The following is a 57,671-nucleotide window of genomic DNA, read 5'->3' on the forward strand; positions in this document are numbered from 1 at the left end:
GGCTAAAGCCGATAATGCCGGTAAAGCCGTAGGCACCTCCACCGACTGGAAAAATTTTGAAACGGTTGCAATGGCTAAAGGTGAGATACCCTGGTATAGCTTAGAATCTCCCAAACGACCACCCATGTTGCCATTGTTTGGAAATGTAACACCATTTTTATTTCCTGCTGCAACGGTACCCTCTTTCCGTCCGGCACCTCCACCTGCTACACATAGCCAGGCTGTTCAAGATGCCGCTGCTATTGTTTATAATAAAATCAAATCGCCCACACGTGAAAATATACAGCATGTTCAATTTTGGGCTGACGGGGTTGGTACATTTACACCTCCGGGCCACTGGGATGCCATTGCAGCGCAGGATTTTATCACCAAGAATTTTAGCGAAGTACGTTGGGCAAGGAATTATGCTTTGTTGAATATGGCATTAATGGATGCAGCCATTGTATGTTGGGATGTAAAATATTATTATTTTAATCCAAGGCCTACACAAATGAATCCTGCCATTAAAACATTAACAGGCATACCTAATTTTCCATCTTATATCTCCGGCCATTCTACATTTAGCGGTGCTGCCGCCACTATTTTGGCACATATTGTACCTGAACAGGCTGGCAAATATTGGGCAATGGCCAATCAGGCTTCCATGTCAAGATTAGAAGGGGGCATACATTATAAAGTAGATTGTGATACCGGATTAGTAGTGGGTAGTAAAGTAGGCAATTATGCTGTTTTGCGTGCAAAACAGGATGGCGCCGAATAAAAATATGTAATGTTTTCGATTAAGTTCATCTAGCCTACCCCTTTGTTTCTACAAGGGGGGATTTTTTAAAAATCAAACTCAATATAAAACATTTTTTTTTGAATGTAATACTATTTTTTAAATGTATTCTGATATGAAATTATTACACGTTGCATTTTTTTGTACACTGTTTTTTCTTTTCAATAATCAACTCTTTGCCCAAGAAAATTTAATGAACAATGATACAATACCCGTAAATGAGTTGCAGGAAGTGATTGTAAGCTCAACCCTTCGCGATTCGGTACAATTTCTGCCCGATCTAAAAGGTGTTGCAGTATTTGCAGGTAAAAAAACCAATCTCATCAGGCTTAATACAACACAAGGCAATCTGGCACAAAATATGGTAAGGCAGGTTTTTGTAAAAGTGCCCGGTTTAACCAGTTGGGATATGGATGGTGCCGGTACACAATTAAACATTGGTTCAAGGGGAACCGATTCGCACCGAAGTATTGAAATGAATATGCGTCAAAATGGGTACATTACCAATAGCGATATTTTTGGTTATCCTGAAAATCATTATACATTACCGTTAGAAGCCGTGCAGGAAATTCAGTTTGTCCGTGGTTCTGCAGCCTTACAGTATGGCAGTCAGTATGGCGGCATGATGAATTTTATCATCAAGCAAGGCGATAGTACCAAACCCATAGCTGTAGAAAGTAACCAAACTGCGGGTAGCAATGGATTTTACAATTCATACAATGCAGTTGGTGGAATAACAGGTAAAATAAATTATTATGCTTATTATGATAACCGGCATGGCAATGGATGGCGCCCTTCGCAGGCATTTAACTATTATGCTTACTATGCCAATATGGAATATCATTTTAATAAAAAAGGAAGTATTGCATTTCAGTTTTCGCGTATGCAGTATGTTCAACAAATTGCAGGTGGATTAACCGATGCACAATTTGCTCAAAATCCAAAACAATCTTTACGTAATCGTAATTTTTTTAATCCGGAAATTAATATTCCTGCCCTTATTTTTAAATATGCTTTCTCACCTAACACCAAATTGCAGGTTATTTCCAATGCGTTGTTTGGGCAACGCAATAGTGTTCAATATATTAATACGCCGAATATTGCGGATACAGTCAATAAACAGTTAGGCACGTATAATCCCCGCCAGGTTGATCGTGATTATTACAGCAGCTTTTCAACTGAAGCCAGATTGCTGCATAGATATACTATTGGTAATGTAAAAAGCACACTGACTGCAGGTTTTCGCTTGTCTACTGAAGTAACAAAAAGAGATCAATTAGGTGTGGGTACTACGGGTAGTAATTTTGATTTGTCATTAATAGCACCTTATGGTACTATGTTGCGCTTTCATACCAATAACGCAGCTGTATTTGCTGAAAATATTTTTCAAATTAACCCAAAGCTTTCTATAACTCCGGGTTTTCGGTATGAGGTAATACAATCAGATTATACTGGTGTTATCAACCATGCTAGTGTACCGGTTTCTTATAATGGGAATAGACATTTTCCTTTGTTTGGAACGGGCCTACAATACCAAACTTCTAAAACCACGCAGTTGTATGCTAATATTTCGGAGGAATACAGACCTTATCTATACTCACAAATTACGCCTGCCGATAGGGTAGATGTAATTGATCCAAATTTGAAAGATAGCAAGGGTTACGATATAAGTTTGGGGTATAGAGGAAGGTTAAAAAATATATTGCAGTTTGATATGGATTTGTTTCGTGTTTACTATGGAAACAGGGTAGGGCTTATTACAAAAAGTGATGCGAGTGGTAACCCTTTTTTGTATACTACCAATATCGGTAATGCGGTTGCTAAAGGTATAGAGGCTTATTGCGAAGTTTCATTGGTGGCACTATGGAATGGTAATAATAAACAAAAAGATATTCGTTTGTTTAACTCATTAGCCTATACCCATGCCCGTTATATCAGTGGTGAATCAAATGCCAACGGCGATAATGTGAATTTAAAAGGCAATACAGTAGAGCATGTGCCACAATGGGTAAATAAAACCGGCCTGTCGTTTTTGTTACATCAGTTCACTACTACAATGCAATATAGTTATACAGATAAATCGTACAACGATGCTTTAAATACAGTTAACAGTGCCAATGGTGTTACAGGTGTAATTCCTTCTTTCGGTTTGTGGGATTGGACATTAGGGTATGCTTTTTTGAAACATTACCAGATAACCGGCGGAATTAATAATCTGTTGAATTTGAGTTATTTCAGTCAGCGTATCACTTTTTATCCTGGCCCCGGCATATTACCGGCTGATGGAAGAACTTTTTATATTTCTTTTTCTGTTAAAATGTAAACCCTTTTTTATGCAACAACAAACTGTATCTTCTGCTACTTATTCTGATGTAAAAATTCCGGCTGTTAAGGTTTTTAATACAATTATCTGGTTTAACCGACTGGCTTTATCCATTGTATTTATTTGGTTTGGTTATTTAAAAATTATACAGGTATCGCCGGCGGAAGCGTTGGTGCAACATTTACACAGCATTACAGTAGTAAGATTTATTTCAATTAATATTTTTTTAATACTATTGGGTAGTGTGGAAGTGGCAGTAGGTATTTTATGGTTGTTTCCTAAATTAACCAAACTGGCATTTGTATGTTTTGGTTTACACATGTTTACTACTTTTCTGCCATTGATTTATTTGCCAGCGGATACCTGGCAACATGCCTTTGTGTTAACACTTACCGGGCAATACATCATTAAAAATATTGTATTGATAGCCAGTGCCATTACCATTTGGTATGCAAAAATCAGCCGCTAAAACCATTTGTGGCTGAGACTATAATTGAAAGCAACTATTGTTTTTCTTCATAAGGTTCTAATAAAAATATATCATATGGGGGTAGTATTAAATATTCATAATCTGCACCAATGGTATACACTTGCTGATTGATATGGTTGAATAATTGTTTTGGAATATGGCCATGTTCTTTAAATGTATACCAAGTTAAGTAGGACGCTTTGTTACTATAATTAAACAATGCGTAAACACGTTGATTGCCATAAGCCCGCATAAAACCGGCAACATGAATATTGTGTGGAGTTAACCAGATGATATTACTGTAATCGCTTAAAACAGGCAATTTTTTGCGAATTTGTAGTAGTTGTTGGGTTTGCGTAAAAATTTGGTGTTCAATACTGCCTGCTGTTTTTCTCTTTTCATTTTTAGTCCAGTCAATTAATGGACGGTGCATCCATCTGTTGTCATAACTTTTGCCCGGATCATGCAGGTAGCTGTAATCATTGGTATACCCCACTTCATCTCCATAAAACAACATGGGCAATCCACCCAAAAAAAAAGTTTGTGCCTGCATCATCAAAATTTTGGCAATTGATTCTTCAATAGCTGCTGCATTCTGATTGGCCAGTGCAGCTTCTAAACCGCACAACGATGCCAATGAACCGCTGATTCGTGCATCCTGTGTTTTAGGATTCACTGAAAACAAAGCACCACGTGCCGGTGATCCTTCTATATTGCCTGAATAATAATTTTTTAAATATCGGCGGTGTTCGTATGGATTAAAACCTGCTTTACGAATACTGTTGTCTTCATACCCCAGTCCAATATCATCGTGGCAACGAGTATACGTTATCCACGATGTGCCAAATGGTTTTTTTACCAAATCTTCCTGTGCTGCCAGCATTACCCGAACATCCTGTGTGGCCAATGCATCCCATTGCAAAGCCATTTGCGTAGCATTGTAGGCAAAATCACATTCATGTGCAATGAATAATCCTGTTCCAAAATATTGCATAATTTTTTTAGGTGCAACAATGGCTTCTCCCAGTAATGCCATGCCGGGGGTGGCTACTTCCACACAACATTTTATCAGTTGCAGCAAGGCATGTGCCTGCGGTAAATTTTGGCAGGTAGTGCCAATTTCTTTCCAGATGAATGCAGGCGCATCAATGCGTAAAATATCTACACCCAAATTGGCATAAAAAAATATATTGTCTAACATCACCATGAACACTTCGGGGTTTCTATAATTCAAATCCCATTGGTATTGATGGAAAACAGTCATTACCCATTTGTTGCATTCAGGCACATACGTAAAATTTCCGGGTGCTGATTCGGGAAAAATTTCCGGCATAGATGCATCATACTGATCGGGTATATGCCGATCGTTGAACATGTAATAAAAATGCTGATATTTTTCATCTCCCTGTTTTGCCTTTTCTGCCCATTCGTGTTTGTGAGAAGTATGATTCAAAACAATATCGAGCATTACATACATTTCCTGTTTTTGCATTTTTTGCTGTAACTGTTGCAAATCTTTCAAAGTACCAAAACGTTCATCTACCTTTCTGAAATTAGATACGGCATATCCGCCATCACTTTCATGCAGCGGACTTTCGAACAATGGCATCAGGTGCAGCACATTCACGCCTAATTCAGTAAAATAATCCAATTTGTTTTGCAAATTTTGCAAGTTGCCGCAAAATCGGTCCACATATAAACTCATTCCTGCCAATTGATTACTTAAAAACCAATGCTCCTGTTGTAATTTTTTGGTATCTCTTTCCAGAAAGGGTTGGGGGCGTTGTTGATAAGCGGTGATGATTAACTGCATCAACTGCTGCCAAATGATATCGCATTGTGGATGTTGCGCATATAACTGCAGATACAATGATTCTATAGCTGTTGCATTGGCAATAAAACGTGCAAAAAATGCACTGTCTTTTTTTGAAATATCTAATGATTGTTGCTGCAGTAGTTCAACAATCTTATTGTGTAAATTTTTTTGATACACTGCCGGTTTAATTTATAGGATGAAAAAATTTAAGCTTTAAAAATATCACTATTCAAATGTTTAAATGCCTCCATCGCGCCCATGTAGGCACAGGTTCTGGCACCGGCCTTATTGGCGTTGATAACAATTTCCTGCCAGTTGTTGATGTTTAGTTGCATCATGTTGTTTTTTTCTACACAGCTTAACTGGTATAATACAGCGCCAACAAACGCGTCGCCTGCACCGGTGGTATCCACCACTTCAATGGGTATGCTGGGTATGGTAATTTGTTGTTTTTGATAGCACAATAACGTACCCTCCTTGCCTAAAGTAATACAGAATACTGCATTTGAAAAATTAGCCAGCCAATTTGCCGCATCGGCAACAGAACTGCAGCCCGATAATAACATGGCTTCTTCATCGCTCACCTTAAAAAAATTGCTTTCTTGTAAAAAGTACAACGATTGATGAATAAAACTTTGTTGTTGTTGCGCAAAAAGCAAATGCCGGTAATTGGGATCAAAACTTACAAAACAATTTTTTGCTTTGGCTTCTTTTAAAAGGGTGCGGTAAGTTTGTTGTAAGGGGCCCGGTAAAAATGCAGTGGCAGACCCAAAGTGCACAATGCCGGTATCGCTAGTAAGCATTCCATGGGTTTCCTGTTCCAGCAAATAGCCATCCGCACCGCGGTTAAAAACAAAGTCACGCTCACCATCTTCTTTTAATGAAACAAATGCAAAAGTGGTAAAATGCTCATTGCTGGTATGCATCCATTGGGTATCTACGCCAAAATGTTGCATGGTATGAATGAGTTGTTGCCCAAAAGGATCATGGCCCACTTTGGCTGCTAATTGTACCCGGCCCCCCAGCGCTGCAATAGCCGCTGCTACGTTGGTAGGTGCTCCACCCGTTTTCTTTAGAAAATGTTTTCCGGCTTCCAAGGTTTTTCCTTTATCGGTACAAATCATATCTATCAATGCTTCTCCTATACAAATAATGGGTTGCATATTTTTTATTTTATGAAGTCAGTTTTTGTTTTTCATGGCATCGCCTGTTGTGTCACTCATCGCAACGTTCCCAACTATGTTGAGCTGTTTAGTGCCCTCCACCCGATGCTGCAGGAACTAATTGATCATGCTCTATTTTTTCTCTTTTTATCAAAGCTGTAGCCACAGCAGCCAGTAATAACAATATTCCCGCAAAGGCTATAGCGTTAGTGGGTTTATCAGACAGTAACCAGTGGTACACAAATCCAAATGTGGTAGTTTGTAAAATCATGGGTATTACAATCATCATATTAATAATGCCCATGTACACCCCATAACGTTCTTTGGGTATACTGCCCACCACCATAATGTAAGGTACTCCCATCATACTGGCCCATGCAATACCAAATCCAATCATTGGTATAAACAATAATTCTTTTTGTGCAATGTGCGGAAAAATGAGCAGGCCAATTCCGGCCATGAGCAAACAAAGTATATGAACATATTTGGCACTGATTTTTTTGGCTAACCATACTAAACCAAATGCAGACAAAAAGGTAACAATATTGTAAAATCCATTTACTTTTCCCGCCCATACAACGGCCTGTTCATACAATTCCTGGTTACCATCTGGGGTGGTATGAAAAACCGATTGGGCAATGCTTAGCGATACAAATTGCCAATAACAAAACATGGCATACCATTGAAATAAGTACACTAATGCCAATAGCCACATAATACGAGGCATATCGCCAATGGCCGAAAATATTTCTTTCATGGAAGCTAAAAAGCCTGATTTTTTTGCCTGCAGTTCGGCTAATTCTTCGGCTGTGGGCGGTATTTCGGGGGTAGTACTAACCGACCATACTACACTTACAATTGAACAAATCGCACCCACAAAAAAAGAACCGAATACCCAATAGGGAATGCCGGAACGCCCATCGCTGGTGGTGCTTTCACCGGTAATGATGTTTTTAAAAAAGCCCAGCGATAAATTAGCCAATGTAATACCAAGGCCTGTAAAGAAACTTTGGGTTAAAAAACCCATTGCTCTTTGTCTCTCGGGTAGTTTATCGGCTATAAAAGCACGATAAGGCTCCATAGCCGTATTATTGGCGGCATCTAAAATCCACAATAAACCGGCTGCCATCCATAAGCTGCGGCTAAAGGGAAAAGCAAATAATGTTAAACTGCAGAAAATAGCACCGATTAAAAAAAATGGTTTTCGTTTACCCCACCGTGGATGCCAGGTTCTGTCGCTAATAGCACCAATTAAGGGCTGAATCAATAATCCCGTCATGGGGCCTGCCAAATTGAGTAAGGGTAATTCCTCCGGTCGGGCATGCAAAAAAGTGTATAAAGGGTTAATGGCAGTTTGCTGTAAACCAAAACTGTACTGGATTCCAAAGAATCCTACGTTCATGTTAATGATTTGCCAGAAACTGAGTTTTGGTTTCGTAAAGGCCATGTTATTGGTTTAATCGTTAGCAGTTGTTGCCTGAAATTACTTTTTACCAAAAGCTTACAAAAAACAAATGGCATTAAAGATAAGAAACACCAAGTTCCAAGTATGATTTAAGTAAAGGCGCAATCGTTTGCTGTTTACATTTTGTAAAAGGCCAATTTTTACTGCTTATCCTCATTTTTTTCAACTTTATCGGAAAAAATCGTTAAAAAAATTTTTCTATTGTGTAAAAAGTACACAAATTTGTGTAGCAATGTGTTTTTCGTACACATTGCCGCAAACGTTTGCAGCTCAACTTGAACCATATGAAAAGACTTCTACTTGCTTGGATATTACTCTTTACCGGTATAGCAGCGGATGCACAACTATTGAGATGGTTGCCTGCTTTTATTCAGGATACCAGTGCTGCTGTTACCATTACCTGTGATGCAACCAAAGGAAACAAGGGATTGTTGAATTACACACCTACTACAGATGTATATGTACATATTGGTGTAATTACTTCTGCAAGCACATCATCATCAGACTGGAAATATGTACCCTTTACCTGGGGCACCACCAACCCTGCTGCCAATGCACCAGCTGCCGGTACCAATTTGTGGCGGTATACCATTACCGGTGGTTTACGATCATTTTTTAATATCACCAATCCTTCTGAAAAGATTCTAAAAATTGCCATTCTTTTTCGAAATGGCAATGGCAGTATTAAACAAACCAATGTCGATGGTTCGGATATGTATATCCCGGTGTATGATAATGGATTGTATGCAAGAATTGATACACCCTTAAAACAACCTACTTATATACCCATCATTGAGCCGGTTACAAAAAATGTGGGTGATGTGTTGAATATCAATGCAAAAGCCAGTCTGCCATCACGCCTTACCATTTATTATAACGGTACTGCCATTGCGCACGATAGCGCTGTTACCCAATTATCTGCCGCACCTACTATTGCTGCAGCGGGTACACAAACCATTATGGCTGAAGCATATAACGGTTCGGTATTTTCGAGAGATACGGTAAGCTTTTTGGTTTCAGGCGGAACAAACTTTGCACCATTGCCTACAGGCGTTACTGATGGTATTAATTATGAACCCGGCGATACATCAGCCACATTAGTATTGTATGCGCCCAAAAAGAATAAAATTATTGTACTGGGCGATTTCAATAATTGGACACCATCTTTAAACTATCAGATGAATGAAACACCGGATAGCTTGCGGTTTTGGATTCGCTTAACCGGTTTAACACCGGGTGTGGAATATGCATATCAATATCAAATAGATGGTAGCTTAACTGTGGCCGATTACAATGCAGAAAAAATATTGGATAAAAATGTAGATCCACAAATACCTTCAACTACTTATCCTAATTTAAAACCATTTCCGGCTAATGCTATAGGTTCAATAGTGAGTGTTTTACAAACTGCTAAACCTGCTTACAACTGGCAGGTAACCAATTTTACCCGGCCCGATAAACGCAATTTGTTGATTTATGAATTGCTGATTCGCGATTTTACTGCTACACAAAACTGGAAGGGATTACAGGATACTTTGAGTTATTTAAAACGCCTCGGTGTGAATGCCGTTGAAGTAATGCCGTTCAATAATTTTGAAGGATACAGCAGTTGGGGCTATAATCCTAATTTTTACTTTGCACCCGATAAAGTGTATGGCACTGAAACAGCGGTGAAACAATTTATAGATGCCTGTCATCAACAAGGCATAGCCGTTATTATGGATATGGTGATGAATCATTCATTCGGCTCTTCGCCCATGGTGCAAATGTATTGGGATCCGGTAAAAAATATTCCTGCTGCCAATAACCCATGGTTTAATCAATACCCCACACATGCTTATAATGTAGGGTATCAGTTCAATCACCAAAGTCAGGCTACCATCGATTTTAGAAATCGCGTTATTACTTACTGGCTTACCAAATATAAAATTGATGGGTTTAGATGGGATTTGGCCAAAGGCTTTACCCAAAAAAACACCTGCGATGCTTTTGGTAACAATTGTAATGTGGCAGCCTGGGGCAATTATGATACCGCCAGAGTAGCCACTTGGAAAAATATTTACGATAAAATCCAATCTGTTTCACAAGGGGCATACTGTATTTTAGAAATGTTTGCCGATAATTCAGAAGAACAGGTAGAAGCCAATTACGGCATGATGATTTGGGGAAATTTAAACAGCAATTTCAATCAGGCTACCATGGGTTATAGCAACCCCTCTTGGGATGTAAGTTATGGTGTATATACCAATCGCGGTTATAGCCAACCCAACCTGATTACGTACATGGAAAGCCATGACGAAGAAAGGCTAATGTATAAAAATGAACAATATGGTAATAGCAATGGAAGTTATGCCATAAAAGATACTGCTACCGGTTTAAAACGCAATGCCATGGCAACCGCATTATGGGCGATGATACCAGGCCCTAAAATGTTGTGGCAGTTTGGTGAACTGGGCTATGATTATAGCATAAATACCTGCCCCAATGGAACGGTAGATGCTACCGGTGGTTGCCGTACCGATCCTAAACCCCTTCGGTGGGATTATTACAGCCAACCCAATCGGTTAGCATTGTATAATGTATATGCACAATTGTTTAAGCTAAGAACCAATCCGGTATACAGTTCAACATTCACGGCTCCTAAAAACATTAGTAATAATTTAGGAAATGCCTTTAAACAGTTAATTGTAACCGGCGATTCATTGAGTGTGGTATTTGTAGGCAATTTTGATGTGAGTCAGCAATCCACTACTGTTACCTTTCCATCTGCAGGTACCTGGTACAGCTATTTATCCTCCAAAACAATTACGGCATCCGGTGGTGCAGATAATATAACCCTACAACCCGGTGAGTACTATGTATACACCAATAAAAATGTAAATAATACGGTAGTAACGGCAGTAACCCCTGTAAGTAACCCAACAGATAATATGCAGTTGCAGGTAATGCCTAATCCTGCAGGAACTTCAGCCACAGTTCAATTTCAAGTGCCCACAAGCGGTGTGGTAAGGTTAGATGTGTTGAATACCGATGGGCAATACATTGCGAATATATGGAATGGATTTAAACCCAAAGGCACTCAAACGCTTTCATTGTATTCAAACGGGTTTAGTAGTGCGGGTATGCCGAATGGTGTGTATTTTTTGGTGATGGAACAAAACGGACAACGAAAAGTGCAACAATTTTTATTAGCGAAATAAATCAACTTTTTTACTTCTTAAAAAACAGAAAACATACAACTATGAATTTAAAACGACTGCTTGTTGCTGTTACGCTGGCCCTGTTTGCCTTTAGTGTGCCTGCGTTAGCCCAAAACAAGGAGGTTACCGGGAAAGTAACCGATGTGAAAGATGGTAGTCCGTTAGCCGGTGTAACTGTTGCCGTAAAAGGCACGCAGATTGCTACCGCAACCGATGCCAATGGTTTATTTAAGTTAAAAGTACCTGCCGATGCCAAAACGCTTACCATTTCAAGCATTGGTTTTGCAACACGTGAGGTACCTGTTGAAGCAGGTGAAATGAGTATCGGTTTGTCGGCTATTAGCACTTCATTAAATGAGGTGGTAGTAATTGGTTATGGTACCAGCCGTAAAAAAGATTTAACCGGTTCGGTAATTAATCTTACCGCAAAAGATTTTAACAAGGGTAGCATTACCACACCCGAACAATTAATTATGGGTAAAGCTGCCGGTGTTCAAATTACCTCAAATGGTGGTGCACCGGGTGCAGGTAGTACCATTCGCATTCGCGGTGGTGCCTCTTTAAATGCCAGTAATGATCCTTTAATTGTAATTGACGGTGTACCCTTGTCGAATAACCAAATTTCCGGACAAGCCAATCCACTTTCTTTAATTAATCCGGATGATATAGCGAGTTTTACGGTGTTGAAAGATGCCTCTGCAACTGCTATTTATGGTGCACGTGGCTCAAATGGCGTTATTATCATCACTACAAAAACCGGCTCAAAAGGCAAACCTAAATTCAGCTTTACCTCACAGTTATCAGTGTATACTCCTACTAAAGAAGTACCGGTGTTAAGCCCTGGCCAGTTTCGCGCTTATGTGAATGCCAATGGTAGTGCTGCACAAAAAGCATTAATGGGTAACGCCAATACCGATTGGCAAAAAGAAATTTACCACACTGCTTTGGGTCAAAATAATGAACTTAGTATGTCGGGCTCTTTAAAAAATATGCCTTACCGAATTTCAGCAGGCTTTTTAAATCAGGATGGTATTTTAAAAACCGATAACTTAAAAAGAACTTCTTTAAGTGTTAATTTAAATCCGCATTTATTCGATAATCATTTAAACATTCAATTAAGTGTGTTAGGTACTTATAGCCAAAGCCGCTTTGCGAACCAGGGCGCTATTGGTGCTGCGGTTAATTTCGATCCAACACAACCTATTTATTCGGGCAGTAATCGTTTTGGCGGATATTGGGAATGGTTAGATCCTACATCCATCAGCGGATTAAAGGGGCTTGCGCCACGTAATCCTTTGGGCTTATTAATGATGCGCAATGATAAAAGTACCGTACAAAGAAGCATTGGTAGTGCACAGTTTGATTATAAAGTACACTTCCTGCCCGACTTACATGCCAAACTGAATTTAAGTTACGATATTTCTCAGGGCGAAGGAACCATTTATGTACCGGATAGTGCTGCTGCCAGCTACAAACGTTTTGTAGATGGTAATGGTAATTACCATAGCGGAATTAACAATCAATACAAACAAACCAATTCTAATACCTTTTTACAGTTTTATCTGAATTATATAAAAGATTTGAAATCAATACGTAGCCGAATTGACGTAATGGGCGGTTATGAGTACAACGATTATTTAACCACCAATTACAATTATGCCGATTATTCTGCCAATGGTGTAAAAGCACCTAACTCAGATCCTACTTATCCTTTCGATAAGCCCGAGAATACCATTATTTCTTATTTCGGCCGATTGAATTATACCTATGCTGATAAATATTTACTAACAGCTACTTTCCGCCGCGATGGTTCTTCCCGCTTTAGTCCGAACAACCGTTGGGGTAATTTCCCTTCTGTAGCTGTTGCCTGGAAAATTAATCAGGAAAACTTCTTGAAAAATGTCAATGCATTGTCCGATTTAAAATTAAGAGCCAGCTACGGTATTACCGGCCAGCAGGATGGTATTGGTAACTACGATTATATTTCTTACTATGGTTTAAGTAATGCAACCGCTCAATATCAATTTGGCAATACCTATTACCAAATGTTCCGTCCGGGTGGTTATTATGCCAATCGTAAATGGGAACAAACTGCTACCAGCAATATTGCATTAGACTATGGTTTTCTTAACAATCGTATTACCGGTAGTATTGAGTACTATTATAGAAAAACCACCAATTTGCTGAACCTGATTAACCAACCTGCAGGTACCAACTTCTCTAACCAAATTGTGGCCAATGTAGGTGATATGGAAAACAAAGGTTTGGAATTTACCATTAATGCCACACCGGTACGAACCAAAGATTTGGAGTGGAATGTAGGTTTTAATATTACTTACAACGAAAACAAAATTACCAAGTTAACCATTTCTGATGATCCAAATTATCCCGGTAACTTATACGGTGGTATTTCAGGAGGAACCGGAAATACTATCTTAATTAACTCAGTAGGTTATCCGCGTGGTTCATTTTATGTATACAAGCAGATTTACGATAAATCAGGCAAACCCATTGAAAATTTATTTGCCGATTTAAACAGAGATGGTATTATTACTGCCAGCGATTTATATCGTTATAAATATGCCGATCCTCGTGTATTCTTAGGGTTTAATACCAATTTGAATTATAAAAAATGGAATGGTGGTTTTTCTATGCGTGCCAACCTGGGTAATTACTTATACAACAATGTGGCATCCAGCACCGGTACCATGAAGAATATCTTAAATCCATTGGGTTATTTGAGTAATGGTTCATCTGATGTGTTAAATACCAACTTTACCGGTAATGGTACCAACTATTACTTATCTGATTATTATGTGCAGAATGCCTCTTTTTTAAGAATGGATAATATTTTCTTAGGTTACAATTTCGGAAAAGTATTTAAAAATACCGTGGGCTTGCGTTTAGGTGCCAGCGTACAGAATGTGTTTGTGATTACCGACTACAAAGGCACTGATCCTGAAATTAACGGTGGTATAGACAACAATTTCTATATCAGGCCCAGAACTTTTGTATTGAACCTGAATTTAGATTTCTAATCCATATTGCATTTGTTACAATTATAAAAAATAATATATGAAAAATAATTTGCTTAAAATAACAGTGGTGGCTACGTTGGCAGCAGGAGTAATGATTTCCTGTACCAAGAAGTTAGACTTAACCCCCACCAATGGTATTACCGCCAATCAGGTGTTTAGTACCGCACAGGGGTATATAGAAGCGGCTGCAAAAGTGTATGGCAGCTTTGCTTTAACCGGTAATCAGGGGCCGGCAGGAAGTGGCGATATTCAGGGAATTGATGAAGGTACTTCCGATTTCTTTCGCTTGTATTGGAATGCCCAGGAGTTGAGTACCGATGAAGCGGTTGTGGCCTGGGGTGATCCGGGTTTACAAGATTTTCATTTAATGAACTGGACATCCAATAACCCCATGTTGCAGGGTTTGTATTATCGTTCTTTTTATCAAATAACCCTATGCAACAACTTCATCAATCAGGCTTCTGATGCGAATCTGGCTGCCAGGGGCATTACCGGAACCGATGCAGATAATATTCGCAGCTTTAGAACAGAGGCACGCTTTTTAAGAGCCTATCAATATAGCGTACTCATGGATTTATTTGGTAATCCACCATTTGCTACCGAGAAAGATGCCATCGGCTCATTTCTGCCCAAACAAATTAAACGAGCTGATTTATTCAACTATGTTGAATCTGAATTAAAAGCCTGCGATTCCAGCTTGCCTGCTCCTAAAACCAACCAATATGGCAGGGCCGATAAAGCAGCAGCTGAGGCTTTATTGGCGCGTATTTATTTGAATGCACAGGTGTATACCGGAACTGCTCGATATACCGATGCAATTGCCTATGCTACTAAAGTAATTAATGCAGGCTATAGTTTAATGTCCGATTATCGTTGGTTAATGCGAGCCGATAATAATTTAAATACCAACGAATTTATTTTTACCATTAATTATGATGGATTAAAAACTCAAAATTATGGTGGTTCTACCTTCCTTTGCCATGGTTCATTAGGCGGCAGCATGAATGCCGGCGATTATGGACTGGATGCAGCCTGGGCCGGTATGCGCACCACTAAAAGTCTGGTGAATTTATTCCCCGATCCCAATGGCAATGCTGACCAAAGAGCTGAGTTTTATACCAATGGTCAGAATTTAGACATCAATTCTCTTACCACTTTTACCGATGGGTATGCCGTACAGAAATTTATCAATAAAACAAGGCCAACTTCGCCGAATGTGTTAACATCGGGTACCAACGGTTCCAATCCAACTTTTGCGGACGTTGATATTCCCTTATTTCGTTTGCCTGAAATGTATTTGATTTATGCTGAAGCGGTATTACGCGGTGGAACAGGTGGCAGCACCACGCAGGCATTAACCTATATCAATCAATTACGTACCCGTGCTTATGGTGGCAGTACAGCAGGCAATATTGGTGCTTCCGATTTAACACTCGATTTTATTCTGGCAGAACGTTCACGTGAATTGTATTGGGAAGGCTTTAGAAGAACAGATTTAATTCGCTATGGCAAGTTTACCACTTCAGCTTATTTATGGCCATGGAAAGGTGGCGTGCCAACTGGAACATCTGTAGGCAATTACAGAAACCTGTATCCATTGCCTTCATCAGATGTATCTTCTAATACCAACTTAACACAAAATCCGGGATATTAATTTTCAGGCTACCGGCCTTTCACAAAATGTCGGCAGCATGCTTAAAATGCAGAAATTTATTTAAAAACATTTATCAAAGGAAACAGCAAACAGCAATAGCATATCCTTTATAAATAAACATTTTAAAATATACAAAAATGAAAACATTACTTGCCAAACTCCTCATCTTCGGTGTAGCCATGGCATTGTTTGCATCTTGTAAAAAAGATGATGCCATTGATACCTTTCAGGGTGGCACTGCTCCGGTGTTAACAGCATCGGTAACAGGTAACATTCCATTGAGTTATGCTACCGCCGGCAATACGGCACTGACATTGAACTGGACTAATCCCAATTATATATTTACATCGGGCATTAGTTCTCAAAATGTATCTTACTTAATTGAAATAGATACAACAGGTTCCAATTTTACCAATCCTAATCGTCAAACAGTATCCGTTAGTCCCGATTTAAGTATAACGTTTACGCAAAGTCAGTTTAACGATTATTTATTAAATCAGTTAGGCCTTGCTGCAGGTGTACAACACAATATTGAAATAAGGGTAACTGCTTCAATCAATTCAGTAAAAGCTACTAACCTTGTTTCTAATGTTTTAAAATTTACTGCTACACCCTATGCCATTCCTCCTAAAGTAGCACCACCCACATCAGGAAAATTATTTTTAATTGGTGGCGATCCTAAATTAAATTCCTGGGGCAATCCGGTACCAACGCCTCAGTTGCAGTTTAAACAGGTAACGCCAACATTATATACCATTACTGTACAAATGTCAGGAGGTGATAATACCAGTCCTAATAACCAATATTTATTTATACCGGTAAATGGCGACTGGTCTCATAAATATGCCACAAAAGCTTCATTAAGTCCTACAGAAACCGGAGGTGGTTTTGGTTATGATTTGAGTGATAATTTTCCCGGCCCCACTGCTGCGGGCACGTATACCATTACCGTTGATTTTCAAAAAGGAAAATATACAGTTGTTAAACAATAACATACGTTCAACTTGCTGAACAGGTTTACTAAACAACAATTGATAATAAGAAAAAATAAATATATGAAACCAATTTTTAAACTCAGCTATCTTTCTTTACTGCTTGCAGTAATTTTTACTGCCTGCGATAAGGTGGGAAGTTTGCCTACTTATAAGCCTGGCACTGTGGTAACATTAAGTGCATCAGCTACTAGCATTGCGCCTGCCATGGCCGATTCCGATAAAGTAGTGCTTACACTGAACTGGACAAATCCCAATTATTCCGTTGATACTTCTAATGTGAAGTTTATTGTTGAAATCGACTCTTCAGGCAGAAATTTTGCCAAAGAAGTTACCCGTGTGGTGAATGTTACCCGCAGCTATTCTTTTACAGCAAAAGATTTGAATAATATTTTGCTGGGCTTTGGCTTTGCATACAATACCAAATATCCAATTGATTTTAGAATTACTTCCTCTTATGCCAATAACAATGAGCAACTGAAATCAAATGTAGTTACGGTTAACTTTACAACATATAAAGTTCCACCCAAAGTAACGCCGCCTGCTTCTAAAACGCTTTTTTTAGTAGGAAGTGCCACAGCAGGAGCATGGAACAATCCTGTACCATTACCTGCACAGCAATTCAAAATGCTCGATTCTGTAACCTACCAGGGTAATTTTTATTTGAATGGTGGCGCTGAATACCTTTTGTTGCCTGTAAATGGCGACTGGAGCAATAAATATTCCGTAGCCGATAAAACTGTTCCCGGATTAAGTGCCGGCGGTAGTTTTGGTGCCAATCTGAGCGATAATATTCCCGGCCCGGCGAATACCGGTATTTATACCATTACGGTTGATTTTCAGCATGGCACTTTTACTGTAGTACCTGTACAGAAATTTGGCTTGTTATGGGTTCCCGGCGATTATCAGGGCTGGACACCGGCTACAGCACCTAACCTCGGTTCTCCTAAAAACGATGGTAATTACGATGGTTACATCAACATTCCTTCCGGAGGTTCCTATCAGTTTAAATTCACAACCGCACCCAATTGGAATAATGTATTGGGCGATGGTGGTGGTGGTACTTTAAGTCCAAGCGGCGGTAACCTTACCGTTCCGGCCGGCGGTTATTACCATATTGTGGCCAATACCAATAACAATACCTGGTCGGCTACAGCAACTACCTGGAGTGTAATTGGTAGTTTTAGTGCCAGTGGCTGGAGCAATGATATTAATTTAACGTATGATGCAGGATCCAATACCTGGTCAGGTACCATTACTGCAGCTGCAGGCGATCAGTTTAAGTTCCGCGCCAATCACGATTGGGGCTTAAATTATGGCGATACCGGTGCCGATGGCAGTTTAGACCCCGGTGGCGATAATATTAATCTGACAGCAGGTACCCATAAAATTATTTTGTATTTAACCGGTGCAGGTTATTATACCTATACCATTCAATAAAATAAAATTACCATTTCTTTTTAAGCCGGGTATGCTACTGCCCGGCTTTTTGATGTATGGATGTTGCCTTCATTTTTGCCTGCAACACCCAAACAAATCGAACCGCGTTGATACATTACAATTAAACATTGCTTACTTTGCAAACACTAAAAAGGTATTATGTTATATTCAATGACCGGTTATGGAAGAACAGAACAAAGTATTGGTGATAAAACATTTATTGTAGAACTCCGCTCCCTGAACGGCAAACAATTCGATTTGCGATTGCAGATGCCTGCCATGTTAAAACCTTTTGAGTTCGATATTCGCAGTATGTTAAGCGAATCGCTGGAAAGAGGAAGTATAGAATGTATCATCAATCTAAAACAAAATGGCGGTGCAAAACCCGTAACCATTAATACCGATTTGTTAAAAGCTTACTATACCTCAGTTGTGCAAATAGCACATGAACTGAATGCAGAGGCAGATCACCTGCTGGCGGCTGTTTTAAGATTACCCGAAGTGGTAGTGAATACTACCGAAGTAATGACTGACGAGGAATGGGTAAGCTTTAAAAAAATATTGGACACCGCCCTGCAACAATTAAAACAACATCGTTTACAGGAAGGTAAGTCTATTGAAAAAGATTTATTGCTGCGCCTGCAGAATATTGAAGCACAGCAAAAACAAATTGCAGCTTTAGAACCTTTACGCCGCGAAAAAATAAGGGAGAACATTGTAAAATTGTTGGAAGAATGGGTAGGAAAAGATAATTATGATGCAAACCGGTTAGAACAGGAACTCATTTACTATATTGAAAAAATTGATATCAGTGAAGAACAGGTTAGGTTGCAAAATCATTGTAACTATTTCCGTTCTATTATCGAAGCCAATGAAAGCAGCAAAGGCAAAAAACTCTCTTTTATATTGCAGGAGTTTGGCAGGGAAATCAATACCACCGGTTCAAAGGCCAATGATGCTGCCATTCAAAAATGTGTGGTATTAATGAAAGATGAATTGGAAAAAGCGAAGGAACAAGTATTGAACGTTTTATAACAAGTAACGTTATTTTTAAATACAACTCAATTTAAGTAGAAATAGCTGCCGGCTGTTTCTCATCAAAATATACCTCAACCCATGAAGCATCGCTACTTCTTTATTGTTATGGTAGTATTGGTAATGACCGCATGTACTACTCTGAATGTATTTGAAAAATCAATTCCTTTCCCCAATCATACCTGGAGCAGTACCGATACCCCTTCTTTTCATTTTAATATTACCGATACCAATGCCTTCTATAATTTGTATGTAGTGTTCAGGCATGAAGATGGCTATCGCTACAAAAACATTTGGCTGCATATTACCGTTCATGATCCCGATTCAACCTATAGCTTCAACAGAGAATTTACCCTTGCCAACAATATGGGCTGGTTGGGTACGGCAATGGATGATATTGTAGACCATCGTATGGCTTTTAATGCGTTACCTGCTAAATTAAAAAAGGGACAATATACATTTACCCTGCAACAATTAATGCGGGAAGATCCGCTGCAACATGTGTTGAATGCAGGAATCAGGATAGAAAAAGTTACACCATGAAGCTAACCTTTAAGCACAGATTAATTATAGTAAGTACCGTGTATTGGGTATTACTGCTCTATATTTTATCTGCTTTGCTTTGGTGGTTTATTGCGCTTAATCATCAAAATGATGCAATGACCTCGCTAAAACTTCAGGAAATTCAAACTTCAGATACCAATTATTTAAACCATGTAGCCAATATTTTACAGGAAAAACAACGCAAAACCGCACAATATATAGGAGAGGGGCTTACCTTTTTAGCGGTGATTATGATTGGTGCTGCATTTGTTTACCGGGCCACACGCCGCCAGATTAAACTATCGCAGCAACAGCAAAATTTTATGATGGCTGTTACGCATGAATTGAAAACCCCTATTGCCGTTGCACAACTTAATTTAGAAACTTTACAAAAAAGAAAATTAGAACCCGCTGTTCAGGAAAAATTATTGAGCAATACCCTGCAGGAAACCAATCGGTTAAATACCCTTTGCAATAATATTTTATTTACAGCACAGTTAGAGGGTGGGGCTTACACAGTCAGTCATCAAAAGCTGAATATGGCAGCACTGGCTGATACTTGTGTAAAAGAAGCCATCAATCGTTTCCCCGGTCGCACTATTCAGGCACACATTCAGGAAAGCTGCTACGTAATGGGTGAACCGTTATTGTTACAGATGCTCATCAATAATTTAATTGAAAATGCACTGAAGTATTCGCCTAAATCAGCACCTGTTTTATTACAATTATCTGCGCATGCACAATATGTTGTATTGGAAATAATAGATGAAGGTGCTGGTATTGCAGAAGAAGAAAAGAAAAAAATATTCCGAAAATTTTACAGAACGGGTAATGAAAATGTGCGGAGCACAAAGGGCACAGGGTTAGGTCTGTACTTGTGTAAAAAAATTGCACAACAACACCACGCTACCATACAGGTATTGGATAATTTGCCCAATGGCTGTATTTTTAAAGTAACATTTCCTTTGTTGGAAGTGTAATTGTTGTAGTTGAAAGTTTATAACAAATCAATATAGAAGAAATGGCAGGAAAAGCAAGTATTTTATTGGCAGATGATGAAGAAAACTTACACGAAGCTTTAAAACTGAATTTAGAGTTAGAAGGTTATACCGTTACCTCTGCCTATAATGGCAGCGAGGCACTGAAAGCTATTGCCAATGAATATTTTGATTTAATTATATTAGATGTAATGATGCCCGAAGTAGATGGCATTAGCGTAGCAGAAACCGTTCGGGTAAATAATAACGAAGTGCCTATTTTAATGTTAAGTGCAAAAAATACAGGAACCGACCGGGTGCTGGGTTTAAAAAAAGGTGCAGATGATTATTTGACCAAACCATTTAATTTGGAAGAATTATTGATACGAATAGAAAAACTGATTGAAAAGAATAAAAAACTGCAGGTAAAAGAAACCATTGGCGAACAATATGATTTTGGAAATAACAAAATTGATTTTAAAGCACAAGAAGCCATTACCTGGAATGGCACAAAAGTAGATTTGAGCAAAAAAGAAGCCATGCTGTTGAAATTACTGATTGAAAACAAAGGGGAAGTGGTATCCCGTGAAAAAATTTTACAGGTAGTTTGGGGTTACAATGTGTACCCCACTACCAGAACCATTGATAATTTTATACTAAACTTCCGGAAATATTTTGAGCAGGATAGTAAAAATCCGAAATACTTTCATTCAGTAAGAGGCTCAGGCTATAAGTTTACGCAGGAGGAATAAATAAAATTTTTAACTGTTCCGCAATATCATATCGATTGGTATTCGCAACCTTTGCATACAGTGCCTGGTTGCATGCCGCTATTAATTCATGTAGCGCTTCTTTTCTTCCGCTTTCCTCTTCTCTTTCTTGTTCTGCCATTGCCATTGCTTTTACTGCCTTAAAAAACAAGTTATCATCGGGTATGGTCAGTAATTCGTAAATGTTGCTTGTTTCAACCGGTTTAGCCGGTGGTGGTACAATTTCATCCATTTTTAAGCCATTCACAATTGCAGGATTTTTGGATGGTTGAGTAGGCAAGATGGTGGCTGGTTCAGACTGTAAAGCAGCTTTTTTTTGCCGGCCATACACGATCCACCAGCCTATGGCTACTATCAAGCCAATGCCGGGAATAATCCATATATATGTTGCATTGGTATTGCCTTGGGTATACAAATCAGGATTGATGAAATTTTTTAAAGCAGGCCCCACCTGAATGGGAATGCTATCTGTTTGAATGGTCTGATATTCACCGGTTTCCGTATCATAAAAATTGTAAGCAATCGCAGGTATAACGGTATTGCCCTGTTGCTTACAGGTAAACGGAATGGTAAAGGTCTTAATGCCCTCGGCAGGATAAGCTAATTTATTGACTTCATTTGTTTCTTCAACAGAAAAATGTGCGGTGTTTTCAGGCCAAAGTATTTGCGGTGCAGTAACAGATGAAAAGTTCCCGGCACCTTTCATTTCAATCACTAATCTATTTACATCATCCGCCGTGTCAGTCTTTTTTTCTACACGTGCATGAATGGTAAAATGGCCAACGGCGCCGGTAAAATGTTCGGGCTTATTACGCAAAGGCAAATCCGTTATGGTAAGCTGCATAGGGGCATTACTGCATAAACTGCTGTATTCCACAGAACCGTTTACCGAATTGTTTTTTAAAGTATAAAAGGTTACCGTGTTTTCAACAGTAGTTGCATTCAGCGTAATGGTTCCTGTGGTTAATGGTATGAGTTGTACTTTTCTGATGATGAAAGTATTGTATAGCTTACCATTCCATTGTTTTTTTTCAGAGTGTAAATCCTGAGTCGTCATTTCATACACTGTGCATCCATTAAATACCGGTTGCTGAATGAGTTTGGCCGAAGTTCGTAGCCGGGAATACAGGGTATAGGTTACCAAAATAGGCTCGCCTACCACGCATTTGTTTTTACTGGCTTCCACCCGCACAAAAATATTTTCCTTCATTTTTTGGGCCGCATCTTCACCCGGAAACAAAATAGCATTGCGTTCTATACCGGTGGTTGCTTCTTCTTCATCGGGTTCAAGAAAACCGCCCGGCATTTGTACACCTGCTTGTGGAGTATGGTGGACAGGTATTTGCTGTTGCACGGTAATGGTGAGTGGCTGGCAATGTAATGTTGTGTTATTAAGATGTAAGTTGGCAGCAGGCAATTGTAGTTTGCCTGTTTTTAATGGCTGTAACAGATAAATAAAACTACTTTCAGAATGATAGGTCCCATTGGCATATATTTGTTGCGTCTGAAAACTGGGGCCGGCAACAATTTGCCAGTTTTTAAAATCAGGTGCTTCCCAATTATTCATCTCTGCTAAACCGGCATAGGTATAACTTACCTGCAGTGTTTCTTTTAATCCGATGGTGGTATAAGCGGTATTGATGTGAAAGTTGCTTTGTGCAAATACAGAAATACCGGGCAGTGTCAATAAACCAACGCGTAAATAATATTTTACCAAATGAAGCATAGGTGCTAAACAAAAATAAAGCCTTACAGCCATGCTTTCAGTAAAATCTGGTTAATATGGGGTTAAAACATATTGCGCAATGATGTATGTTTGTTGAAAATAGTTGCGCATGAATGTTGAAAGTTTGGTTGAATTTTTAGAGCCGGTACCCATTGATGCAATAGCCAATGAACAAACCTATCTGGAATCGCAGATAGGTGGGCAGGTTGATATGCATGTAGCCGATGCAGCTTTTCCTAATATTGATGAAGCCGATGTGGTGTTGGTAGGCTGCAATGATATGCGTGGCGCAGGTATTCATAGCCATACATCAGGTGCCGATGCTATTCGCGAAGCATTTTATCAATTGTTTTACTGGCACAAAGAAATAAAAATTACCGACCTCGGTAATGTAAAACAAGGTGCCACGCTGGCCGATTCGTATGCCGCATTAAAAACAGTAGTGCTTGAGTTAATGGCAAAAGGGAAAAAAGTAATGGTCATCGGTGGCTCACACGACCAAACCTTAGCATTGTACCAGGCCTTTGCCGATATGCAAAAAATTATTGACGTGGTTTGTGTAGATGCGGTGATTGATTTAAATATGGATAGCCCTGCACCTGCCGATCATTTTTTAATACAAATGTTAACGGCCGAACCCAATTTTCTAAAACATTACAACCATCTTGGCTTTCAGAGTTATTTAACGCACCCTAATATGCTGCAAACCATCGATAAATTGCGGTTCGATTGTGTGCGGGTAGGCGTGGTGAAAGAAAATATAGAAGAGGTAGAACCTGCTATTCGTAATGCACAATTGTTCAGCTTCGATATATCGGCTATTCAGCATGCTCATGCCCCGGCCAACCTGTTAACTCCCAATGGTTTTACCGGCGAAGAAGCTTGTAAACTCATGCAATTTGCAGGGATGAGCCATACGGTGCAGGTAATGGGTATTTTTGGTTATAACGTAGAACAAGATACGCATCACCTTACCGCTAAACAAATGGCACACATGTTATGGTATATGTTGGATGGAATGCTGAAAAGCAAGCAGGAAGCCAGGTTTGAAGAAAAAGAACATTTTAATTCTTTTCATTTAGCCTTTGCAGAATTTGATACCGTGTTTATGCAAAGCAAAAAAACCGGCCGTTGGTGGATGCAAACTTTTGATGGTAAATTTATTCCCTGCAGTAAAATGGATTATATCATTGCCTGCACCGATGAAATACCCGAACGTTGGTTACGTTATGCTGAACGCTTATAATATGCAATCATGGAAATAAAAGATGCACTGCTTCAAAGGCTTCAAACATTTTTAACGATTGTTATTGCAATAACATGGTTTAGTTCTTGTATTACCCATAAAAAAATACAGGCTGCACCTGCAAATAATGCAATCATTCCCCAAAATACAATTACTACACAAACGATAGATCCGTTTGATAGTTTGTTAGAAAATCCCGCCCTAAAAGGGGCACAGGTAGGCATTTGTATTGCCAATGCCGATAGTGGTAATTACTTGTTTCAATACCAGGCCGATAAATATTTTATTCCGGCCAGTAATATGAAATTGCTTACCTGCTATGCTGCCATGCAGTATTTAGGGGATAGCTTAACGGCATTACGGTACGTTGATAAAGGTTATGGTACCATTGAAGTAGAACCCAATGGCGACCCTACTTTCTTAATTTCTGATTTTGCTAACCAGCCGGTATATCAGTTTCTAAAGCAACAAAAAAATATTTTGATAACCACCACTAATTGGAAAGACAATGCTTTAGGTGCCGGATGGGCTTGGGATGATTATACAGAAGATTATATGGCCGAACGCTCAGCCATGCCTGTTTACGGCAATGTGGCTACGTTTACCTATGGAAAAGTAGAACCTGCTTATTTTCAAGATAAGGTCATTAATCCCACGCATATCCTTTCTCGTTTCTATGCTATTAAAAGAAACCTATGTAGTAATCACTTTGAAATGATTCCTTCGGGAAGAGAAATGCACAGTGTACAAGTGCCCTTTTTTACGGCTCAAACCGGTTTATTGGAACAGTTGTTAACCGATACCCTGCATGTGCCGGTAACCGAAAGTAATTTTACACTGAGCCGTCTGCCCGATGATGTGCAACGCATCCATTCCCAACCCACCGATTCACTGCTGAAAATAATGATGCATAGAAGCGACAATTTTTTTGCAGAGCAAAGTTTATTGATGGTGAGTAATGAATTATTGGGCGAAATGAATGACAAAAAAATCATCAGTAAATTATTAGAAACTGATTTTGCTACCCTGCCTCAAAAACCCAAATGGATTGATGGCAGCGGCTTAAGCCGTTATAACTTAATTACGCCAGCCGACCTGGTTACTGTTTTACAGAAAATGAAAAGCAGTTTTGGTATGACACGCATCTCGGCTATTTTTCCTTCCGCCAATGCGGGTACGTTAAGTGGGTATTACCAACCATTTTCCGGTAATTTATTTGCCAAAACAGGTACGCTCAGCAACCATTTAGCTATTAGCGGTTATGTAACCACAGCATCTGGTAAACCCATTGTATTTTCAGTATTGGTAAATAATCATGTAAGCAGTGCCACTGCGGTTAGAAGGGCTGTTGAAAATTACCTTACGGCTTTTATTCGCTCCCATTAAAAAAAGAGAGGTATCCTTTTTTTGTCGGGATACTTTTTGCAAAATATTTGCAACATGCACGGACTAAGTTTCATTCGATTGCACAGCCACTAATTGACAAATTCAAAAAACATAAGGTTATGCCAAGTTCTATTGTTTTACGTGACATGCCGACACGTTGGGGAAGTTGTACTGCAAAAGGAAAAATCATATTAAACCCTGAACTGATTAAGGCACCAAAAGGCTGCATTGAATATGTAATTATTCACGAACTCTGTCATTTAATTCATCACGACCACACACAGAAATTTATAGATTTACAAACCAAGGAAATGAAAGACTGGGAAAAGTGGAAAATGAAATTGGAGAAACTATTAGCATGAGAAGCCTACACACAAAAGTATTAAATAATATATACCCTTCCCGAATCAAAACATACAAAATTAAGATTGCTAAAAATGAATGATGAACAAGCTGAATTGTATCAAATTATTGGCAATTTTTTTAGGGTGTCTCAAAGATGAAAACAGGTGTGGTATGCGCTTACAACACTTTTCTTTCTATCAACTCTTCCCAAACATGCGGTCTAAATATTCTTCTTTAAACTCTAAAAAAGTAGGGCTGCCGTTAACGGTATAATTGGGCGTTTCACACTGCAATAAATCGTGGATGAGTTGTTGCATTTCTTTTTGCCCCAATGGTTTCCCGGCTTTAATGGCCTGCTGGCGACACATACAGCGTACTAATTTTTCGCGTTTGCTGAATTTAATATCACTGCTAAAATGTTTAAACTGTTCAATTAGTAATTCAATGGCTCTTTTTTCATTGCCTTGCAACACATCGGCAGGTGTACCTTGTATTACAAATGTATGGTTGCCAAATGCTTCTAACTGAAATCCTATTTTCGATAATTCGGGCAATAAATCAGTTAACAATGCTGCATCGGCAGCAGATAATTCAACTGTGGATGGGAATAAACTTTTTTGTGCGGCTACGGGTTTTAGGTGCAAGGCAGCCTGGTATTTTTCATACAATACCCGTTCATGTGCCAATTGCTGGTGTAGTAACACAAAGCCGCTGGTGGTAGGGGTAATAATATAAGTTTGGTGCAGTTGCAACAATGGCGCATCGGGCAGTAAAGTAAATGCCGTTTTCTTTTCCTCAGCCGGCTGCCACAACGGTGCAGCTACACCTATTGTTTCCGGTGCTTCAGTATCGGCAGGTTTTTCAAAAAAAGAACGCCAGCTTTTTAATTCAGTACTATTGTTTTTCTCAATAAAATGTGCCTGATTTTTTTGTGTGAAGGTTTGATAGAGTTGCGAGGCTTGCGTTTGTTCTTTTTGTACAGATGTCATGGGCCGACTAACGGCATCCAATTGCTGTATATCGGCATTCAGCGTAAAATCTAATGACGGGGCAATACTAAACTGTGCCAGCGCATGTTTTACAGCCGCCTGTACAAATGCGTAAATAATTTTTTCGTCTTCAAATTTAATTTCCTGCTTGGTGGGGTGTACATTAATGTCTACCTGCGAGGGGTCAACATCTATATACAACACATAAGTAGGATAACTGTCTTTGGCTATTAAACTATCAAATGCTGTGCTAACGGCATGGTTCAGGTAAGGGCTTTTAATAAAGCGGTTATTCACAAAAAAGTATTGGTCGCCCCTGGTTTTTTTAGCACTTTCCGGTTTTCCCACAAAGCCGTATACGTTCATGTAGTCGGTTTCTTCTTTTACCGAAACCAATTTGGCATTGTACTGGTTGCCCAATACCTGTACAATTCTTTGTTTCAGCGAGCCGGCTTCTAAATGAAAAACTTCCTGACCATTATGGTTCAGGCTAAAAAATATTTGTGGAAAGGCCATGGCTACCCTGATAAATTCATCAATCACATGGCGCATTTCAGCCGCATTGCTTTTCAAAAAATTTCTGCGGGCCGGCACATTAAAAAACAAATTCTTCATGCTAATGCTGGTACCCGGTGCACAGGCGCAGGGTTCTTGCTGCAATACCTTACTGTTTTCAATCAGCAAATAAGTGCCAAAATCGTTTTCGGCCTGCCGGGTTTTTATTTCCACTTGTGCCACTGCAGCAATAGAGGCCAATGCTTCGCCCCTAAAGCCCATGGTTTTAATGCGAAACAAATCATCAATGGCTTTTATTTTACTGGTAGCATGCCGTTCAAAAGCCATACGGGCATCGGTTTCGCTCATACCACTGCCATTGTCAATTACCTGTATTAAACTTTTACCGGCATCGTTTACAATTAATTGAATTTTGGTGGCACCTGCATCCACTGCATTCTCCAACAATTCTTTTACGGCACTGCCCGGCCTTTGTATTACTTCGCCTGCTGCTATCTGGTTGGCTATATTATCTGGTAATAATTGTATAAAATCGCTCACTGCACTGCTTTGTTTAGAAGCTGTAAAAATAAAGTTTATTCGGCTACCCTGCTGCATCATTCTTGTACCTTTGTACCCCTTTTACAGGTAAACATGTTTTACCATTGAATGGAACCATGATTTTTTAGTGAAAATTAAAACAAATAACACATGCAGGAAACCATGATTGCCAGTGCAAATATTGAGAAATTACCCCGCCATTTTTTACCGGCAGATTTTACCGTAACCACCTGGGAAGCGCTGGAACCTTATTTTTTGAATTTGAAAGAAAGGCCTATTAACAGTGTAGCCGAGTTGGAAGACTGGTTGCGGGATATGAGTGAACTGGAAGCCGTAGTAAGTGAAGATGCCTGCTGGCGGCAGATTAAAATGACCTGCGATACCGCCAATCCGGCATTGGAAGCGGCATACAATTTCTTTGTAATGGAAATTCAGCCTAAAATTCAACCCTATGCCGATGCATTGAATAAAAAATTTGTGGCATCGCCTTACTTGAAGGAGTTAGACCCGCAGATGTATTTTACCTATATCCGTTCTGTTAAAAAAAATATTGAATTGTTTCGGGAAGTAAATATTCCCATTCAGGCCGAATTAGGCGTATTGCAACAACAATATGGGGTAATAGCCGGAAAAATGACGGTGGAAGTGGAAGGCCGGGAGTATACCTTGCAGCAGGCGGCACAGTTTTTAGAAAGCAGCGACAGAACATTGCGGGAATCGGTATATCGCAAAATTCAGGAACGGCGTTTGCAGGATAAAGATGCCATGGATGCTTTGTATACCCAGCTCATTCAAAAACGCCATCAGGTGGCATTGAATGCGGGTTTTGCCAATTACCGCGATTATAAATTTGTAGAAATGGGGAGGTTTGATTACACCAAAGAAGATTGCTTTCAGTTTCATGAAGCTGTAAAACTGCACGTATTACCAATTGTTAATAAAATTTATGAAAAGAAAAGGGAGAAATTAGGATTAGATACCCTGCGCCCCTGGGATACGGAAGCAGAACCGGCCGGATCAGAACCCCTGAGTCCCTTTAAAACCGGGAAGGAATTGTTGGAAAAATCGGTTACTTGTTTTCGGCAAATGAATCCCTTTTTTGCAGATTGTTTATTGAAGATGGATGAACTGCATCACTTTGATTTGGAAAGCCGGAAAGGCAAAGCTCCCGGTGGGTATAATTGTCCGTTGGCCGAAAGCGGTGCTCCTTTTATTTTTATGAATGCAGCCGGACAAATGAGTGATGTTACCACCATGGTACACGAAGGTGGCCATGCCATTCATTCTTTTTTAGCACACCACTTGCCGCTTTCTGCCTTTAAAGAATATCCGATGGAGATAGCCGAGGTAGCCAGTATGAGCATGGAACTGTTTTCTATGAGCTATTGGGATGCATTCTTTAACAATAGCACCGATTTAAAAAGAGCAAAAGAGCATCAGTTAGAACGCACCATTACCATCTTTCCCTGGATTGCCATTATTGATAAATTTCAGCATTGGGTATATGAAAACCCACAACATACGGTTGCAGAACGTACCGAAAACTGGATGCGGATTTTAAAGGAGTTTTCTACCGATGCCATTGATTATACCGGTTTAGATGCCTACCGTGCCATTGGCTGGCAACGACAATTGCATTTATTTGAAGTGCCATTTTATTATATTGAATATGGCATAGCCCAACTGGGTGCCATTGGTTTATGGATGCAATACATTCAAAACCCGCAACAGGCTTTAGAAAATTATATGCATGCTTTAAGTTTGGGGGGCACCAAAACCCTGCCCGAGCTGTATGCAGCGGCAGGCTTACAGTTTAATTTGTCACCGGCTCACATTAAAACATTAATGGAATTTGTAGATGCACAAATGGAGGCATTGTAAACAAAACCATTTAACCGGAATGCCCAAATAAAAAAGAGGCAATGCTATAAGCGCTGCCTCTTTTTGTTGTTTCCTCTTTTAATTACAAAGGCTTTTCACCCGATGTTTGCTCATTGTTTGCACTTCTTTTTGGGGTATTGGGTTTACTAACGGGCCTGCTTTGCTGTTGTGGCCGGTTTTTGTTATTGTTGTTTCGGTTCCTGTTATTATTATTTCGGTTTCTGTTTTCATTGTTATTCAGTGGACGCTGCTCATTATTGCGGCCATCGCGGCGTTGCTCGGGTTTGTTACGCTGATTGTTTTTTTCTAAGCTCTTTAGGGTAATTTGTCCTACCACATCTACAAACTGTGGTTCAATTAATTTGGGTTTGCCGCTCACTACATCTACCGGTTCCAGATCATCCGGACGAATATTTTGTGCGTTCATGCGTTTAATTTCTTTAACGCGTTCAATGGTTAACGGATAGTGCTTGCTGCCGCCTTCCATCATATACCACATCAAATTCTTAAAAATATCTTTTTTAATTAAAAAAGCATTGCCTTTGGTGGTTTGTAATATATCAGCATTGTCGGGAAAATGTTGCAGGGCATCTAAATAGGTATCTAACTCATAATTCAAACAACATTTTAAACGGCCACACTGCCCGCTTAATTTGGTTTGATTAATCGATAAATTTTGGTAACGGGCTGCGGTAGTGTTTACACTTTTAAAATCTTGTAACCAGGTGCTACAGCACAGTTCGCGGCCACAACTGCCAATGCCACCCACTTTGGCTGCCTCTTGTCGTATGCCAATCTGCCGCATTTCTACTTTCAGTTTAAACTCTGCGGCAAATAATTTAATCAATTCTCTAAAGTCAACACGATCTTCGGCAGTATAAAAAAAGGTAGCTTTTTTACCATCTGCCTGAATTTCTACTTCACTTAACTTCATTTGTAAATTCAGTTGGCGGGCCAGTTCACGGCTACGGGCCTGTACACCGGGTTCGCGTTCTTTACTTATGAAAAAGCTTTCCAAATCGCGGTCGGTACTGCGGCGTAATATTTTTTTCATCTCTGGGTTAAATTCGTCAACCCCTTTTTTCTTCATTTGTAAGCGTACCAATTCGCCGGTTAGGCTTACTTCGCCTACATCAAAACCCGAAACACCTTCTAAGGTAACATAATCACCTTTTTCAAAATAATGCAGGGTGGTATTTCTAAAAAATTCTTTTCTGCTGCCTTGTTTAAAACTCACCTCTACTACTTTGCAATCGCTCTCGGGATCGGTAAGGGGTAAATTGCGCAGCCAGTCGTGTACATTTAACCGGTTACAACCGCCGGTACTGCATCCGCCATTGCTTTTGCAACCGCCCGGTTTTTTGGTGCCGCATGATCCACATCCCATTGTATCTAAAAATTTAATCGTTCAACTAAAAAAAATACCGGTGTAGAATGTGGTAATGGAAGGGTATGAGGCGGGCAGTGGTACCTTGTTCAGCGCCTGTTGTGTCACTCACTTCAACGTTCAGAACAGTTGTGAACTATGGCGTTTTATAACACCGTGTATGCTTTTGAAAAATATATGGATACATCAATTGCATCAGGTACAAATTCCGTTATGCCCCTGCTAATCTGGTAAAAGATTTTGGGGACGCAACCCTACATTCCATTTTCTACAAACTCAAAAATAGGGAATTTATTGCCATTACCGTTTAAACATGTAAGGTTACTTTGTTTTGTATAATGTATTGCAGTTTAATGGTGAGGGTCATGAACAACATTTTTGCGTTGGCATTGCGTTCAATATAATAAATGGCATTGTCTAACTCCTCAACTATAGCCTGTTGTTGGGTTACAGAGGCAATTTTATTGAGGCGTTGGGCAAAATCGCTTTCGGCAGGCAGGCAATTAGCTGCTTCAGTACCCAATAGTCGAATATGCAGACTTTGTTCTAATAAATGAATAAAATAGCGTAAAAACTGTTTTTGTTTTTCACGGCCCGTTTTGGCCATTTCATCAATAAACTTCATTTGGGCGGCAGGGCCGGCTTTTAAGGAAGCATTCAGCCATTCTCGCAGTAAACTCTGCCAGTCGGACGATGCATGTTGAATCATTTGGAGGGCTTCCCGGTAATTACCGCCACATACCCCTGCAATTTGGGCAGCTGTATCGGCCGGTAATTGTGCTCTTTTCATCAAAGCAGTTTCAATATCCTGTTTTTCTATCAGCGGCACCCGAATTACCTGACAACGACTAACCAGCGTGGGTAAAACCCCTTCCTCCTGTTCGGCCACCAATATAAATAGGGTATTGGCAGGTGGTTCTTCAATCAGTTTTAGTAGTTTATTGCCTTCTTTCCCCAGGTATTCCGGCATCCATAGCACCAATATTTTATATGCGCTTTCAAAGCTTTTTAGGTTTAGTTTGCGCATAATATCGTTACACTCTTCTGCAGTAATATTACCTTGTTTATTCTCCGCCCCAATAAATTGAAGCCAATCATACACATTGCCATAAGGGTATTGCCGTACAAATTCTTTCCAGTCTTGAAAATAATCGGTACTAACGGGTTTATCGCCACTTTTTCTGGGAATAACGGGATAGGAAAAATGCAAATCGGGATGCATAAACTGCGCCGCTCTGGTAAAATTAGGCATCCCACTCATGGCTTCTGGGCTAATAAAACCTGGTTTTTCTGCAGCCGGTTCCGGTTCGCCAAATAGTGCGTGGCGAATGTTTTGCTGTTTGCCGGGCTGGCAAACCATCCACTGGGCAAATGCAATGGCAAGTGGTAGGGCACCGCTACCTTCTTTCCCAATCAGCAATAAGGCATGCCCCAATCGGTTTTGCTGCACCATTGCTACCAATTGCTGTTTCAATGCGTTTTGTCCAATAACATCCTTTAGTTCCATGATGGGTACAAAATAAAAGGAAGATGTGGTATAAACATCTTCCTTTTCAAAAAATCTTTATGCACTTACTAATTCAGGTACTTTAAAATTTCAGGGCTATCTGGCGTAACAGTACTGGGGAAATAAGCCAATAATTTACCGTGTTCATCAATTAAAAACTTGTTGAAGTTCCAGGTAATGGTGGCGTCTAAAACACCGTTTTCAGATTTATTGCACAACCATTTGTACACGGGAGAGATGTTGGGGCCCTTTACATCAATTTTTTCAGCTAAAGGGAAAGTAACACCGTAATTTTTTTTGCAGAATTGTACAATTTCGGCACTGCCGCCGGGCTCCTGACCGCCAAACTGGTTACAGGGAAAACCTACAATCACTAATTTATCCTTGTATTTTTCATACAATTTTTCTAATGCCTCATATTGAGGGGTAAAACCGCATTTAGAGGCCGTGTTTACCACTAAAATTTTTTTGCCTTCATATTTGGCAAACTCAATGGTACCCACATTAATAGAAGGTACTTTAAACTGATAAATGGTGTTGTTGCTTTTCTTGGTAGTAAAAGAGGTTAATGCAACAATGGCTACAATGGTTAAAAAATACTTCATGTGCTTTATTTTTTTGGTGTGATGATGATAGGTGTTTTATGTGGTTGAAGTTAGTAACAAATGATGGGGAATAAAGTTTAATTTTTGAATAAAGGTTATAAAATTGTATAAGCCACGGTTGCAATACGAACAGAAGCTACCGGAACTGATAGTAGTACCGCAGAGCAGGCTTCTAAAGTGGCACCGGTAGTAATTACATCATCTACCAGCAAAACATGTTGGTGTTGTAAAACTTCGGGAAGCAATACGGTAAATGCATCTTCCATATTTTGCCAGCGTTCTGATCGGTTTTTTTGGGTTTGTGTTTGGGTATGCTTAGCTCTTGTAATTGCATTGGTTACCAAAGGTTTATGTACAATACTGCTGATGCCCTGCCCAATGCATGCAGCCTGATTATAGCCTCTCAACTTTTCTTTTTTGGGATGCAGCGGCAATGGAACAATGATATCTATTGGCTGAAAACGGTTGCTTGTAGCAAGTTGGCTGCCAACCTGTTCGCCCAGCCAGATGCCCAATTTTTGATGCCCTTTATATTTTAATTGAAACAACAAATGCTGTAACAGCGAATGTTTAGTAAAATAAAATGCAGCAGCTGCCGCAGCAACGGGAACCCTGCCGTAAAAAGATTGTTCTACCGGATTATCGGGAGCGGAAAAAAAACCGGTTGTAGGTAATTGTAAGAAACAATGCGGACAAAGTAATACATCGTCGCTTAATATATCTGTACCGCAACCCTCGCAAAGGTGCGGAAAGAAAAGCCGGGAAAAGCTGTGCCAGTAATTTTGTATAGATTGCATCATAACCTAAAAATAAAACACATACAATGTATCGCGTATTTATTTTTTAAACAGGCAGTAGCAAAGCGAGGTTTTCATTTTTAAAACAAACGTTGGTAGAGTTCCTGCACTTCCCCCAGTGCAATTATTTCAATATGATGTTTAGCAGGTTGAATCCCTTTTTTATTAAAGCGTGATACAAATATTTTTTCAAATCCTAATTTTTCAGCTTCGGCAATGCGTTGTTCAATTCTGTTCACGGCTCTTATTTCGCCATTTAAACCCACTTCACCTGCAAAGCAAATATGTGGTGGCAATGCTACATCTTCATAAGAGGAAAGTAAGGCCGCAATAATGGCCAGATCAATGGATGGGTCTTCTACCTTTAAGCCACCGGCAATGTTTATGAACACATCTTTGGTACCAAATAAAAAGCCGCCTCTTTTTTCTAATACCGCCAACAATAGTTGCAGTCTTCTTAAATCAAAACCACTTACGGTTCGTTGTGGGGTACCGTAAACACTTTGTGTAACCAATGCTTGCACTTCAATCAATAAAGGTCGAATGCCTTCAACCGTTGCAGCAATGGCACTGCCGCTTAATTCATTATCGCGTTGTGTTAAAAGAATTTCAGAGGGGTTGGTTACTTCTTTCATGCCTTCGCCCGTCATTTCATAAATACCCAATTCGGCGGTACTGCCAAACCTGTTTTTAAGGGTACGTAAAATGCGGTACGTGTAGTGGCGGTCTCCTTCAAATTGCAATACAGTATCTACCATGTGTTCTAAAATTTTAGGTCCGGCAATGGTGCCATCTTTGGTAATATGGCCAATTAAAAAAACCGGTGTATTGGTTTCTTTGGCAAAGCGTTGAAATTCCGCAGCACATTCACGTATTTGTGAAATACTGCCTGCACCGGAATCAATTAAATTCGATTGTAATGTTTGAATGGAGTCTACAATCACCAATTGCGGCTGCAATTTTTTTATTTCGTTGAAAATAGATTGGGTAGTGGTTTCTGTAAGTAAATAAAAAGAAGGGTGCTTGACTTGAATTCTGTCTGCACGCATTTTAATTTGTTGTTCACTTTCTTCGCCGCTGATGTAAAGAACAGTAAGCGATTGTAAAGCCAAACCAATTTGCAAAAACAAAGTGCTTTTACCAATACCCGGTTCGCCGGCTACCAGTACAATACTGCCTGCAACAATACCGCCGCCCAGTACACGGTTTAGTTCATTATCTGTAGTAATGGTTCTTTGTGTTTCGTTATGGGTAACTGCATCTAACGCTATGGCCTTGTTGTTTTTGAGTTGTGAGCCATAGTTACTCCAGTTTTGTTCTTTGTTATTGCCTTTGTCGATTACTTCTTCAATAAATGTGTTCCAGTTATTGCATGCCGGGCATTTGCCGAGCCATTTAGCACTTTCATAACCACAGTTGCTGCAAAAAAAAGCAGTTTTAATTTTACTCATAACATCAAAGTTACAGGGCTGTAACAGAAAATGGTACTTCTGAAAATTGGAATGATGGTTATTGGTAAATGCTATGCAAATATTTTTTCAGTGCACTGCATGAATGATGTGATGCAGCGGCATTTATATTTTTCATAGATATATGTTTGTAATCATCAAGAAGCACATTTTGAAAGAGGAATGAGATAGAATAAAAGTTTGCAAAATAGTGCGAAAGAAATGAAGCATGCAGATATAAAATTTTTCAATGCATTGGTCGCTATGTTCGCAATGCATTTGCAATGGCTGAATGGTGGTTGGGGCATGATTGCTATTGTATCTGATCTGATCAGGGGGTATTATTTACGCAAAAGGGCCAGCTGATAAGCCGACCCCTTTACTTACTAACCCATTAAATTCCACCACTAAATTACAATAATGAGGCAGATGACAAAATATTTTTTGATGAAATGGGGTAAAAAAATACCCACAATGCCGCGAGTTGTTCTTTTTCGGCAGGAATGGCATGACGGGAGATATTAATATGACAATATGGCTTTTTTAAGATAAAGATTAAAAAATACTAAATGTTAACGAAATGTTATCTATAAAGGCTTGAAATACATTGCAAATACATGCAAAAAAAATATTTAATCAACTTTAATAAAAAAAAGTTAAATTATTTTTTGTTTTCTAAACAGCTAAATCTTAATTTGAGTGGTCATATAACGTGATAAACGGATTAATTCACCAAAACTACCGCAACATGAGAAAAAAACTATTGATGGTTTTTTCTGCCTTTTGCTACTTTTTGCAGGTGTACATGCCCAAACAGTAACAATTTCGGGTAAAGTAACAGACGATAAAGGCAAGCCGATAGATGGTGCCTCTATTGTAGACAAAAAAACAAAGCAGGGTACCTCTACCGATGCTGATGGAAAATTTAAATTAAATCTAAGAGAGGGGTCAGTTATTCAAATTTCAAGCGTAGGTTTTGCCAAACGCGAAATGACGGTTCGAGCTAATGAAAATTTAAACATTACCTTGGTTCCTGAGAATGAAGATTTAAACGAAGTGGTAGTAACTGCCTTAGGTATTAAAAGAGAAAAGAAAGCGCTGGGTTATGCGGTTTCTACTGTGGGAAGTAAAGATTTAGAGGCTAGGCCAGAAGGCGATATAGCCAGGGTGTTAAACGGAAAAGCACCCGGTGTAAGTATTGTAAGTACCAGTGGTTTAAGTGGAAGTGGTACCAATATTAATATACGCGGCATAAGTACCATTACCGGCAATTCACAGCCATTATGGGTAGTTGATGGGGTACCCTTTGATGGCGGTACCAATAATCAATCAACCAATTTTACTTTCGGTAACCAAACTTCTAGTAGGTTTTTAGACCTAGATCCTAATAATATTGCCAGTATCAGTATATTAAAAGGTTTAAGTGCTACTACTTTATATGGTTCTGCCGGTAGAAATGGAGTAATATTAGTAACTACAAAAAATGGTTCCACTAGTACTGTTCGGAAAAAACAGGAAGTTACCGTTTCGCAATCTTTTTTCCAAACCAAAGCGGTATTACCTGATTATAACCAAGAATATGGAGGTGGCTTTGATTTGAGCTTGGGTATTGCATTCTTTAGTAACTGGGGGGCTAAATTTACCAACCCGCCTGCCATAGTAAAACATCCATACGATAGGGCAGCTTTGGCCAATGTGTTCCCGCAATTTGCCGGTGCACCCTATGCTTATAAATTTTATAATAGCGTGCACAATTTCTTCCAAACCGGAAATACCAGTACCACTTCTATTAATGTAGCAGGCACCTCTGGTAAATTAAATTACAATATGAACTATGGTTATACCGGTGATGCCGGATATATTCCTATGAATAGTATGTTTAAAAATACTTTTGGTGTGGGAGGTAGTGCAAAATTAACCAACAATTTAACCATCAGTGGTACATTGAATTATGTGTCTGATGATGTAAAATCACCACCAACCAGTAATAGTTATGGTAACAACCCTGCCAATACATCTATTTTTGGTAACGTAATGTATACGCCTACTGCAGTAGATTTAATGGGATTACCTTATGAAAATCCTTTTGATCACTCTTCTGTATACTATAGGGGAAGTAATGATATCCAAAACCCCAGGTGGACATTATACAATTCATTTACAGATGATAAAGTGAGCCGTGTATTTGGCCAAATGCGTATTGGTTTAGATTTGGCTAAAGGCATTAACTTATCATACCATGTTGGTATAGATAATTATACAGAATCTCAAATGTATGCGCAAAACAAAGGGGGTATTTTTACCCCAACCGGTATACTACGCACCTCTACTGCATTGAATACAATTATGGATCATACTGTATTGTTGAATTTTAACAGAAACCTCAACAGCAACTTCAACTTAAACTTAGATGCGGGTTTCAATGCCAGAAAGTATAATTTTTCACAGACCGGGATGACGAGCACACAGCAACTGGTTTATGGATTAATGAACCACGGCAACTTTATTACCCATGATATCAATAGTGAAGCAGGTGCTCCTTTAAACTATAATACAGAAAAACTATTGGTGGGTGCTTTTGCACAAGGGCAGTTAGGATATAAAGATTATGCATTTTTAAACTTTGGAGGCAGGAACGACTGGGCCTCTACTGTTGAAAAAAGCAATCGTAGTTTATTTTATCCAAATGTGGGTGTATCTTTTATCCCTACCAGCGTAATCAATTGGCTGCAAGGCAATAAACAAATCAATTATTTGAAGTTCAGGTTAGGATATTCAACCAGTGCTAATTTCCCTGATCCATATAGCACCAGGCCTTCTTTAAATATTGGTACACGCTCTTTTATTACAGGGGGTGGAACTGCAATTAATGTGAATTCATTACAAACGCAATTGCCCAATCCGGATTTAAAACCTGAATTATTAAAAGAAGCAGAGGCCGGTATTGAGGGCAGATTTATTGATAATAGATTAACATTAGATCTGTCATTTTACAGAAGAGTAGCCAATAACCAAATTTTGAATAGATTTTTAGACCCTTCAACCGGTTATACCTTCCAGCAAATTAATGCAGGTACTGTAACCAATAAGGGAATAGAAATGGCTTTGGGATATGATGTTATTAGAGGTAAAAAATGGAAATGGCACTTAGATGGTTTGTGGTCATTGAACAGAAGCAATGTGAGTGATTTGCCCAGCTATATCACCAGAATCAATACTTCCGGTTATTCAAACCAGGGAACATTTGCCATAAACGGGCAACCTTTAGGCGTTATTATGGGATCATACATACAAAGGGATCCTAAGACAAAACAGCGTTTAGTTGGTGTTGATGGAAACTATGTTGCTGCAAATGATATTGGTATTATAGGCGATCCGAACCCTAAATACAAATTAACCGGTATCAGTGAATTAAGTTATAAAGCGTTTTCATTTAGAATGCAATGGGATTTTACTGCAGGAGGCGATTTATACTCTGGTACTTCAGGAGCCTTGTTAGGACGTGGTGTAACAAAAGATACACAGTTTGACAGAGCAGCCCCATATATTCTACCAGGTGTTTTAGCAAATGGTCAGCCAAATAATATACAGATATCAGCTACACAAGCATTTTTTAGTAATAGCATTACCGGTGGCGCTCCTGATGAAACTGCCATTTATGATGCAACCTGTATCAGGTTAAGAGAAGCTTCTCTTTCCTACCAACTTCCTGCAAAATTGTTAACGAACTTACCTTTTGGTAGCATTTCAGTTTCACTTTTCGGAAGTAATCTTTGGTATTATGCACCTAATTTCCCTAAGTATATTCATTTTGATCCGGATGTGAATGGTTTGGGAGTAGGTAATGGAAGAGGAATGGAATTTTTAACTGGTCCTTCTGCACGTCGTTACGGAGCCAGTATTAGGGTAACATTCTAATTTTTAAATTAAAACTGCGTAAAATGACTTATAAAAAATTATTTATTGGATTGGGGATTTTTCTAACCCTTGTATCCTGTAACAAACAGCTGGATTATAATTTAAATAATCCAAATTATCCGGGCCTATCTACGGCGGATGTAGACTTGTACTTAAATCAGGTAGAACTAAGTTTTAATAACTTTTGGACTACTGCTTCTGATTATGGTGCACAATTAAGCAGACAACAAAACTGGGGTGGGCCTTTGTATAAAAACGCCTATCAACCTGCCAGTTTTGATGGTATGTGGACAACCGCCTATTCCAGTATGCTGGTCAATGCTACCGCCATGCTGCCTTTGGCCATTCAACAAAAAAAATACATCCATTCCGGTATTGCCAGAACGCTAATGGCATTTACTTATGGCACTTTGGTGGATGATTTTGGAGATGTGCCTTATTCACAAGCTGTATTAGGTGCCGCCAATACCAATCCTAAAGTAGATGGCGGTGCAGCTATTTATACTGCCGTACAATCGCTTTTGGATAGTGCAATCGCTGATTTTCAAAAAACAGCAACAGCAAAACCTGCCAGCGATTTATTTTATAATGGCAGTGCTGCAAAATGGTTAACATTAGCCAAAACATTGAAGCTAAAATTCTATATGCAGGCTCGCTTGGTAGATAATACTGTAGGGCCTAAAATTCAGGCTTTGTTAACTGAAAATAATTTAATTAATACCCCGGCACAGGATTTTGTTTTTAAATACGGAACAAATTTAACCGCTCCGGATAGTAGGCATGAACATTATGGTATAGATTATGTAAATAGTGGGGGTGTAGGTGAGTATTTAAGTAATTACTTTATTTGGGCAGTAACTGCTGAAAAATATAATGGTATTGTTAATATTGCCAATAATGCAAGCAGTAATGCAGATCCCAGAGCCAGGTATTATTTTTATCGTCAGGTAACCAATTATAGCTGGGCCAATCAACAAACTGCTCCATGTTTTGGCAATTCTTTGTATGGTAATTCTAATTTTCCTGCATGGTATCCAAGTGTGCCTGATCAAACACCCTATTGCGTAGTGGGTAAAGGTTATTTAGGCCGTGATCATGGCGATAATAGTGGAGCACCGCCAGATGGGGGTTACAGAACGGCTTGGGGTTTATATCCTGCCGGTGGACAGTTTGATGCCGATCAGGCCGCATCTGTTACTTTAGGGATGGGTGCCGGAGGAGCCGGTATAAATCCAATATGGCTTTCTTCATACACCGCTTTTTTAGAAGCTGAGGCTGCTTTATCACTCGGTATTACCACACAGGGCTCTGCCAGATCTTTATTACAAAATGGTGTAACTGCATCTATTAATAAAGTGATTAATTTTCCTGCATCTATTGGTTTTACAGGTGTTCCTGCTTCTCAGGTTCCTACAACCGCTCAAATTAATAACTACATTAATTTAGTTTTAAATAGTTATGATGCAGCGCCAAATGTTGATGCACAGATGAATATTGTAATGAATGAATATTATATTGCATTGTGGGGAAATGGTGTTGAAGCTTACAATAATTTGCGCAGAACTGGTAAACCATCCAATGTTCAATTAGCTGTAACTACACCATCTCCAGGTTTCTTTATGCGTTCGTTTTTTTATCCTTCTGTTTTTGTAAACAGAAACTCGAATGCACCAGCTCAAAAAACACCAGGTGATGCAGTAAACAAAGTATTTTGGGATAATAACCCAGATAACTTTATTAAATAAATGATTAAATTTATGAACATGAAGAAGCTATTATACATTTTATCGGTTGTCTGTTTAATAACAGTAACCAACTCCTGTAAAAAAACGGGTGGAGATATTAATCCTTTAAGTAGTTATAAAAATTTTGGAGTAGGTTCCTATTTGGTTCTGGATAGTTCTTTAGGCCAAAATTTAAATTATGCAGCTTTATCTACCTCTACAGTAGGAGTCATTGTTCACCAATATCCCAATGGTGAAGCCATAACCAGTATTACAGTTTTTGTAGTTCCTGGCTCATCCTACGATACAACATTATGGAAAAAAGTAAAAACTGTGAATTATACCAGTCCACAAACTACCATTACAGTTTCCGGTGCCGAATTGGCAACAGCTTTAGGTGGTGCATCCGCCATTAAGCCCGGGACCAATTACACTTTCTATAATCGAATTACAACCAAAAGTGGCAAAACTTATGATGTAAATAATACAGGCAATAACAGTGGTAGTGGATTAGTGACTGGTTTCTACTATCACAGTGCTTTCACTTTCAGTGCTTATGTGGTTTGTCCGTTTGTGGCACCTATTGCCGGAACTTATCAAGTAATAAGAGATGACTGGGCAGATTGGAAGCCGGGTGATATGGTGCAGGTTACAGATGGTCCTGGCCCTAATGAAGTAAATTTAAGCCAGGTGTATCCAAATCCCGCTTATGGCTCTGTAGTAAAGCCTTTAGTAGTTGATGTTGATCCTGCCAGTGGAACAGCAACAGTTAAGAAAGTAAATTTTGGCAATTATGGTGGTGGTTATAATATGACAGCAGTAGGTACTGGTGCCAATGGGGTAGCAGGGTATGTTTTTTCCTGTACAGGTTATATTACTTTAACTATGGAATTAAAAGCAGACGGTCCTGGTGGAAACGGATATGATAATGGCCCTACCAAACTTATTCTTCAAAAACAGTAAAAAATATTTAAATATTTGTTTTTTCTCTCGTGTTTTAATTTTCTATTCAATTCCGGGCGGTATTCTTACCGCCTGTTTTTTGTGGGCACATCAACATAAACACTTTTTATTAAACCATTCTTACTTTTTATCAGCCGTTCTTAATTTTTAAGCTTCACAATTTTATTTTTTTTAAAGATTTTTCTGTAGTTTGCTTCACTGGCAAGTATTTACGTTTAACTAAAACAACATTTATGAGAAAAAAGCTGATGCTCTTTATGAGCGCTGTATTGTTGCTTATGCTGCATGTACAGGCCCAAACCACCGTAACCGTAACCGGTACTATTACCGACCAACAAGATGGGAAACCACTTTCGGGAGTTACTATTAAAGCAAAAGGTACCAATGAGGCTACCACCACCAATGCCGAAGGAAATTTCAAAATTGTAGTACCCCAATCGGTTACTACCTTAGAAATTAGTTACGTAGGCTATCGCGATATGGCTGTCCGTTTAACCGGTCAACCACTTACCATTAAAATGGCGGAGGCAGATAAAAGCCTCAACGAAATAGTGGTGGTTGGCTATGGTACCAAAATTAAAAAAGATGTATTAGGAGCTGTTTCTACAGTAACAGCCAAAGAAATAGCCAATACCCCCGCTACCAGTTTTGAAAGTGCCATGCAGGGCCGTGCTGCCGGCGTATTGGTATCGCAACAAAATGGCAAATTAGGACAGGCCATAAACATTAAAATCCGTGGTGCATCTTCTGTATCTGCCGGCAATGAACCGTTGTATGTAGTAGATGGTATTCCTATTACTACTGATAATCTTTCCAGCACTACTGCTGCTACCAATGCTTTGGCCGATTTAAATATGAATGATATTGAATCCATTCAAATTTTAAAGGATGCTTCTTCTACTGCTATTTATGGTGCTAGCGCTTCTAATGGCGTTGTGCTGATTACCACAAAAAAAGGGAGAGCCGGTACCTCCAGAATAGACTTTAACTATTATACCGGTACACAAAAACCTACCGGTAAACGCGAGTTTTTAAATTCAAAACAATATGTTGATTATTTTACCCAGGCAGCATTAGGTGCCGCTAATCAGGATTATCTGGCCGGTTATTATTCTACACTACAGGCTGCTCAACAGGATTATTTAAATTTTGTAAACAGCCGGTTTACCCGCTACTCAGCCGGTAACAATGACTGGCAAACTGCTAAAGTAAATACCAATTGGCAGGATCAGGCTTTTCAAAATGCACCCATTTCTGAATATGACCTGAATATTTCCGGTGGCGATGCAAAAACTAAATTTTATGTTTCCGGTCAGTACTTAGACCAGGCTGGTATTTTGGTGCACAACAACTATAAAAGATATTCCGGCAGGGCTAATTTGGAACATAAAGTAAAAGACTGGTTAACAGCAGGTGTAAATTTGGCTTTTGCCCGATCTATGAACAGCAGAGTATCGAATGATAATGCTTTTTCTACCCCTTTGCAGATCGTGGCTTTATCACCTATTACACCATTAATTGACCCCCGTACCGGCTTAATCAGTGGCGCCTTAGACCCCAATAGCGGAGCCCCCAATACCAATTATCCGGTGTATTACAACCCATTGTTAAGTGTTATTGATGGTTTTTATAATACTTTGGTAAACCGAACTGTTGGTACTTTTTATGCTACTGCCAATTTAACAAAGAACTTAAGTTTTCATACCGATTTTGGTGTTGACCAGTTAAACCAGTTTGAAGAAAATTACTATGGCCGTTTAACAGCCAGAAATATTGGCGTACCCAATGGCAGTGGGTTTTATGGTACTACACAAGTGTTAAACTTAACCACCAACAACTATTTTAACTATAAAGCTAATTTTAAACAAAAGCATGATTTGGATGTAATTCTGGGAACCAGCTATACCGACCGCTCTTTCGATTTCAGTAGCGCTAATGGTGAACAGTTCCCCAGCGATGCCTATAAAAAATTAATCAATGCCGCATCTAAAACCGATGCCAGCTCTTCCTCCACTTCGAGTACCCTGGTTTCTTATTTCTCAAGGATAAACTATAAATTCAATAACAAATATCTGTTATCTGTTACAGGCCGTTATGATGGATCATCTCGTTTTGGTGCCAATAACCGGTATGGTTTATTCTTAGGCGCATCTGCAGGATGGGTTTTAACGGAAGAAGATTTCTTAAAAGATGTAAGCTGGCTTAGCTTTTTGAAAATTAAAGCCGGTTATGCCGGTAATGGTAACGATCGTATTCCCGATTTTGCTGCAAGAGGTTTGTATTCAGGAAATGCACCTTATGGTGGCCAGCCGGGGCAACATCCTACGCAAATTGCCAATCCCGATTTAAAATGGGAAACTACCTATGGTACAGATATTGGCATTGAGGCCAATTTATTCAATAACCGTGTAAGCATTGAAATTGATTATTACAACCGCGATACCCGCGATTTATTATTGAATCAGGAAATACCCGGTACCAGTGGTTTTGCTACGCAATTGAAAAACATTGGCCGACTGAAAAATAACGGTATTGAATTTACCATTAATACTACCAATATTTCCAATAAAAATTTCAGATGGACCAGCTCTCTAAATTTTGGTGCTAACAAAAACAAAGTAATTAACCTGGGAGGCCAGTTATTGGGTACTGATGTAAATAAAGCAATGGAAGGTCAACCGCTTGGCGTATTTGTAGCACGTGAATTTGCAGGAGCAGACCCTGCCAACGGGGATGCATTGTACATTAAAAATACTTTGAAGGCTGATGGCAGCAGAGACAGGAGCACTACCAATGATTATAATGCTGCCCAGGATGTAGTGATAGGCAGTCCAATCCCTAAATTCATTTATGGCTTTGGCAACACTTTTACCTTTAAAGGTGTTGATTTAGATATTTTATTGCAAGGTGTATATGGCAATAATATTTATAATGGCGGCGGGCAATACATGTCAGCCAGCGGTAGTAATGGTTTCGATAACCAAACGGTTGATCAGTTAGCTGCCTGGAAAAAACCCGGTGATAAAACGATGGTACCGGAAGCCAGATTATTTTACGCCAATGGTACCAATCCTTCTAGCCGTTATATTTCAGATGGTTCATATTTAAGAGTGAAAGCGGTGACTTTAGGTTATAATTTGCCTGCTAACCTGATTAGAAAAATTAAATTGGAAAGACTAAGGGTGTACCTCCGTGCACAAAACTTATTTACCATTACCAAATACAAAGGTTGGGATCCGGAAGTTACTGCCGACTTTTTGGCTAGTAACATTACCCAAGGTGTTGATTTTTACTCTGCTCCACAATTAAAAACCATTGTTTTTGGTGTAAATATTGGATTATAATATAATGTAAATTTATTTTTAATACGAAATAATTTTTTATGAAACAATATATGTATAAAAGTCTGTTGCTGCTGTTGGTTGTTTATGGAACAGCCTGCAATAAAATGTTGAATACGCAGCCTACACAAAGTATTGATCAAACCGCTGCATTAAATACCAGCAGCGATGTGTTGGTAGCTTTAACCGGCGCTTATGCCGATATGGGCGTGGAGAATGCTTATGGAGGATTAACTTTTGTTGCCCCCGATTTATTGGGCAATTTTGCTGAATTAAACTGGAGTGGAACCTATCAGGGAATGACTCAAATTTATAATAAAACCATTCCTATTGACAATAATTTTACGACTCAAAATTGGTTAACCAGCTATAAAGCTATAAACGATGTAAACAATGTATTGAGTGCATTGAAAGTGGTTACAGCTGATAAAAAAGCATCGGTGGAAGGACAGGCTAAATTTATTCGTGGCGCAATGTATTTTGATTTGGTACGCTTGTTTGCCAAAGCATGGAATGATGGTGACCCAACTGTTAATGACGGTGTGCCGCTTGTGTTAACTCCTACCGAAGGAATTACTGATGCCAATAAAGTAAAAAGAAATAAAGTATCTGAAGTATATGCACAGGTTATTAGCGATTTAACTACTGCTGAATCATTATTGCCTGCTACCAACGGGTTCTATGCCAATAAAGCTGCAGCCAGTGCCATGCTGGCCAGAGTATATTTACAAAAAGGTGATTATACCAACGCAGCTGCCGCCGCCGATAGAGCTATTGCTACTGCCACCGCAAACGGATTTGCGCTAACCTCAACTTATGCTGCAGCATTTCCTGCTCCTTATCCTCCGGCAGGTGTTGCCAATACCAGCGAAGATTTGTTTGCCATGCAGGTAACACCTACATCGGGTTATAATACCTTTAATGAGTACTATTCACCATTAAGCAGGGGTGATATTCAAATTAATCAGGCGCATTTAAATTTATATGAACCAGGCGATGCCCGTTTGGGTTTGTTCTATAATTCTGGAGGTTCTATTTATACTTCTAAATTCGATAATTTATATGGCAATGTGCACATAATTCGGTTGGCAGAAATGTATTTAACCAGAGCAGAAGCTAATTTTAGAATGGGTACACAAGTGGGTGATGCACCGGTAAATGACATTAATAAAATAAGACAAAGAGTGAATTTGTTGCCTTATACTGCAGGTACGTTAACACTTGCCGCCATTTTAAAAGAAAGAAAATTAGAATTGGCTTTTGAAGGGTTTACATTACATGACATTAAAAGAACACAGGGTACTGTAGGACCGTTAAATTTCGATTCACCTAAATTAGTGTTCCCTATACCCAAAAGGGAAATTATTGTGAATCCGAATTTAACACAAAATGCAGGATACTAGCGGAGTATCATTGACTTCCTTAACATAAAAAATGCCGCCTCTTTGCAGGGCGGCTTTTTGTTTTCATAGGTTCTTGATATTTTTTATTTAGTCATCATCTCCTTCGTCTCTATGACCCCAACCATGGTTATGACCTTCATGTTCATTCCTTTCTCTATTATAATATACTACTCTCCCCCTGTTATAATAATCATCTCTCCCCCAGTTATCATAATAATCATATCTACGTCGTGTAGGTACTACAATAACAGCTCTGGGTGCGCAAACTGGATAAGGATCATCATAAACAACAACTGGCCGTGGAACAGGATAATAAACCGGTGCGCCAATTCCAAGGTTTACATTCACTCTAACTTGTGCTTGTGTATGTTCGGCTAAGCCTAACGCTACAAATAATCCGGCTGCGATGATTAGCTTTTTCATAAAAAATGGTTTAATGGTTTAAAAATCCGGGATAGGGAAAACTCCTGAAAGGGCAACTTATCCAAACCCGTTCTATTTGATATAATGCCAATTGCGTGCCAGAATTTATTTTTTAGGGAAGAAGTATTTCCGGCTTTTATTTTACAGGAAGTAATTGGGTTGCATGAAAAGCAGTATTTACAATACTTTCAAGCTTAATTGGAAAATATTTTTGAAGATGATTTTATCCATTTGATGCGCAGCTATTAACAAATTATTTATAAAATTGACGTAACCGGACGGTCGGGTTTTGCGTATTGAAAGCGTTGTATAATATTTCCGCAGCAATAGGTATCTGAACCCAAACAAGCCAATGAACCTGCTTTGTCAATAGAAATCAATCCATCTGCATCCGGTTCTATTTCTTTTAGAAAAATATCTGTGATTTTACCAATCACCAAAAAAGTATGATTGTGTTGTATGGGCACCACTTCAACTAATTGCAATGCATATTGAATAGCACTTTCAGCAACAAATGGAGTGGTTATTCCCGGCATATATTGCATAGTAAGACCGGTAGCGGTAAATTCATTTATATGCGCTTCATATTTTGCACTGGTTTGGTGTGCCTTGTTTACAAAAGATGCTTTAATATGATTAATGGTATAGACTTGTGTAGATTGTATATTGGCTAAAGTATGTGGCGCAGCACTGAGTGGGCGATTGATGTAACCAATTAATGCAGGATTAGAGCCTAAGTGTACAATGCTGCTGAAGATTGCAAGATTGGGTTGTCCCGTTTCGCTGATGGTGCCTATTAAACAGGCAGGTTTAAAACCTGTAATACTCTGTATTAGATTGGATTTGTAAAACCGATCCCAATTGGCAATGGTATTCTGATTAAAATGATGCATTGCAATACAACAACGGGATGTTAAATAAGTTGTAATCAATGCTCGGGTGAAACTATTTCGTAGGTATGCATTGGTTTAAAACTCAAACGGTCTCCTTCTCCTTTTTGTAGCTGGTATTGAATAAACCTTTTTTTACCGGTATAGGAGGCAGTTGAATCATTGGAAGCATACAATGGGAAGTTCCGCATCAACAATCCTTCCATTAATTGAAAATGATCTTGACCTTTATAGCCATCTCTTAGTTTCGGGTCATTTAAAATGTCGGGAAAGCTAACAACGGATACGGATTTGTTTTCATTCGATACCAATGCAATAACGTTACCATACATTTCATTCGGGCCGTTATACACATTCATCATTAAATCGGGGAATCCGTCATTATTAAAATCATCAATGGCTGCCTGCTTCACTACTCCTTTTACAAAAAACTCAGGGTCACGGGCATTGGTGAAACCTACTAATTTGATGCTGGCTAAATTATTATTCGGATTTTTGTTATTGCACCGAACTCTGTAACCAATTTTACCAATTAAAACCGTGGTATCAATTTTTGAGGTTTGTGCCAAAATACATACAGGGAAAAAAACTACCATTAATGCAATGCATCTTTTATTCATGGTTTCTGATTTAAATTGTATTAAACATTCTACTTCCATTTCTTCAAAAATGTCAGGAACAGTAAAGATGAATTTTTTTGTTTTGTTGAACGATTAAAATCAGTACAAATTACATATTTCTTCTGTATTGGCCACCCGCCTGATACAGTGCATGTGTTATCTGGCCTAAACTACAGTAAGGAACTACTTCCATAATGGCCGTAAACAAATTTCCATTTTGTTTGGCAGTTTGCTGCAAATAAGCCAGTTTTTCATTGGCTACCCCGGCATTTCTCTGGTGAAAAGCCTGCAAATTTTGAATTTGTTGTTCCTTCTCTTCTGTTGTTGAACGAATCACTTCACCGGGAATTACAGTTGGACTGCCTTTTTTATTCAGAAATGTATTTACGCCTATAATGGGTAAGTTTCCATTGTGTTTTAAGGTTTCATAATGCAAACTTTCTTCCTGAATTTTATTGCGCTGGTACATTCTTTCCATTGCACCCAAAACGCCACCCCGTTCATTAATTCGGTCAAATTCTGCCAATACGGCTTCTTCCACTATATTGGTTAATGTTTCTATTGCAAAACTACCTTGTATAAAATTTTCAATTTGCGCTGTTCCCAATTCTCGGTTAATAATGAGTTGAATAGCCATGGCTCTGCGTACACTTTCTTCTGTAGGTGTAGTAATGGCTTCATCATAGGCGTTGGTATGCAGCGAATTACAATTGTCGTAAATAGCATACAATGCCTGTAAGGTGGTTCTGATATCATTAAAATCAATTTCCTGTGCGTGTAAACTTCTTCCCGATGTTTGAATATGGTATTTCAGTTTTTGGGAACGTTCGTTGGCATTGTATTTAAATTTCATGGCTTTGGCCCAAATTCTGCGGGCTACCCTGCCAATAACACTGTATTCGGGGTCCATTCCATTGCTGAAAAAGAATGACAGATTGGGAGCAAAATCATCAATATGCATGCCTCTGCTTAAATAGTATTCTACATAGGTAAATCCATTGGCAAGGGTAAATGCCAATTGAGTAATGGGATTGGCGCCGGCTTCTGCAATATGATAACCACTAATGCTTACACTGTAAAAATTACGTACCTTATTTTCAATAAAATATTCCTGCACATCGCCCATTAGTTTTAGTGCAAATTCAGTTGAAAAGATGCAGGTGTTTTGTGCCTGATCTTCTTTCAAAATATCTGCTTGTACTGTACCCCTTACCTGTGCCAATGCATTGGCTTTTATGGATGCATAAATTTCAGGTGGTAATACTTCACTACCCTGTAAACCAAGTAACCGCAGGCCAAGTCCATTATGTCCTTCGGGTAAACGTTCCGGTGCCATGGGATTATAGTAAACAGGGCGCTGCAATTTGTTATATTTTTTTGTGGCATATGCTTCTACTTTAGGCCATAAACCGTGTTGTTCAATATATTTTTCGCATTGCTGATCAATCGCAGCACACATAAAAAAAGCCAGTAAAATGGGTGCAGGACCATTAATCGTCATGCTTACAGAAGTTTTTGGATCACATAAATCAAAACCACTGTATAATTTTTTAGCATCATCAACAGTGGCAATACTAACTCCGCTATTGCCAATTTTACCATATATATCCGGCCTTAAGGCAGGGTCTTCGCCGTATAAGGTAACACTATCAAATGCGGTTGATAAACGGATAGCGGGTTGCCCTAACGATACATAATGAAATCTTTTATTGGTTCGTTCCGGTCCGCCTTCACCGGCAAACATTCTGGTTGGGTCTTCCCCTGTTCTTTTCAATTCAAATACACCTGCAGTATAAGGAAATCGCCCCGGCAAATTTTCTTGTAATTGCCAGTGCAACACATCACCCCAGTCTTTGTATTGTGGCAATATAATTTTAGGTATTGCAGTTCCGCTTAATGAGGTAACGGTTAGGGGCTGCTGTATTTCTTTTCCCCGAACTTCATAACTTAAAAATTCTGACTGGTATTGTTTTTTGATTGAAGGCCATTCATCAATGCGTTGTTTACAGTCAGGGTCTAATTGTTGTAAAGTTTGGGTTACAGCATTTTGCAGGTCTGTATTTTCTTTCAACCATTTGTTTTCTAAAACACCCTGTAGCTGATATAGTTTTGATGCAATATTGGATTGTTGTATGACCCATGCATCATATTCTCTGATGCGTTCAACAATTTCTGACAGGTAGCGTATTTTTTTGGGTGGAATAATAGAGGGTTTATTGCTATGCAAATGCAGTTCTGTAGCCGGTAGATGTTCAATGGGCCAATGTATATTTAATTTTTCTGCTGTTTTTTGCATCAGTAAATTAAAAAGTGTGTTCATGCCCGGATCGTTAAACTGCGCAGCAATGGTGCCCACAATGGGTAATTCAGCTACACTTGCCTGAAACAATTGGTGGTTGCGTTTGTATTGTTTTTGTACATCGTGCAGCGCATCTAATGCGCCTGCTTTATCAAATTTGTTGATACAGATCAGATCCGCAAAGTCCAGCATGTTTATTTTCTCTAATTGAGAGGCTGCTCCATATTCGGGCGTCATTACATATAAACTGACATCACTGCAATGTAAAATAGAAGCATCACTTTGGCCAACACCTGCGCTTTCCACAATAATACAATCAAAGCCGGCAGCTTTGCAAATGTTAATGGCATCCTGTGCATGCGCACTGATGGCTGCATTGTCTTCTCTGGTTGCTAAACTGCGCATATAGGTTCTTGCTCCAGCTATGGCATTCATTCTGATACGATCGCCCAATAATGCACCACCGGTTTTTTTCTTGGATGGATCAATACTGATTACTGCGATGGTTTTTTGTGGATATTGAAGCAGGTAACGCCTAACCAGCTCATCGGTTACCGAACTTTTGCCTGCACCGCCTGTGCCTGTTATTCCGATAACGGGAATAATGGCAGGAGCAGTATTGGTTTGTTGTAAATAATCTGTAATTGCTGTGTATGGTTGCTTGTTTTCTGCCATTGTTATGGCTCGTGCTATGGCTATAACATCTTTTTGCTCTCCCAGTGCAAAATGGTGCGGTTTCTTATCAATTTGTTTTAATTGGGGAGATATAACGGTACTGCACTGTTGCAGCACATCTTCAATCATGCCATCCAAACCCATGTGCCTGCCATCATCAGGTGAGTATATTCTGGTGATTCCATATTGATGTAAAATTTCAATTTCCTCCGGCAATATGGTACCGCCGCCACCGCCGAATATCTTAATATGTCCGCAACCATTTTCATCCAATAGATCTTTCATGTATTTAAAAAACTCTACATGCCCACCCTGGTAGGATGTGATGGCGATTCCCTGAACATCTTCCTCAATAGCCGCTTCTACAATTTCCTGAACACTGCGGTTGTGGCCGAGGTGAATAATTTCGGCCCCTTTACTTTGTAAAATGCGTCGCATAATATTAATCGCTGCATCGTGTCCGTCAAATAAACTGGCAGCAGTAATCAATCTAATCTTTGAATGGTTCTTTTGTTCCATAGCTCATGCACTCTAATGACCAACAAAATTAGGGTATTGATGTTAACGGTTGTTAGTTTTTGTGGATACACAGATTTTATTTTTACATTGTGCCTCAAAAATTAAGGTATGCGATTCAGCAGCTCAGTCATTACAAAAACGCCATTTGAAGTAATACAGTTAAAAGATGAATTAAATGAAACGGTGGTTGAAATTTATAGCATGGGTGCATTAATGAATGGATTCTATGTATTTGCAAACGGGCATTTACACAATGTGATAGATGGATTTGCTACACCCGAAGCTGCTTTAAAAGAAATAACCTATGGCTTTAAGAGCGCAAAACTGGCGCCCTTTGTATGCCGAATGGCAAACGGACAATTTACAATAGATGGTCATCCATATACCATCGGGAAATTTTATTTAGGCGATCATGCCATTCATGGTTTAGTGTACGATGCTTTATTTGATGTGATGAACATACATGCCGATGAACATGCCTGCTCCGTTGGGCTGCGCTACCGCTATGCCGGTTCCGACAAAGGTTATCCCTTCCCATTTGAATTATTGGTGAATTGGAAATTAGAAACCAACAATAAAGTTACCGTAACAACCACTGTACTGCATCACCATGCATCTGCTATTCCTTATAGTGATGGCTGGCATCCTTATTTTACTTTGGGTACCAGTGTAGATGATTGTACACTTCAATTTACCGGTAACCGGCAGGTTGAATTTGATGAACGCTTGTTGCCTACCGGCGTAACCATTGATGACCATCGGTTTGTTAAGGGAACGAATTTGAAAGGCATTGATTTAGACAATTGCTTTCTCCTCAATGCATCTGAACCTCCACGTTGCCTGCTCAAAAATAATTTAATGGAACTGTATATTCAACCCGATACAGCATATCCTTATTTGCAGGTATATATTCCACCACATAGAAACAGCATTGCCATTGAAAATTTAAGCAGTGCTCCCGATGCGTTTAATAATGAGATGGGGCTATTGTGGTTAAAACCCAATCAACATCACATTTTTAGTACTTCATATACAGTAAAATCGCTTGCATAATGGATAAAGATCAGGAACGCATTGTCAGCATCTTTAAAAATACATTTAAACATACTCCTGCTTTGTTTTTTTCTCCCGGCAGAATGAATTTAATAGGAGAGCATATTGATTATAATGATGGATTTGTTTTGCCGGCTGCAATTGATAAAGGTATCTGGATAGCTATTTCAAAAAACAATACCCACACCATTCGTTGTATTGCGGCCGATATTCAGGAAGAACTTTTTGTAACTACAGATGCTATTCAAAAGCAGGACGGATGGAAAAATTACATATTGGGTGTATTGCATGTATTGCAACAGGAAAATTTTTCAGTTGAGGGGTTTGATTGTGTGTTTGGCGGTAATTTGCCGCCGGGTGCAGGCCTTTCTTCTTCGGCTGCCATAGAAGCAGGATTGTTATTTGCATTGAATGAATTATGCAACTACCGCCTTTCTACCCTGCAGTTGGCTTTGCTGGCACAAAAAGCAGAACATAGTTATCCGGGTGTGCAATGTGGTATCATGGATATGTTTGCGAATTTGTTTGGAAAAGAAGCCAATGCCATATTATTGGATTGTGTTTCCCTTCAATATAAATGGGTACCTTTTGTTTTGAAAGAACATACTATTGTATTAATTAATTCAAATATACATCATAGTCTTGCTTCCGGCGAATACAACAAGCGAAGAGAGGAGTGTAAAGCGGGTTTAAGTATATTGTCTTCTTTGCATAAAGACTATCATTCTTTCCGAAATATTTTACCTGAAATAGTTGAAGCCAACAAATCTGTTTTACCTGAAGTAATTTTTAAACGTTGTTTATTTGTTACACAGGAAATACAAAGGGTACGGCAGGCAGTAGAAAAATTGGAACAACAAAATTTAAAAGCTTTTGGACAATTATTGTATCAAACCCATGAAGGGTTAAGCCATTTATATGAAGTTAGCTGTGCTGAAACCGATTTTTTAGTTGCGGCTACACGGAATTATCCGGAAGTGATTGGGGCCCGGTTAATGGGTGGCGGATTTGGAGGTTCTGTTCTTTGTATGATGCAGGACGGAGCGGCAGAAGCAATAACCCGGGCAATTTTAGCCGCCTATCAACAGCAATTTAACATCAAAGCAGAGGCCTATTTTGTAAAACCGGCTCCGGGTACGCACCAACAGGTTACAGATGCTGCAATGCAATCATGCTGATTTCAACATGTACATTTTTAGGTAATCCTTTTACAGCAATCGTTTCTCTGGCCGGGTAATCGCCGGAAAAATAGCTGCCATATACTTCATTTACGGCCGCAAACAATGCCATATCGCTTAAAAAAATGGTTGTTTTAACAACATGTTCAAAGCTTATTTTGCTGGCTTCTAAAATGGCTTTTATGTTTTGCATAACCTGATGGGTTTCTGCAACAATATTATCTGTAACCAAATTGCCGGTTTGGGGGTTAATCGCTATTTGTCCGCTTAAATAAATAGTTTCTCCGGCTTTAATGGCCTGGTTATAGGGTCCAATGGGTGCCGGTGCTTTATCTGTTTTGATAATTTGCTTCATCATAAAACTTATTTTACTTTGGCAAGTAACTGTATTTTCTGTTATCAACCAACCTATTTTTGTATTTTAAATAATGGATAATGCATATACTGGTTAAAGCCAATCAGGCGCAACAGGCTGCTTTATTGCAGAAAAAAATACCGGCAGGGGTGCAAGTTTACTGGTTTGAAGAGAACAACCATCCAATAGCAGATGCTTATTTTGATTTTTTATATGAAACAGAAGGCCCTGCATTTCAGTATATTACCGATAAACCTGTTTTTGTAAATGCAGTTATTCCACTATGGAAAACAATGCCTGTAAACTTTATTCGTTTCAATGCCTGGCCTTTTTTTTGGGAGAGGTCTATTATTGAATTGGTCAATCAGGAAAGCTCCGTTCAACAAACAGCAGAAAAAACGATGCAGCAACTTAATTTTTCATTTATCTGGTGTCCGGATGTGCCCGGTATAATTGCTGCCAGAATCATTGCGGCCATTATTAATGAAGCGTATTTTTGTTTGGGAGAAGGCGTTAGTACAAAAGATGAAATTGATACAGCCATGCGTTTGGGCACCAATTATATTTTGGGGCCGTTTGAATGGGCTGAAAAAATAGGTGTAAGCAATATTGTGCGCTTATTAGAGGCAATGCAACAACAATCTTCTCAATACCAGGTTGCCCCACTTTTATTGGAATCAATTCATACAACATATTAAAATATACAGTATTGGCAATTATTTTAAATATTGATACAGCTACAGAAACAGCCTCAGTATGTATGTGTTATAACACTGAAGTCCTTTCTATCGCATACAGTAATGAACAAAAAAACCACGCAGCATTTGTACAGCCTGCCATTCAACAAATATTGCAAAAAACAAATACCCATATTGCTGCTATTGATGCAGTAGCCGTAACAGGCGGTCCGGGTAGTTATACAGGCTTACGCGTTGGTTTAGCCACAGCTAAAGGAATTTGTTATGCATTACAAAAACCACTTATTATTGAAAATACACTCAAGGTAATGGCTCAGGCGGCTTTGGCAACCCTATCGCATTACATGCTACAAAACACAAATACCCAGTGGCTGTTATGTCCGATGATAGATGCACGTAGAATGGAAGTATTTACTGCGGTTTATCAACCGGATTTAATGTCGGTATCTGAACCTGCAGCACTTATTTTAGAGGAGCACTGCTATAATGACTTGTTAAAAGACCACCATATATTATTTTTTGGCAGTGGCAGCATAAAATGGAAAAAATTAATACAACACCCCAATGCACAGTTTGCTGAAATTAGTCAAAATGCAGGCCATCTCGGTGTTTTAGCCTATCAGGCATGGCGAAATAAACAATGGGCTAACCTGGCTTATGCCACTCCTTTTTACCTGAAAGAATTTTATCATCCAAAAAAAATTTACAAATAATCCTTTTTTGGTATACACCGTATTTAAAAAGTATTTAACTTTAGCCTCATATTGTAATTTTTTAATCCCCAATCACTAAACATGAGTAGTTCACAAAACACACTAACCTTAAGCAATGGCAGGCCCAGTGCAAAGGTTGACTTGATCCAGTCAAAGAAGGCGGCTCTAATTTTAAGAGCGCTGAACCACAAACTTCGCCAGCAAATGCTGAAGTTGTTGGATGAAAACAAAAAAATGACTGTTACTGAGTTGTATGTAAAATTGCGTTTAGAGCAATCTGTTGCCTCTCAGCATCTGGCCATTTTGCGTCGTGCAGAATTAGTAAACACACAACGCAATGGTAAATTCATTTTTTATGCACCCAACTATGCCCGCATTAACGAGGTGATGAAATTTGTTACCGAATTAGTAGGATAAATTTTTTGATTTATCCCATACCCAATTCCACCGGTTTTCATTAATCGGTGGATTTTTTTGTACTACACTCTTTGCTTACGGAATTTTTTTATTGATTTTCAATACAAGTATCTCAAATTTTCAATAGTGTCAGTTTCATTGTAAACAAGGACTTACCTTTGTACACTTTTAATAATAAGATTTTTATGAACAAAATGCTCGAAAAGCTACTTGCTTTAACTGTAGCAGAAGTAAAACAATGGCTGATTCAAAATGATGAAATTCGTGTGTTCGATATTCGGCCGGCCCAAAGTTTTGAAGCAGGTTTTATTACCGGTGCCATTACAATTTGTTCGGAAGATAATCTCCCCGAATGTTTAACCGCATTACAGTTGCAAAGTAAACCCATTATTTTGGTTACCGATACCGCCACTGAAGAACGCATTCAATTAATGCAGCAAGAAGGT

At 39.1% G+C, this 57,671-nt stretch carries 42 protein-coding genes (1 of these 42 running past the window's edge); 27 read left to right on the plus strand and 15 right to left on the minus strand.

Annotated features, from left to right (window positions below):
- From A0F92_RS04485 to A0F92_RS04495, 3 genes are all read left to right on the plus strand, one after another.
- Positions 1 to 760 (plus strand): vanadium-dependent haloperoxidase (locus tag A0F92_RS04485; protein WP_167516809.1); only part of this gene is annotated, 760 nt, incomplete at its 5' end.
- Between the two features lie 211 nt (positions 761 to 971).
- Positions 972 to 3,101, plus strand: coding sequence for a TonB-dependent receptor family protein (locus tag A0F92_RS04490; protein WP_167516810.1), 2,130 nt, complete (start codon positions 972 to 974; stop codon positions 3,099 to 3,101).
- A gap of 10 nt (positions 3,102 to 3,111) precedes the next feature.
- Positions 3,112 to 3,570: a hypothetical protein gene (locus A0F92_RS04495; protein WP_253810159.1), complete on the plus strand. Its 459-nt coding sequence runs from the start codon at positions 3,112 to 3,114 to the stop codon at positions 3,568 to 3,570.
- A 34-nt stretch (positions 3,571 to 3,604) separates the two neighbouring features.
- On the opposite strand, the gene A0F92_RS04500 is transcribed toward A0F92_RS04495, so the two are convergent.
- The 3 genes from A0F92_RS04500 to A0F92_RS04510 all read right to left on the minus strand — a co-directional run bounded on the left by A0F92_RS04500 (position 3,605) and on the right by A0F92_RS04510 (position 7,951).
- Positions 3,605 to 5,563, minus strand: coding sequence for an alpha-amylase family protein (locus tag A0F92_RS04500; protein WP_068242127.1), 1,959 nt, complete (start codon positions 5,561 to 5,563; stop codon positions 3,605 to 3,607).
- Between the two features lie 29 nt (positions 5,564 to 5,592).
- Positions 5,593 to 6,549 (minus strand): carbohydrate kinase family protein, encoded by a 957-nt coding sequence (locus A0F92_RS04505; RefSeq protein WP_068242128.1) that lies wholly within the window; start codon positions 6,547 to 6,549, stop codon positions 5,593 to 5,595.
- Between the two features lie 88 nt (positions 6,550 to 6,637).
- On the minus strand, positions 6,638 to 7,951 hold the full coding sequence (locus A0F92_RS04510; RefSeq protein ID WP_253810161.1) for an MFS transporter: 1,314 nt from the start codon (positions 7,949 to 7,951) through the stop codon (positions 6,638 to 6,640).
- Between the two features lie 347 nt (positions 7,952 to 8,298).
- On the opposite strand from A0F92_RS04510, the gene A0F92_RS04515 reads away from it, so the two are divergent.
- The 9 genes from A0F92_RS04515 to A0F92_RS04555 all read left to right on the plus strand — a co-directional run bounded on the left by A0F92_RS04515 (position 8,299) and on the right by A0F92_RS04555 (position 21,645).
- Positions 8,299 to 11,214: an alpha-amylase family glycosyl hydrolase gene (locus tag A0F92_RS04515; protein WP_068242130.1), complete on the plus strand. Its 2,916-nt coding sequence runs from the start codon at positions 8,299 to 8,301 to the stop codon at positions 11,212 to 11,214.
- A gap of 41 nt (positions 11,215 to 11,255) precedes the next feature.
- Positions 11,256 to 14,252 carry a SusC/RagA family TonB-linked outer membrane protein gene (locus A0F92_RS04520; RefSeq protein WP_068242137.1) on the plus strand — a complete coding sequence of 999 codons (2,997 nt, stop codon included), beginning with the start codon at positions 11,256 to 11,258 and terminating at the stop codon, positions 14,250 to 14,252.
- Between the two features lie 37 nt (positions 14,253 to 14,289).
- On the plus strand, positions 14,290 to 15,906 hold the full coding sequence (locus tag A0F92_RS04525) for a RagB/SusD family nutrient uptake outer membrane protein (RefSeq protein WP_068242138.1): 1,617 nt from the start codon (positions 14,290 to 14,292) through the stop codon (positions 15,904 to 15,906).
- Between the two features lie 137 nt (positions 15,907 to 16,043).
- Positions 16,044 to 16,898: a SusE domain-containing protein gene (locus tag A0F92_RS04530; protein WP_068242140.1), complete on the plus strand. Its 855-nt coding sequence runs from the start codon at positions 16,044 to 16,046 to the stop codon at positions 16,896 to 16,898.
- A gap of 63 nt (positions 16,899 to 16,961) precedes the next feature.
- A complete protein-coding gene (locus tag A0F92_RS04535; protein ID WP_068242142.1) occupies positions 16,962 to 18,338 on the plus strand; it encodes a SusE domain-containing protein in 1,377 nt (458 codons plus the stop codon).
- Between the two features lie 159 nt (positions 18,339 to 18,497).
- Entirely contained in the window at positions 18,498 to 19,373 is an 876-nt protein-coding gene (locus tag A0F92_RS04540; protein ID WP_068242144.1) for a YicC/YloC family endoribonuclease, read from the plus strand.
- An 81-nt stretch (positions 19,374 to 19,454) separates the two neighbouring features.
- Positions 19,455 to 19,916, plus strand: a complete 462-nt coding sequence (locus tag A0F92_RS04545; protein ID WP_167516811.1) for a gliding motility lipoprotein GldH — start codon at positions 19,455 to 19,457, stop codon at positions 19,914 to 19,916.
- Complete coding sequence (locus A0F92_RS04550) at positions 19,913 to 20,896, plus strand: sensor histidine kinase (RefSeq protein ID WP_068242148.1); 984 nt, start codon at positions 19,913 to 19,915, stop codon at positions 20,894 to 20,896. Before A0F92_RS04545 ends, A0F92_RS04550 begins: the two co-directional genes overlap by 4 nt.
- Before the next feature lie 41 nt (positions 20,897 to 20,937).
- A complete protein-coding gene (locus A0F92_RS04555) occupies positions 20,938 to 21,645 on the plus strand; it encodes a response regulator transcription factor (protein ID WP_068242150.1) in 708 nt (235 codons plus the stop codon).
- On the opposite strand, the gene A0F92_RS04560 is transcribed toward A0F92_RS04555, so the two are convergent.
- Positions 21,629 to 23,422, minus strand: coding sequence for a BatD family protein (locus A0F92_RS04560; protein ID WP_068242156.1), 1,794 nt, complete (start codon positions 23,420 to 23,422; stop codon positions 21,629 to 21,631). The genes A0F92_RS04555 and A0F92_RS04560 overlap by 17 nt on opposite strands.
- A gap of 76 nt (positions 23,423 to 23,498) precedes the next feature.
- On the opposite strand from A0F92_RS04560, the gene A0F92_RS04565 reads away from it, so the two are divergent.
- From A0F92_RS04565 to A0F92_RS04575, 3 genes are read left to right on the plus strand one after another with little or no spacing between them, the layout of a single operon-like run.
- Positions 23,499 to 24,635, plus strand: a complete 1,137-nt coding sequence (locus A0F92_RS04565; RefSeq protein WP_068242158.1) for a formimidoylglutamase — start codon at positions 23,499 to 23,501, stop codon at positions 24,633 to 24,635.
- A gap of 9 nt (positions 24,636 to 24,644) precedes the next feature.
- The gene (locus tag A0F92_RS04570) at positions 24,645 to 26,021 is read left to right on the plus strand and encodes a D-alanyl-D-alanine carboxypeptidase/D-alanyl-D-alanine-endopeptidase (RefSeq protein WP_068242160.1); all 1,377 of its coding nucleotides are present in this window, start codon (positions 24,645 to 24,647) and stop codon (positions 26,019 to 26,021) included.
- 47 nt (positions 26,022 to 26,068) lie between these two features.
- Entirely contained in the window at positions 26,069 to 26,383 is a 315-nt protein-coding gene (locus tag A0F92_RS04575; RefSeq protein ID WP_253810163.1) for a M48 metallopeptidase family protein, read from the plus strand.
- Positions 26,384 to 26,563: 180 nt separating this feature from the next.
- Here the strand turns inward: A0F92_RS04575 and mutL are convergent, their stop codons facing one another.
- A complete protein-coding gene (gene mutL, locus A0F92_RS04580; RefSeq protein ID WP_253810164.1) occupies positions 26,564 to 28,471 on the minus strand; it encodes a DNA mismatch repair endonuclease MutL in 1,908 nt (635 codons plus the stop codon).
- Between the two features lie 90 nt (positions 28,472 to 28,561).
- On the opposite strand from mutL, the gene A0F92_RS04585 reads away from it, so the two are divergent.
- On the plus strand, positions 28,562 to 30,292 hold the full coding sequence (locus A0F92_RS04585; RefSeq protein ID WP_253810167.1) for a M3 family oligoendopeptidase: 1,731 nt from the start codon (positions 28,562 to 28,564) through the stop codon (positions 30,290 to 30,292).
- A gap of 82 nt (positions 30,293 to 30,374) precedes the next feature.
- On the opposite strand, the gene A0F92_RS04590 is transcribed toward A0F92_RS04585, so the two are convergent.
- The 5 genes from A0F92_RS04590 to radA all read right to left on the minus strand — a co-directional run bounded on the left by A0F92_RS04590 (position 30,375) and on the right by radA (position 36,039).
- Entirely contained in the window at positions 30,375 to 31,679 is a 1,305-nt protein-coding gene (locus A0F92_RS04590; protein ID WP_068242162.1) for a PSP1 domain-containing protein, read from the minus strand.
- A 307-nt stretch (positions 31,680 to 31,986) separates the two neighbouring features.
- A complete protein-coding gene (locus A0F92_RS04595; RefSeq protein WP_068242165.1) occupies positions 31,987 to 33,186 on the minus strand; it encodes a DNA polymerase III subunit in 1,200 nt (399 codons plus the stop codon).
- Positions 33,187 to 33,254: 68 nt separating this feature from the next.
- Positions 33,255 to 33,791, minus strand: a complete 537-nt coding sequence (locus tag A0F92_RS04600; RefSeq protein WP_068242167.1) for a glutathione peroxidase — start codon at positions 33,789 to 33,791, stop codon at positions 33,255 to 33,257.
- A gap of 95 nt (positions 33,792 to 33,886) precedes the next feature.
- Positions 33,887 to 34,591, minus strand: a complete 705-nt coding sequence (locus A0F92_RS04605; RefSeq protein WP_068242169.1) for a ComF family protein — start codon at positions 34,589 to 34,591, stop codon at positions 33,887 to 33,889.
- A gap of 77 nt (positions 34,592 to 34,668) precedes the next feature.
- Positions 34,669 to 36,039 (minus strand): DNA repair protein RadA, encoded by a 1,371-nt coding sequence (radA, locus tag A0F92_RS04610; protein ID WP_068242171.1) that lies wholly within the window; start codon positions 36,037 to 36,039, stop codon positions 34,669 to 34,671.
- Between the two features lie 780 nt (positions 36,040 to 36,819).
- On the opposite strand from radA, the gene A0F92_RS04615 reads away from it, so the two are divergent.
- The 5 genes from A0F92_RS04615 to A0F92_RS04635 all read left to right on the plus strand — a co-directional run bounded on the left by A0F92_RS04615 (position 36,820) and on the right by A0F92_RS04635 (position 47,385).
- Positions 36,820 to 39,954, plus strand: coding sequence for a SusC/RagA family TonB-linked outer membrane protein (locus tag A0F92_RS04615; RefSeq protein ID WP_167516812.1), 3,135 nt, complete (start codon positions 36,820 to 36,822; stop codon positions 39,952 to 39,954).
- A gap of 23 nt (positions 39,955 to 39,977) precedes the next feature.
- The gene (locus tag A0F92_RS04620; protein WP_068242175.1) at positions 39,978 to 41,699 is read left to right on the plus strand and encodes a SusD/RagB family nutrient-binding outer membrane lipoprotein; all 1,722 of its coding nucleotides are present in this window, start codon (positions 39,978 to 39,980) and stop codon (positions 41,697 to 41,699) included.
- A gap of 18 nt (positions 41,700 to 41,717) precedes the next feature.
- Complete coding sequence (locus A0F92_RS04625; protein WP_167516813.1) at positions 41,718 to 42,641, plus strand: hypothetical protein; 924 nt, start codon at positions 41,718 to 41,720, stop codon at positions 42,639 to 42,641.
- A 233-nt stretch (positions 42,642 to 42,874) separates the two neighbouring features.
- Complete coding sequence (locus A0F92_RS04630) at positions 42,875 to 45,985, plus strand: SusC/RagA family TonB-linked outer membrane protein (protein ID WP_167516814.1); 3,111 nt, start codon at positions 42,875 to 42,877, stop codon at positions 45,983 to 45,985.
- Between the two features lie 38 nt (positions 45,986 to 46,023).
- Complete coding sequence (locus tag A0F92_RS04635) at positions 46,024 to 47,385, plus strand: RagB/SusD family nutrient uptake outer membrane protein (RefSeq protein ID WP_068242181.1); 1,362 nt, start codon at positions 46,024 to 46,026, stop codon at positions 47,383 to 47,385.
- A gap of 87 nt (positions 47,386 to 47,472) precedes the next feature.
- Here the strand turns inward: A0F92_RS04635 and A0F92_RS04640 are convergent, their stop codons facing one another.
- The 4 genes from A0F92_RS04640 to A0F92_RS04655 form a co-directional block, all read right to left on the minus strand.
- Positions 47,473 to 47,808: a hypothetical protein gene (locus tag A0F92_RS04640; RefSeq protein ID WP_068242183.1), complete on the minus strand. Its 336-nt coding sequence runs from the start codon at positions 47,806 to 47,808 to the stop codon at positions 47,473 to 47,475.
- Positions 47,809 to 48,065: 257 nt separating this feature from the next.
- The gene (locus tag A0F92_RS04645; RefSeq protein ID WP_068242185.1) at positions 48,066 to 48,701 is read right to left on the minus strand and encodes a flavin reductase family protein; all 636 of its coding nucleotides are present in this window, start codon (positions 48,699 to 48,701) and stop codon (positions 48,066 to 48,068) included.
- Between the two features lie 35 nt (positions 48,702 to 48,736).
- A complete protein-coding gene (locus tag A0F92_RS04650) occupies positions 48,737 to 49,318 on the minus strand; it encodes a hypothetical protein (protein WP_167516815.1) in 582 nt (193 codons plus the stop codon).
- Positions 49,319 to 49,427: 109 nt separating this feature from the next.
- Complete coding sequence (locus A0F92_RS04655) at positions 49,428 to 52,811, minus strand: methylmalonyl-CoA mutase family protein (RefSeq protein ID WP_068242190.1); 3,384 nt, start codon at positions 52,809 to 52,811, stop codon at positions 49,428 to 49,430.
- Positions 52,812 to 52,919: 108 nt separating this feature from the next.
- On the opposite strand from A0F92_RS04655, the gene A0F92_RS04660 reads away from it, so the two are divergent.
- On the plus strand, positions 52,920 to 53,864 hold the full coding sequence (locus A0F92_RS04660) for an aldose 1-epimerase (RefSeq protein WP_167516816.1): 945 nt from the start codon (positions 52,920 to 52,922) through the stop codon (positions 53,862 to 53,864).
- Positions 53,864 to 55,042, plus strand: coding sequence for a galactokinase (gene galK, locus A0F92_RS04665; RefSeq protein ID WP_068242192.1), 1,179 nt, complete (start codon positions 53,864 to 53,866; stop codon positions 55,040 to 55,042). Before A0F92_RS04660 ends, galK begins: the two co-directional genes overlap by 1 nt.
- On the opposite strand, the gene A0F92_RS04670 is transcribed toward galK, so the two are convergent.
- Positions 55,014 to 55,400: a RidA family protein gene (locus A0F92_RS04670; RefSeq protein ID WP_317038887.1), complete on the minus strand. Its 387-nt coding sequence runs from the start codon at positions 55,398 to 55,400 to the stop codon at positions 55,014 to 55,016. The genes galK and A0F92_RS04670 overlap by 29 nt on opposite strands.
- A 77-nt stretch (positions 55,401 to 55,477) precedes the next feature.
- Between A0F92_RS04670 and A0F92_RS04675 the strand changes: the two genes are divergently transcribed.
- The 4 genes from A0F92_RS04675 to A0F92_RS04690 form a co-directional block, all read left to right on the plus strand.
- Positions 55,478 to 56,095, plus strand: coding sequence for a 3-hydroxyacyl-CoA dehydrogenase family protein (locus A0F92_RS04675; protein ID WP_068242196.1), 618 nt, complete (start codon positions 55,478 to 55,480; stop codon positions 56,093 to 56,095).
- 11 nt (positions 56,096 to 56,106) lie between these two features.
- The gene (gene tsaB, locus A0F92_RS04680) at positions 56,107 to 56,808 is read left to right on the plus strand and encodes a tRNA (adenosine(37)-N6)-threonylcarbamoyltransferase complex dimerization subunit type 1 TsaB (RefSeq protein WP_068242199.1); all 702 of its coding nucleotides are present in this window, start codon (positions 56,107 to 56,109) and stop codon (positions 56,806 to 56,808) included.
- A gap of 81 nt (positions 56,809 to 56,889) precedes the next feature.
- Positions 56,890 to 57,225, plus strand: coding sequence for an ArsR/SmtB family transcription factor (locus A0F92_RS04685; RefSeq protein WP_068242201.1), 336 nt, complete (start codon positions 56,890 to 56,892; stop codon positions 57,223 to 57,225).
- 185 nt (positions 57,226 to 57,410) lie between these two features.
- Positions 57,411 to 57,671, plus strand: the start of a protein-coding gene (locus tag A0F92_RS04690; protein ID WP_068242203.1) for a rhodanese-like domain-containing protein. The gene runs 432 nt beyond the window's last position; 261 of the gene's 693 nt are visible here — the first part of the coding sequence; the start codon lies at positions 57,411 to 57,413; its stop codon lies off the right edge, out of view.

The organism is Hydrotalea flava (genome assembly GCF_001623405.1).
In the GTDB taxonomy this organism is placed as follows: Bacteria; Bacteroidota; Bacteroidia; order Chitinophagales; family Chitinophagaceae; genus Hydrotalea; species Hydrotalea flava.

Bases quoted from the DNA above. Each gene is read 5' to 3' on its own strand.
- A0F92_RS04540 (WP_068242144.1), top strand. From the start codon at position 18,498: ATGTTATATTCAATGACCGGTTATGGAAGAACAGAACAAAGTATTGGT.
- A0F92_RS04520 (WP_068242137.1), top strand. From the start codon at position 11,256: ATGAATTTAAAACGACTGCTTGTTGCTGTTACGCTGGCCCTGTTTGCC.
- A0F92_RS04640 (WP_068242183.1), bottom strand. From the start codon at position 47,808: ATGAAAAAGCTAATCATCGCAGCCGGATTATTTGTAGCGTTAGGCTTA.
- A0F92_RS04605 (WP_068242169.1), bottom strand. From the start codon at position 34,591: ATGATGCAATCTATACAAAATTACTGGCACAGCTTTTCCCGGCTTTTC.
- mutL (WP_253810164.1), bottom strand. From the start codon at position 28,471: ATGATGCAGCAGGGTAGCCGAATAAACTTTATTTTTACAGCTTCTAAA.
- A0F92_RS04630 (WP_167516814.1), top strand. From the start codon at position 42,875: ATGAGAAAAAAGCTGATGCTCTTTATGAGCGCTGTATTGTTGCTTATG.
- A0F92_RS04535 (WP_068242142.1), top strand. From the start codon at position 16,962: ATGAAACCAATTTTTAAACTCAGCTATCTTTCTTTACTGCTTGCAGTA.
- A0F92_RS04555 (WP_068242150.1), top strand. From the start codon at position 20,938: ATGGCAGGAAAAGCAAGTATTTTATTGGCAGATGATGAAGAAAACTTA.
- galK (WP_068242192.1), top strand. From the start codon at position 53,864: ATGGATAAAGATCAGGAACGCATTGTCAGCATCTTTAAAAATACATTT.
- A0F92_RS04655 (WP_068242190.1), bottom strand. From the start codon at position 52,811: ATGGAACAAAAGAACCATTCAAAGATTAGATTGATTACTGCTGCCAGT.
- A0F92_RS04590 (WP_068242162.1), bottom strand. From the start codon at position 31,679: ATGGGATGTGGATCATGCGGCACCAAAAAACCGGGCGGTTGCAAAAGC.
- A0F92_RS04570 (WP_068242160.1), top strand. From the start codon at position 24,645: ATGGAAATAAAAGATGCACTGCTTCAAAGGCTTCAAACATTTTTAACG.
- A0F92_RS04585 (WP_253810167.1), top strand. From the start codon at position 28,562: ATGCAGGAAACCATGATTGCCAGTGCAAATATTGAGAAATTACCCCGC.
- A0F92_RS04675 (WP_068242196.1), top strand. From the start codon at position 55,478: ATGCATATACTGGTTAAAGCCAATCAGGCGCAACAGGCTGCTTTATTG.
- A0F92_RS04650 (WP_167516815.1), bottom strand. From the start codon at position 49,318: ATGAATAAAAGATGCATTGCATTAATGGTAGTTTTTTTCCCTGTATGT.
- A0F92_RS04550 (WP_068242148.1), top strand. From the start codon at position 19,913: ATGAAGCTAACCTTTAAGCACAGATTAATTATAGTAAGTACCGTGTAT.
- A0F92_RS04660 (WP_167516816.1), top strand. From the start codon at position 52,920: ATGCGATTCAGCAGCTCAGTCATTACAAAAACGCCATTTGAAGTAATA.
- radA (WP_068242171.1), bottom strand. From the start codon at position 36,039: ATGAGTAAAATTAAAACTGCTTTTTTTTGCAGCAACTGTGGTTATGAA.
- A0F92_RS04560 (WP_068242156.1), bottom strand. From the start codon at position 23,422: ATGGCTGTAAGGCTTTATTTTTGTTTAGCACCTATGCTTCATTTGGTA.
- A0F92_RS04510 (WP_253810161.1), bottom strand. From the start codon at position 7,951: ATGAACGTAGGATTCTTTGGAATCCAGTACAGTTTTGGTTTACAGCAA.
- A0F92_RS04685 (WP_068242201.1), top strand. From the start codon at position 56,890: ATGAGTAGTTCACAAAACACACTAACCTTAAGCAATGGCAGGCCCAGT.
- A0F92_RS04620 (WP_068242175.1), top strand. From the start codon at position 39,978: ATGACTTATAAAAAATTATTTATTGGATTGGGGATTTTTCTAACCCTT.
- A0F92_RS04645 (WP_068242185.1), bottom strand. From the start codon at position 48,701: ATGCATCATTTTAATCAGAATACCATTGCCAATTGGGATCGGTTTTAC.
- A0F92_RS04545 (WP_167516811.1), top strand. From the start codon at position 19,455: ATGAAGCATCGCTACTTCTTTATTGTTATGGTAGTATTGGTAATGACC.
- A0F92_RS04505 (WP_068242128.1), bottom strand. From the start codon at position 6,549: ATGCAACCCATTATTTGTATAGGAGAAGCATTGATAGATATGATTTGT.
- A0F92_RS04595 (WP_068242165.1), bottom strand. From the start codon at position 33,186: ATGGAACTAAAGGATGTTATTGGACAAAACGCATTGAAACAGCAATTG.
- A0F92_RS04565 (WP_068242158.1), top strand. From the start codon at position 23,499: ATGAATGTTGAAAGTTTGGTTGAATTTTTAGAGCCGGTACCCATTGAT.
- A0F92_RS04530 (WP_068242140.1), top strand. From the start codon at position 16,044: ATGAAAACATTACTTGCCAAACTCCTCATCTTCGGTGTAGCCATGGCA.
- A0F92_RS04635 (WP_068242181.1), top strand. From the start codon at position 46,024: ATGAAACAATATATGTATAAAAGTCTGTTGCTGCTGTTGGTTGTTTAT.
- A0F92_RS04600 (WP_068242167.1), bottom strand. From the start codon at position 33,791: ATGAAGTATTTTTTAACCATTGTAGCCATTGTTGCATTAACCTCTTTT.
- A0F92_RS04495 (WP_253810159.1), top strand. From the start codon at position 3,112: ATGCAACAACAAACTGTATCTTCTGCTACTTATTCTGATGTAAAAATT.
- A0F92_RS04515 (WP_068242130.1), top strand. From the start codon at position 8,299: ATGAAAAGACTTCTACTTGCTTGGATATTACTCTTTACCGGTATAGCA.
- A0F92_RS04670 (WP_317038887.1), bottom strand. From the start codon at position 55,400: ATGATGAAGCAAATTATCAAAACAGATAAAGCACCGGCACCCATTGGA.
- A0F92_RS04490 (WP_167516810.1), top strand. From the start codon at position 972: ATGAACAATGATACAATACCCGTAAATGAGTTGCAGGAAGTGATTGTA.
- A0F92_RS04525 (WP_068242138.1), top strand. From the start codon at position 14,290: ATGAAAAATAATTTGCTTAAAATAACAGTGGTGGCTACGTTGGCAGCA.
- A0F92_RS04625 (WP_167516813.1), top strand. From the start codon at position 41,718: ATGAAGAAGCTATTATACATTTTATCGGTTGTCTGTTTAATAACAGTA.